Origin of the sequence: Mycolicibacter longobardus (genome assembly GCF_002102265.1) — a bacterium.
In the GTDB taxonomy this organism is placed as follows: domain Bacteria; phylum Actinomycetota; class Actinomycetes; order Mycobacteriales; family Mycobacteriaceae; genus Mycobacterium; species Mycobacterium longobardum.
In genome coordinates, this window is the sequence record NZ_LQPG01000022.1 from 114,639 (window position 1) to 171,227 (window position 56,589).

The 56,589-nt window shown below is 67.9% G+C and carries 54 protein-coding genes and 1 pseudogene (2 of these 55 running past the window's edge); 29 read left to right on the forward strand and 26 right to left on the reverse strand.

The genetic code is table 11. From position 1 onward, the window contains the following. The 3 genes in view from AWC16_RS12785 to AWC16_RS12795 are tightly spaced (at most 39 nt apart) and all read left to right on the forward strand, a layout consistent with a single transcriptional unit that may run on beyond the window. Window positions 1-236: the 3' end of an elongation factor G-like protein EF-G2 gene (locus AWC16_RS12785; protein ID WP_085265125.1), read on the forward strand. It extends 1,870 nt beyond the left edge of the window; only the last 236 of its 2,106 coding nucleotides appear in the window; its start codon lies beyond the left edge, outside the window; its stop codon occupies window positions 234-236. A 22-nt stretch (window positions 237-258) separates the two neighbouring features. Further along, window positions 259-741: a hypothetical protein gene (locus AWC16_RS12790; RefSeq protein WP_085265126.1), complete on the forward strand. Its 483-nt coding sequence runs from the start codon at window positions 259-261 to the stop codon at window positions 739-741. A 39-nt stretch (window positions 742-780) separates the two neighbouring features. Further along, the gene (locus AWC16_RS12795; RefSeq protein WP_085265202.1) at window positions 781-1,545 is read left to right on the forward strand and encodes a L,D-transpeptidase; all 765 of its coding nucleotides are present in this window, start codon (window positions 781-783) and stop codon (window positions 1,543-1,545) included. 60 nt (window positions 1,546-1,605) lie between these two features. On the opposite strand, the gene AWC16_RS12800 is transcribed toward AWC16_RS12795, so the two are convergent. From AWC16_RS12800 to AWC16_RS12815, 4 genes are all read right to left on the reverse strand, one after another. Continuing rightward, on the reverse strand, window positions 1,606-1,785 hold the full coding sequence (locus AWC16_RS12800; RefSeq protein ID WP_085265127.1) for a hypothetical protein: 180 nt from the start codon (window positions 1,783-1,785) through the stop codon (window positions 1,606-1,608). A gap of 342 nt (window positions 1,786-2,127) precedes the next feature. Next, complete coding sequence (car, locus tag AWC16_RS12805; RefSeq protein ID WP_085265128.1) at window positions 2,128-5,646, reverse strand: carboxylic acid reductase; 3,519 nt, start codon at window positions 5,644-5,646, stop codon at window positions 2,128-2,130. Between the two features lie 152 nt (window positions 5,647-5,798). Beyond that, window positions 5,799-7,865, reverse strand: coding sequence for an SGNH/GDSL hydrolase family protein (locus tag AWC16_RS12810; protein WP_109561391.1), 2,067 nt, complete (start codon window positions 7,863-7,865; stop codon window positions 5,799-5,801). 146 nt (window positions 7,866-8,011) lie between these two features. After that, the gene (locus tag AWC16_RS12815; RefSeq protein ID WP_085265129.1) at window positions 8,012-8,809 is read right to left on the reverse strand and encodes a rhomboid family intramembrane serine protease; all 798 of its coding nucleotides are present in this window, start codon (window positions 8,807-8,809) and stop codon (window positions 8,012-8,014) included. Here AWC16_RS12815 and AWC16_RS12820 point away from each other — a divergent pair. Then, window positions 8,808-9,488, forward strand: a complete 681-nt coding sequence (locus AWC16_RS12820; RefSeq protein ID WP_085265130.1) for a class I SAM-dependent methyltransferase — start codon at window positions 8,808-8,810, stop codon at window positions 9,486-9,488. The two genes, AWC16_RS12815 and AWC16_RS12820, sit on opposite strands and share 2 nt — an antisense overlap. A 20-nt stretch (window positions 9,489-9,508) precedes the next feature. Then, window positions 9,509-9,970, forward strand: a complete 462-nt coding sequence (locus AWC16_RS12825) for a hypothetical protein (protein ID WP_337339528.1) — start codon at window positions 9,509-9,511, stop codon at window positions 9,968-9,970. Between the two features lie 22 nt (window positions 9,971-9,992). Here the strand turns inward: AWC16_RS12825 and AWC16_RS12830 are convergent, their stop codons facing one another. After that, window positions 9,993-10,610, reverse strand: coding sequence for a TetR/AcrR family transcriptional regulator (locus tag AWC16_RS12830; protein ID WP_234812247.1), 618 nt, complete (start codon window positions 10,608-10,610; stop codon window positions 9,993-9,995). A 242-nt stretch (window positions 10,611-10,852) separates the two neighbouring features. Between AWC16_RS12830 and AWC16_RS12835 the strand changes: the two genes are divergently transcribed. Beyond that, the gene (locus AWC16_RS12835) at window positions 10,853-11,524 is read left to right on the forward strand and encodes a maleylpyruvate isomerase family mycothiol-dependent enzyme (RefSeq protein ID WP_085265131.1); all 672 of its coding nucleotides are present in this window, start codon (window positions 10,853-10,855) and stop codon (window positions 11,522-11,524) included. A 2-nt stretch (window positions 11,525-11,526) separates the two neighbouring features. Here the strand turns inward: AWC16_RS12835 and AWC16_RS12840 are convergent, their stop codons facing one another. Further along, window positions 11,527-12,150 carry a hypothetical protein gene (locus tag AWC16_RS12840; RefSeq protein WP_085265132.1) on the reverse strand — a complete coding sequence of 208 codons (624 nt, stop codon included), beginning with the start codon at window positions 12,148-12,150 and terminating at the stop codon, window positions 11,527-11,529. A gap of 67 nt (window positions 12,151-12,217) precedes the next feature. On the opposite strand from AWC16_RS12840, the gene AWC16_RS12845 reads away from it, so the two are divergent. Both AWC16_RS12845 and AWC16_RS12850 read left to right on the forward strand, forming a co-directional pair. Continuing rightward, a complete protein-coding gene (locus tag AWC16_RS12845) occupies window positions 12,218-14,296 on the forward strand; it encodes an MMPL family transporter (RefSeq protein ID WP_234812248.1) in 2,079 nt (692 codons plus the stop codon). A gap of 105 nt (window positions 14,297-14,401) precedes the next feature. Continuing rightward, window positions 14,402-15,022 (forward strand): TetR/AcrR family transcriptional regulator, encoded by a 621-nt coding sequence (locus AWC16_RS12850; protein ID WP_085265133.1) that lies wholly within the window; start codon window positions 14,402-14,404, stop codon window positions 15,020-15,022. On the opposite strand, the gene AWC16_RS12855 is transcribed toward AWC16_RS12850, so the two are convergent. The 3 genes from AWC16_RS12855 to AWC16_RS12865 are packed head-to-tail and all read right to left on the reverse strand — an operon-like array spanning window position 14,991 to window position 18,245. Further along, complete coding sequence (locus AWC16_RS12855; RefSeq protein WP_085265134.1) at window positions 14,991-15,935, reverse strand: oxidoreductase; 945 nt, start codon at window positions 15,933-15,935, stop codon at window positions 14,991-14,993. The two genes, AWC16_RS12850 and AWC16_RS12855, sit on opposite strands and share 32 nt — an antisense overlap. A 13-nt stretch (window positions 15,936-15,948) precedes the next feature. Next, on the reverse strand, window positions 15,949-16,452 hold the full coding sequence (locus AWC16_RS12860; protein ID WP_085265135.1) for an SRPBCC family protein: 504 nt from the start codon (window positions 16,450-16,452) through the stop codon (window positions 15,949-15,951). A 29-nt stretch (window positions 16,453-16,481) separates the two neighbouring features. Beyond that, entirely contained in the window at window positions 16,482-18,245 is a 1,764-nt protein-coding gene (locus AWC16_RS12865) for an N-acyl-D-amino-acid deacylase family protein (RefSeq protein ID WP_085265136.1), read from the reverse strand. A 53-nt stretch (window positions 18,246-18,298) separates the two neighbouring features. Between AWC16_RS12865 and AWC16_RS12870 the strand changes: the two genes are divergently transcribed. Together AWC16_RS12870 and AWC16_RS12875 are read left to right on the forward strand one after the other, a co-directional pair. Beyond that, window positions 18,299-18,904, forward strand: coding sequence for a TetR/AcrR family transcriptional regulator (locus tag AWC16_RS12870; RefSeq protein ID WP_085265137.1), 606 nt, complete (start codon window positions 18,299-18,301; stop codon window positions 18,902-18,904). Continuing rightward, window positions 18,888-20,030: an epoxide hydrolase family protein gene (locus tag AWC16_RS12875; RefSeq protein WP_085265138.1), complete on the forward strand. Its 1,143-nt coding sequence runs from the start codon at window positions 18,888-18,890 to the stop codon at window positions 20,028-20,030. The genes AWC16_RS12870 and AWC16_RS12875 overlap by 17 nt, the downstream gene beginning before the upstream one ends. Before the next feature lie 21 nt (window positions 20,031-20,051). Here the strand turns inward: AWC16_RS12875 and AWC16_RS12880 are convergent, their stop codons facing one another. From AWC16_RS12880 to AWC16_RS12890, 3 genes are read right to left on the reverse strand one after another with little or no spacing between them, the layout of a single operon-like run. Next, on the reverse strand, window positions 20,052-20,657 hold the full coding sequence (locus AWC16_RS12880; protein WP_165759221.1) for a TetR/AcrR family transcriptional regulator: 606 nt from the start codon (window positions 20,655-20,657) through the stop codon (window positions 20,052-20,054). Continuing rightward, the gene (locus AWC16_RS12885) at window positions 20,654-23,518 is read right to left on the reverse strand and encodes an MMPL/RND family transporter (RefSeq protein ID WP_085265139.1); all 2,865 of its coding nucleotides are present in this window, start codon (window positions 23,516-23,518) and stop codon (window positions 20,654-20,656) included. The genes AWC16_RS12880 and AWC16_RS12885 overlap by 4 nt, the downstream gene beginning before the upstream one ends. Then, entirely contained in the window at window positions 23,515-23,952 is a 438-nt protein-coding gene (locus tag AWC16_RS12890) for an MmpS family transport accessory protein (RefSeq protein WP_109561392.1), read from the reverse strand. Before AWC16_RS12890 ends, AWC16_RS12885 begins: the two co-directional genes overlap by 4 nt. A gap of 224 nt (window positions 23,953-24,176) precedes the next feature. Here AWC16_RS12890 and AWC16_RS12895 point away from each other — a divergent pair, with 224 nt between their 5' ends. The 11 genes from AWC16_RS12895 (at window position 24,177) to AWC16_RS12945 (ending at window position 36,870) form a co-directional block, all read left to right on the forward strand. Continuing rightward, the gene (locus tag AWC16_RS12895) at window positions 24,177-25,001 is read left to right on the forward strand and encodes a class I SAM-dependent methyltransferase (protein ID WP_085265140.1); all 825 of its coding nucleotides are present in this window, start codon (window positions 24,177-24,179) and stop codon (window positions 24,999-25,001) included. After that, the gene (locus tag AWC16_RS12900; protein ID WP_085265141.1) at window positions 24,998-25,435 is read left to right on the forward strand and encodes an SRPBCC family protein; all 438 of its coding nucleotides are present in this window, start codon (window positions 24,998-25,000) and stop codon (window positions 25,433-25,435) included. The genes AWC16_RS12895 and AWC16_RS12900 overlap by 4 nt, the downstream gene beginning before the upstream one ends. A 3-nt stretch (window positions 25,436-25,438) precedes the next feature. Next, window positions 25,439-26,386 (forward strand): macrolide 2'-phosphotransferase, encoded by a 948-nt coding sequence (locus tag AWC16_RS12905; RefSeq protein ID WP_085265142.1) that lies wholly within the window; start codon window positions 25,439-25,441, stop codon window positions 26,384-26,386. Between the two features lie 30 nt (window positions 26,387-26,416). Further along, window positions 26,417-27,862: a cytochrome ubiquinol oxidase subunit I gene (locus AWC16_RS12910; RefSeq protein WP_085265143.1), complete on the forward strand. Its 1,446-nt coding sequence runs from the start codon at window positions 26,417-26,419 to the stop codon at window positions 27,860-27,862. A gap of 21 nt (window positions 27,863-27,883) precedes the next feature. Next, window positions 27,884-29,041, forward strand: a complete 1,158-nt coding sequence (gene cydB, locus AWC16_RS12915; RefSeq protein ID WP_085265144.1) for a cytochrome d ubiquinol oxidase subunit II — start codon at window positions 27,884-27,886, stop codon at window positions 29,039-29,041. Between the two features lie 56 nt (window positions 29,042-29,097). After that, window positions 29,098-30,708, forward strand: a complete 1,611-nt coding sequence (gene cydD / locus AWC16_RS12920; RefSeq protein ID WP_085265145.1) for a thiol reductant ABC exporter subunit CydD — start codon at window positions 29,098-29,100, stop codon at window positions 30,706-30,708. Beyond that, window positions 30,695-32,350 (forward strand): thiol reductant ABC exporter subunit CydC, encoded by a 1,656-nt coding sequence (gene cydC, locus AWC16_RS12925; RefSeq protein WP_085265146.1) that lies wholly within the window; start codon window positions 30,695-30,697, stop codon window positions 32,348-32,350. The genes cydD and cydC overlap by 14 nt, the downstream gene beginning before the upstream one ends. A 52-nt stretch (window positions 32,351-32,402) precedes the next feature. Further along, window positions 32,403-33,431 (forward strand): fused (3R)-hydroxyacyl-ACP dehydratase subunits HadA/HadB, encoded by a 1,029-nt coding sequence (locus tag AWC16_RS12930; RefSeq protein WP_085265147.1) that lies wholly within the window; start codon window positions 32,403-32,405, stop codon window positions 33,429-33,431. A 402-nt stretch (window positions 33,432-33,833) separates the two neighbouring features. Continuing rightward, entirely contained in the window at window positions 33,834-35,102 is a 1,269-nt protein-coding gene (locus tag AWC16_RS12935) for a PPE family protein (RefSeq protein ID WP_085265148.1), read from the forward strand. 59 nt (window positions 35,103-35,161) lie between these two features. After that, window positions 35,162-36,481, forward strand: a complete 1,320-nt coding sequence (locus AWC16_RS12940; RefSeq protein ID WP_085265149.1) for a PPE family protein — start codon at window positions 35,162-35,164, stop codon at window positions 36,479-36,481. Between the two features lie 44 nt (window positions 36,482-36,525). Continuing rightward, entirely contained in the window at window positions 36,526-36,870 is a 345-nt protein-coding gene (locus AWC16_RS12945; RefSeq protein ID WP_085265150.1) for a DUF732 domain-containing protein, read from the forward strand. Window positions 36,871-36,884: 14 nt separating this feature from the next. Here the strand turns inward: AWC16_RS12945 and AWC16_RS12950 are convergent, their stop codons facing one another. Together AWC16_RS12950 and AWC16_RS12955 are read right to left on the reverse strand one after the other, a co-directional pair. Beyond that, window positions 36,885-38,009: an acyl-CoA dehydrogenase family protein gene (locus AWC16_RS12950; protein ID WP_085265151.1), complete on the reverse strand. Its 1,125-nt coding sequence runs from the start codon at window positions 38,007-38,009 to the stop codon at window positions 36,885-36,887. After that, window positions 38,010-39,242, reverse strand: a complete 1,233-nt coding sequence (locus tag AWC16_RS12955) for an acyl-CoA dehydrogenase family protein (protein WP_085265152.1) — start codon at window positions 39,240-39,242, stop codon at window positions 38,010-38,012. Window positions 39,243-39,351: 109 nt separating this feature from the next. Between AWC16_RS12955 and AWC16_RS12960 the strand changes: the two genes are divergently transcribed. Continuing rightward, entirely contained in the window at window positions 39,352-41,562 is a 2,211-nt protein-coding gene (locus AWC16_RS12960) for a molybdopterin-containing oxidoreductase family protein (protein WP_085265153.1), read from the forward strand. A 154-nt stretch (window positions 41,563-41,716) separates the two neighbouring features. On the opposite strand, the pseudogene AWC16_RS12965 reads toward AWC16_RS12960, so the two are convergent. Further along, window positions 41,717-42,075: pseudogene (locus AWC16_RS12965) on the reverse strand (nuclear transport factor 2 family protein); the annotation flags it as partial. Next, window positions 42,072-42,938, reverse strand: a complete 867-nt coding sequence (locus tag AWC16_RS12970) for an LLM class F420-dependent oxidoreductase (protein ID WP_085265154.1) — start codon at window positions 42,936-42,938, stop codon at window positions 42,072-42,074. The pseudogene AWC16_RS12965 and the gene AWC16_RS12970, both read right to left, overlap by 4 nt. A 131-nt stretch (window positions 42,939-43,069) precedes the next feature. Between AWC16_RS12970 and AWC16_RS12975 the strand changes: the two genes are divergently transcribed. Both AWC16_RS12975 and AWC16_RS12980 read left to right on the forward strand, forming a co-directional pair. Further along, a complete protein-coding gene (locus AWC16_RS12975) occupies window positions 43,070-43,918 on the forward strand; it encodes an SDR family NAD(P)-dependent oxidoreductase (RefSeq protein WP_085265155.1) in 849 nt (282 codons plus the stop codon). Next, a complete protein-coding gene (locus AWC16_RS12980) occupies window positions 43,899-44,516 on the forward strand; it encodes a TetR/AcrR family transcriptional regulator (RefSeq protein ID WP_085265156.1) in 618 nt (205 codons plus the stop codon). Before AWC16_RS12975 ends, AWC16_RS12980 begins: the two co-directional genes overlap by 20 nt. Here AWC16_RS12980 and AWC16_RS12985 read toward each other — a convergent pair. After that, window positions 44,460-45,107: a hypothetical protein gene (locus AWC16_RS12985; RefSeq protein WP_207572315.1), complete on the reverse strand. Its 648-nt coding sequence runs from the start codon at window positions 45,105-45,107 to the stop codon at window positions 44,460-44,462. The two genes, AWC16_RS12980 and AWC16_RS12985, sit on opposite strands and share 57 nt — an antisense overlap. A gap of 107 nt (window positions 45,108-45,214) precedes the next feature. Continuing rightward, window positions 45,215-45,997, reverse strand: coding sequence for a DUF1906 domain-containing protein (locus AWC16_RS12990; protein WP_085265157.1), 783 nt, complete (start codon window positions 45,995-45,997; stop codon window positions 45,215-45,217). A 113-nt stretch (window positions 45,998-46,110) separates the two neighbouring features. On the opposite strand from AWC16_RS12990, the gene AWC16_RS12995 reads away from it, so the two are divergent. Next, entirely contained in the window at window positions 46,111-46,458 is a 348-nt protein-coding gene (locus tag AWC16_RS12995) for a VOC family protein (RefSeq protein ID WP_085265158.1), read from the forward strand. Here the strand turns inward: AWC16_RS12995 and AWC16_RS13000 are convergent. Continuing rightward, window positions 46,443-47,384, reverse strand: a complete 942-nt coding sequence (locus AWC16_RS13000) for an AraC family transcriptional regulator (protein ID WP_085265159.1) — start codon at window positions 47,382-47,384, stop codon at window positions 46,443-46,445. The genes AWC16_RS12995 and AWC16_RS13000 overlap by 16 nt on opposite strands. 82 nt (window positions 47,385-47,466) lie before the next feature. Here AWC16_RS13000 and AWC16_RS13005 point away from each other — a divergent pair, with 82 nt between their 5' ends. After that, a complete protein-coding gene (locus AWC16_RS13005) occupies window positions 47,467-47,961 on the forward strand; it encodes an anthrone oxygenase family protein (protein ID WP_085265160.1) in 495 nt (164 codons plus the stop codon). On the opposite strand, the gene AWC16_RS13010 is transcribed toward AWC16_RS13005, so the two are convergent. Together AWC16_RS13010 and AWC16_RS13015 are read right to left on the reverse strand one after the other, a co-directional pair. Beyond that, window positions 47,952-48,884, reverse strand: a complete 933-nt coding sequence (locus AWC16_RS13010; RefSeq protein ID WP_085265161.1) for an LLM class F420-dependent oxidoreductase — start codon at window positions 48,882-48,884, stop codon at window positions 47,952-47,954. The genes AWC16_RS13005 and AWC16_RS13010 overlap by 10 nt on opposite strands. A 9-nt stretch (window positions 48,885-48,893) precedes the next feature. Then, window positions 48,894-49,853 carry an acyl-CoA thioesterase gene (locus AWC16_RS13015; protein WP_234812249.1) on the reverse strand — a complete coding sequence of 320 codons (960 nt, stop codon included), beginning with the start codon at window positions 49,851-49,853 and terminating at the stop codon, window positions 48,894-48,896. A 181-nt stretch (window positions 49,854-50,034) separates the two neighbouring features. On the opposite strand from AWC16_RS13015, the gene AWC16_RS13020 reads away from it, so the two are divergent. Next, window positions 50,035-50,841, forward strand: a complete 807-nt coding sequence (locus AWC16_RS13020) for a DUF1906 domain-containing protein (RefSeq protein ID WP_085265162.1) — start codon at window positions 50,035-50,037, stop codon at window positions 50,839-50,841. 279 nt (window positions 50,842-51,120) lie between these two features. Here AWC16_RS13020 and AWC16_RS13025 read toward each other — a convergent pair whose 3' ends face one another. The 4 genes from AWC16_RS13025 to AWC16_RS13040 all read right to left on the reverse strand — a co-directional run bounded on the left by AWC16_RS13025 (window position 51,121) and on the right by AWC16_RS13040 (window position 53,916). Beyond that, window positions 51,121-51,606, reverse strand: a complete 486-nt coding sequence (locus tag AWC16_RS13025) for an SRPBCC family protein (RefSeq protein ID WP_085265163.1) — start codon at window positions 51,604-51,606, stop codon at window positions 51,121-51,123. 3 nt (window positions 51,607-51,609) lie between these two features. Continuing rightward, window positions 51,610-51,951, reverse strand: coding sequence for an ArsR/SmtB family transcription factor (locus AWC16_RS13030; RefSeq protein ID WP_085265164.1), 342 nt, complete (start codon window positions 51,949-51,951; stop codon window positions 51,610-51,612). Window positions 51,952-52,016: 65 nt separating this feature from the next. Further along, window positions 52,017-52,997: a PE-PPE domain-containing protein gene (locus AWC16_RS13035; RefSeq protein ID WP_085265165.1), complete on the reverse strand. Its 981-nt coding sequence runs from the start codon at window positions 52,995-52,997 to the stop codon at window positions 52,017-52,019. A 70-nt stretch (window positions 52,998-53,067) separates the two neighbouring features. Continuing rightward, window positions 53,068-53,916, reverse strand: coding sequence for a VldE C-terminal domain-containing protein (locus tag AWC16_RS13040; RefSeq protein ID WP_165759222.1), 849 nt, complete (start codon window positions 53,914-53,916; stop codon window positions 53,068-53,070). Between the two features lie 330 nt (window positions 53,917-54,246). On the opposite strand from AWC16_RS13040, the gene AWC16_RS13045 reads away from it, so the two are divergent. Further along, entirely contained in the window at window positions 54,247-55,218 is a 972-nt protein-coding gene (locus AWC16_RS13045; protein WP_085265167.1) for a PE-PPE domain-containing protein, read from the forward strand. A gap of 31 nt (window positions 55,219-55,249) precedes the next feature. Beyond that, on the forward strand, window positions 55,250-56,266 hold the full coding sequence (locus tag AWC16_RS13050) for a CobW family GTP-binding protein (RefSeq protein ID WP_085265168.1): 1,017 nt from the start codon (window positions 55,250-55,252) through the stop codon (window positions 56,264-56,266). Window positions 56,267-56,281: 15 nt separating this feature from the next. Here the strand turns inward: AWC16_RS13050 and AWC16_RS13055 are convergent, their stop codons facing one another. Next, window positions 56,282-56,589 carry the 3' portion of a hypothetical protein gene (locus AWC16_RS13055; protein ID WP_085265169.1) on the reverse strand. The gene runs 43 nt beyond the window's last position, so the window shows 308 of its 351 coding nt (coding positions 44-351); its start codon lies off the right edge, out of view; it ends in the stop codon at window positions 56,282-56,284.

Here is a 56,589-nt window from a genome sequence, read left to right on the forward strand (position 1 = left end):
AACTGGTCGGGGCGGTCATGGGCGATCTGTCGGCCCGCCGGGCCCGGGTGGTGGGCACCGATAAGGTCGGTGCGGACCGCACCTGCGTGAAAGCCGAAGTGCCGCAGACCGAGCTGATCCGTTACGCGGTTGACCTGCGGTCGTTGACACACGGAGCCGGCTCGTTCACCCGCGGGTTCGCCCGATACGAGCCGCTGCCGGAGTCCGCGGCCGCGCACGCCCTCAGCACCGCGTGAGGGCTGGAAAGAGAGGACATCGATGTCGACGATCGCCGGCCTGCCCGCGCACGTCCTGCTGCTGCACATAGTGGTGTCGCTGGTGCCGATCACCGCGATCCTGCTGGTCGTGTGCGCGGTCTGGCCGGCGGCACGCCGACGGCTGGTCTGGCTGGTGGCGACGCTGTCGGCCATCACGGTGCTCGCGACGCCACCGACGGTCGCCGCCGGCGAATGGCTGGCCGACACCGGCAAGTTCGCCGGGTCACCAGAGCTAGACGCCCACATGGCCGCCGGTGAGTACGGCCTCTACATGGCGCTGGGCCTGGCCGCCGGCGCAGCGTTGCTGGCCGGTCTGCACGTGGCGCTGTCCCGCGGCAGCAACATGGGGTCACTGCTGCGGCTGGGGATCACCACCGTGGTGATCGCCCTGGCCGGCGGGTCCATGTTCGCGATCCACACCATCGGCTCAACCGGGACCAAGGCGGCCTGGGGCAGCCTGCTCACGCCGTCGGACAGCGACTAAACCTGCGCTGTTGGCGTTGCTCTTGGCACAATGGACGCCATGCACAACGTAAGGCGGGGAATTTTGGCCATGGCCGGGTCGGTGGCCCTGGCTATCGGGTCTTTGGGGGCGTCCACCGGAATCAGCGAAGCGGCGCAGACATCGTCGGCCCCCGGGTTGGCCGTCGCGGCGATCGAGCCGGCGGCCGGTTCGGTGGTCGGGGTGGCCTACCCCGTGATCGTGACGTTCACCGGGCCGGTCGGTGACCGGGCGGCCGCCGAACGCGGCATCCACATCAACTCCACGGGCAACACCGCCGGACACTTCGAGTGGGTGGGCAGCGATGTGGTGCAGTGGGTTCCGGACGGCTACTGGTCACCGCACAGCAAGATCAGTGTCGATGCGCACGGGATGTCAACGGGTTTCGAGACCGGCGACGCGGTACTGGGTCTGGCCGACATCTCCGACCACACCTTCACGGTCAGCGTCAACGGCGAGATCCTGCGGGTGATGGCGGCGTCCATGGGTAAACCCAAGCGCCCCACCCCAGTCGGTTCGTTCACCGCACTGTCGAAAGAGCGCACCATCAAGTTCGATTCGCGCACCATCGGCATCCCGCTCAACGACCCGGAGGGCTACCTGCTGAACGGGGAGTACGCGGTGCGGGTCACCTGGAGCGGTGTCTACGTGCACTCGGCTCCCTGGTCGGTGGGCTCGCAGGGCTACTCCAACGTCAGCCACGGCTGCATCAACCTGAGCCCCGACGACGCCGCGTGGTACTTCAACACGGTGCACCTGGGCGACCCGATCGTGGTCCAGGCCTAAAAGCGATCGCAAGCGACAGAGCCGCGGCCAGCGGGATGCGCTAGCCGCGGCTCGACCGACTCAGCAAGCGCCGAGCACTGCCGTCGGCATGTGCGCGACGTAACGCTCGGCACGCTGCTGACGGTGCACCTCGCGGCGCGCACCGAGGCGGTCACGCAGCCGGCTCGCCACACGGTTGCGCGCCTGGCGCTGCGTCGGGCCGTGGAGCGCGATAACGCTGGTGGTTACGAAAAAAGCCATGATTCTCTCCTGCCGGGAAACTCACCGGCCGACACAACCCGAGCGGGTTGGCGGAACTCGCGGTTCAGGCCTTAGAAAAAACCTAAGCGGAGGCGCCGGGGCCGGTGAGGGATGAAACGCTCATCGAGCACGGATACGGATGCGGACCGTCACTGGGACTCACTTCGCCCTCACCTCCTTCCGGCCGAGACACACGGGGATGTCGTCGCAATTTCCACTATGGTCCCACTGAAGTGCAGGACCGTCAAACGCAAACGGGCCGGCGCGTCTCCGGCCGCCGCCCTCACGGCGACCGGATCCGTTCCGAAACCTCTTCGCGCAACGAATAATTCGGTGCCCTGACTAAAGCAGCCCGAGCAGTTGCAAGTCGGTGATGTACTTGACGATCACCGCCGGCGTGACATGCGGGATGTCCGGATTGTCCGGATCCGGTCCGATTCCCGCGACCTGCACCGCAGCCCGGAACCTCTCGGTCGGAGCGATCGACCCGCAGATCGGCGGCTGCGGCTTCTGGTAGTTGTGCAGCAGCGGCAGCAACGACGCCTGCCGCTGGCGTTCCGGCAGCGCCCGCAGGGTGGTCTCGAACCGCTGCAACCAGTCGCCGTAGTCCGCGATCCGCCGGATCGGGTAGCCGGCCTCGATCAGCCAGTCGACGAACTCGTCCATCCCCAGGCCGTCGTCGTAGGGGTTCATCACGTGATAGGTGGTGTACCCGCCGGTCGCGAAGGACCCCAGCGTGGTGGACGCCTCGGCGATGAACTCCACCGGCAGTCCGTCGTAGTGCGCACGTTGCCGCTGACCGTCGGCGCTGAGTTCGTAGAACGAACCGGGCGCCACGCCGGTCGCAACCAAGCTGAACATCATCCGGGTGAACATGTCTGGCAGGTTCAGCTGTCCGGCGTAGCTGGTGTCGGCCAGGATCATGTCGCAGCGGAACACCGCGACCGGCAGGCCGCACAGGTCGTTGGCCTCACGCAACAGCACCTCACCGGCCCACTTGCTGGTGCCGTAGCCGTTGGCGTAGCCGTCGTTGATCGCACGCACCGGGCTCATCACCCGCACGTCGGCGTCCTCGGTGAACTTGCCCAGCGGAATCTGGTCGCCCACACCAATTGTGGAGAAGTAGGTGAACGGCTTGATCTTGCTGGTGAGCGCGACCCGGATCAACTCGGCGGTACCGAGCGCGTTCGGGCCGAACAGCTCGCTGTAGGGCAACACATGGTTGACCAGCGCCGCCGGGTCGACGATCACGTCGACGGTGTCCGCCAGACGCTGCCAAACCTCTTGGTCCAGACCAAGATTCGCCTCGCCCTTGTCGCCTGCGATGACCTCGAGGTGCTTGGCGGCCAGTTCGCGGTAGTGGGCCAGCAGCTGCTCGTCTCCACTGTCGAAGACATTGTCCAGCCGTCGGCGGGCATCCTCGTCGGACTTCGCCCGCACCAGGCAGATCAGTTTTCCGTCCACCGGGGCCAGCCGTTGCAGCCATTCCAGCGCCAGGTAGCGCCCCAGGAAGCCGGTTGCACCGGTCAGCAGCACGGTGCGGACCTGCTCGGACGGGGCGGGCAGCGACGGAGCCGCAGCCAGGGTCGCCTCGTCGAGGAACTTGTCCAGCGTCAGGTCTGCCGCAGCCACCTCGACCGCGTCACGGCCGTGCACCGAGGCGAACGTCGGTCGTTTGGACCCGTTGCGCTCGGCGGTGATGTAGTCGGCGATCGCCACCAAATCGTTTGCCGGGCTGACGATCACACCCACCGGCACGTCGACGTCGAAGATGTCCCGCAGCAGGTTGCCGAACGTCAACGCCGACAAGGAGTCCCCACCCAGGTCGGTGAAGTGGGCCTCTGGTGCCAGGTCGCCGGCCGAGGCCCCCAACAGCGCCGCGGCGGCGCGACTGACGGTCTCCAACGCCGGGCGCTGCGCTCCGTGTTGACGCAGTTCGCTCAACTCGCTGGCTTGGCCCTCGGCCAGCTGCGCGTAGCGGCGCTCAAGACGATCACCGTAGTGCGCCTTCAGCTTTGGCCAGGCCAGCTTGCGGATCCCGGTGAGCAGACCGTTCTCCAGCGTGAACGGCTCGGTCTCGACGATGAAGTCACGCGGCACCTCGTAGGACTGCAGGCCGGCGTCTTTGGCCACCTGCTGCAGCGACTCGGCGATCGCCGCCTTGAGGTCGGCGGTGGCGTCGAAGCGCTGCTGCGCTTCCAAGGTGGGCACCACCACCGCCAGCAGGTAGGGCTGTGCGCTGTTGCCGTAGACGTAGATCTGGCGCAGCAGCGGGCTGTTGCCGAACACCGCCTCCAGCTTGGCCAGGGTGACGAACTCGCCCTGGGCCAGCTTGAGCACGTTGTTGCGCCGGTCGACGTAGACCAGCCGGTCCGGCGCGATCTCGGCCACCACATCGCCGGTCCGGTAGTAGCCGTCGGCGTCGAAGACCTCGGCGGTCACCTCGGGGCGCTTGTAGTAGCCGGGGAACAGGTTCTCGGTCTTGAGCAGCAGCTCACCGCGCGGGTGAGGAGTGTCGGTGCCGAAGTAGCCCAGATCCGGCACGTCCACCAGCTTGTAGTCGAGCACCGGCGGTCGCTGCACCTCGCCGTCGAAGAGCACCATGCCCGCTTCGGTGGATCCGTAGCCGTTGAGCACATGCTGTTCGGTGAGTTCGTCGACCCAGGACCGCAGCTCGTCGGAGATCGGCGCGGAGCCGGTCATGGCGAAGATGCACCGACCGCCGAGCAGGTCGTTGCGCATCTGCGCCAAGACCTGGGCTTCGGCGTCGGCCGAGTCTCCCCCGACCCCATCGACCTCACTCCGGAAGTGCTGGTAGAGCATCTCCCAGATCCGGGGCACGAAGTTCAGCTCGGTCGGGCGCACCAGGGCGAGGTCTTCGAGGAAGGTGGACAGGTCGCTGCGCGCGCTGAAGTAGGCGGTGCCGCCGTTGCCGAGGGTGCCGTACAGGATGCCGCGGCCCATGATGTGGCTCATCGGCATGAAGTTCAGCGTGATCGAGACGGCGGTCGGGCCGAACCAGTTCTTCGTCGACCGCACCCACATCCGGGCCACGTTGCGCTCCGGGTACATCGCACCCTTGGGGGCGCCGGTGCTGCCGGAGGTGTACACCAGCAGCGCCAGGGGGTCGGCGTTCTCGCCGGTGTCGGCAGGTAGGTCCGGGAAGGAGATCGCCCGCCCGCGGGTGAGCAGGTCGGCCAGCGACTCGACGACCACTTCGGCACCGGCCAGCCGTGCGCGGGCCTCGGCAAGCGCATCACGGTGGTCGTCGACCTGCTCGTGGTAGTCGAAGACCACCAGGCGGGTGGGGGCCGGGCCGGTCAGCACCAGTTCGACGGCGTCGGGCAGCGCGTCGATGCCGGCCGCGATCACCCGGGGCTCGGTTTCGGCCACGATCGGCGTCAGGGTGCCGACCGCCGCCGAGGTCTGCAGCGGCACCGAGACCGCACCGATCTGGCCCAGCGCCACGTCGATCACCGTGTAGTCGACGCTGGTGAAGCCGAGCACCGCGACCCGGTCCCCGGGCCGCACGGCGCCGGCCACCAAGGCGGCGGCCGCGGCGCGGACCCGGTCGGCCAACTCGCCATAGGTGATGGTGTCGTAGCGCGGCAGCAGCGACGCAACGGTACGGCCGGTGGCCGGATCGGTGACGAACTCGACGGCACGCTGACCCAGAGCCGGCCGGTCGGCGTAGCCGTCGAAGACGGTCCGCACGATCTGCGCCAGCCGCGTCTGGCCTTCGACCGCGGCGGCGACGGCCGGGTCGGGCCGGGCGGCGGCGAACTGCGGGTCGGTGGCGACCAGCTCGGTGATACGGCGGGCGAGTTGCTCCTCTGCCTCGATGGGGGAAACAGTCGACATGCTCAGAACCTCTAACGGATATCGGGAAGTAGTTTTTCAGGGGCTTTCAAGGACACGGCCTGCGCCGATAGAAAACTACGTTAGCAAAACTAATTTAATTTGGGGAGCCCTGGGCGGGTGTGATGTTGCACTCACGGCTGGCCGCCCGCGGGTCAGCTGAGGGATTCCTCCAGCCACGGGAGCAACCACTTGACCCCTTCGGGCGTGAGGTGGATGCCGTCGCTGCGCACCTTGATGCCGTCGACTTTGGCGGTGTAGACGCCTGCCGGTCCCAGCTTCTTGTTCAGGTCCATCACCGTCACGGCCTCACGCCCGGCGACCTCCCGGCGCAGCAGGGCATTCCAGCGGTCGACGCGGTCCGGATCGTCTTCGGGCCACAGGCTGCCGTCGGGCCGCTCGCCGTAACGGCTGTAGGGCACGGTGGTCACCACCACCCGGCTGCCCGCCGACTCCAGCACGTCGAGGGCGCGGCGCAACTCCGCGGTCAGGTAGGCATCGAAGGTCGGGTCGCCGATATGGCTCCACTGGCCCTCGTTGACCCGGTCCACGGTCTCCCAGCGGCCGACGAACAACAGCACGACGTCGGATTGGTCGGCCTTGACCTGCCGCGTCCAGCGGGCCGGCCAACCGTCGCACTCCGGGCCCTGGTCGATGGTCTTGCCGGCCCAGCGGTAGGGCCCGGCACGCACGATGCTGCAGCCGACGACGGTGTGGTCGATGAAGTCATATCCGGGGGTTTCCGGCAGGTAGTGCATCACGGTCCACCCGATGGAGTCACCGAACACCGATACGGTGCGCGGCCGGTTGGGATCATGCCGAACGGGCTGCGGACGCTGCCGGGCCGGGGGCTTCGGGGGTGAGGGGGACACCGCCGCAGCCGCGGCCACATCCGGGGTCACGCCGTTCTCCGCGGTGGGCCGCTCGACGACCGGCACGACCAGCACCGTGACCGCCACCGCGGTGCCGCTGACGGCCGCCCCAAGCGGCAGCAGCGCCACCCGCACCGGCCGCCAGCGGCGGATCGGCTCTTCGATGACCCACCACGACACCGTCGCCAGCACCAGGGTGGCGGCGCACCGCGCCCCGAACAGCGCCCACCCCGACCACCCGGTGCGCTGGCCGTTGAGGACCAGAAAGACCGGCCAGTGCCACAGGTACACGCCGTAGGAGATGGTGCCCAGCCACACCAGCGGGGGCCAGGCCAGCGCCCGTGCCACCGGCCCGCTCTGGTGCAGCGCGACCGGCGCGATGACCGCGATCGCGGCGACGGCGACGATCGTGAGCAGGCCACCACGGAACTCCGCGGCCGTGCCGGTGGCACGGTGGGCCGCCAGCCCCAGCACGGTCAGCCCGGCCACCGGCAGCAGTCGGGCGATCCAGCGGCCCCGGCTGGTCCGCACCACCGACCAGCCGGCCGTCAGCGCCGGCCAGTCCCCCACCAGCAGCGCCGCGGCCGCGGCGCCGATCAGCAGCGCCTGTGCACGGGTGTCGGTGCCGAAATAGACGCGGTCGCGGGTGGCGTCCGAGGCCAGTACCTCGGCGGCCGTCGCCGACGCCGCCGCACCCGCACTGGCCAGCAGGAAGACGGTCAGTCGCACCCCGCCGACGGTGGCCCACCCGCCGCGGCGCCGGGCGCGGGCGGCCAGCGCCACGGCGATCGCGATCAGCAGCAGCGGCCATAAGAAGTAGTACTGCTCCTCGACCCCCAGCGACCAGGTGTGCTGCAGTGGGGATGGGGTGCCGGCTTCGGTGAAGTAGTCGGTGTGCTGGGCGACGAACCGCCAGTTGGCCATCCAGAAGAACGCAGCGATCGCGTCCTCACGCAGGCCCACCACCGCCTGCGACGGCAGGAGTTCGTGGGCGATCGCGACGGTCAGCACCATCAACACCAGGGCGGGCAGCAGCCGGCGGCCGCGGCGGATCCAGAATCCGCCGAGGTCGATCCGGCCGGTCCGGCCCAGCTCGTCGATCAGCAGCGACGTGATCAGGAACCCGCTCAGCACGAAGAACAGGTCCACGCCGATGAACCCGCCCGACAGGCCGGGGATGCCGCCATGGTCGGCCAGCACCAACGCGACGGCGACCGCGCGCAGGCCGTCCAGGGCGTGAATGCCCGGCCGTCGCCGCTCCCGCCGGATCCGGTCCGCGCCGCGCGCGGTAGTCAACCGGGCGGCACGCGGGGCCGGCGCAACCCAACGGGATTTGCCCGAGGTGCGCATCGAAGTGGCCCGGCGAGTCCGGTTCCCGGCCGGTCGACTCATGTCATCCTGGTCGCCGTTGGCGCCGATTGGTCGATCCTCTCGCTGGTGGACCAACGAAAGCTTAGGGGGCGCGCCGGCGTCCCAGCGGGATGACACGCTCGGTGTCAGGAGACCAATTCGGCAGTGCGCCACCAGATCAACGCGACGAACAGCGCCAGCAGCGCGAGGCTGACCCCGGCCTGAACCCGGATCCAGATCGCCGGCGGCGGATAGACGTAGGCGCACGCCACCAGCAACCCGGTGATCAGCCCGCCCAGGTGACCCTGCCAGCTGATCTGCGGGATGGTGAAGGTGAAAATCAGGTTGACGACGATCACCGCGCCCACCCAGCCGACGTCCACGTTCAGCCGGCGTCCCACGATCAACGTCGCGCCGAACAGACCGAAGACGGCGCCGGACGCCCCGGCGGTGGCAGTGTTCAGCGGCGCCAGCAGATAGACCGCAACCGAGCCGCCCAGCGCGCTGAGCAGGTACAACGTGATGAACCGTGGCTTGCCGAGCATCCATTCCAGCTGCGGTCCCACCACGTACAGCGCCCACATGTTGAGCAGCAGATGCATCGGCCCGTAGTGCAGGAACGCCGAAGTCAGCAGGCGGTAGAACTGCCCGTCGGCCACCGCCCGCGGCGCAAGCACCAAGTCAGACTCCAGATGCGCGAGCGACATCTGCCCAACGAATGCCAGCACGCTCAGCGCGATCAGCCCGTAGGTGATCAGCGGCACCCCCGAGGCAGCGCGGACCAGCGGGTTCGGCCGGCGCACCCGGACGGTTCCTGCCTGCGCGCAGTCCACGCAGTGCTGGCCGACGGCGGCACCGCGCACGCAGTCCGTGCAGATGTAGCGCTCACACCGCGAGCAGCGCAGCGCGGTGGCCCGGTCGGGGTGCCGGTAGCAGGCGGTCATGGTTACACCTTCTCAAATACCTGCCGGTAGATTTCACGCTGTGGCCCCTACCGCATCGCGCAAACCGTTCAATGACGTCGTCACCCGGTTCTGGAGTTTGGCCGCCCCGGCCTATGACGCCCGCTACCTGCAACGCCTGGTCTATCGTCCGGCGCAGGACGAGCTGATCGCCGCACTGCGTGCCCATCAGCCGGCCCGGGTAGCCGACATCGCCTGCGGCACCGGCATACTGGCCGACCGCATCGAACGCGAGTTGTCGCCCGAGGCGGTCTACGGGGTGGATATGTCCGCCGGCATGCTCAGTGAGGCCAGGGAGCGCTCGTCGCGGGTGCAGTGGCTGACCGGGCCGGCAGAACAGCTGCCTTTCGAAGACGGTGCGCTCGACGCGGTGGTCACCAGCTCGGCGTTTCACTTCTTCAATCAGCCGGCGGCACTGCGGGAGTTCTACCGGGTGTTGGCGCCGGGCGGGATGGCGGGGGTCACCGCGATGAGCCCCCGGCTGCCCGATCCGCTCAAGCAGCTGGGAATCCGGTGGAATCCGGCTCAGCAGCCGACGCCGAGCGAGATGCGCAAACTGTTCACCGACGCCGGATTCACCATCGCCGAGCAGCATCGGGTCGCGCGGCCGACCTGGACGCTTATCGTCTCGGACCTGATCACGGTGGGAGTCAAGCCGTAGCGCCGGTACCTTCGATGGGTATGAGCGCTAACAAGCCGTCCGGGAAGGCGGCGGCCGGGCTGGCTGTCGCCCTGATGGGTTGGGTCACCGCCACCGGGATCGCTGGGGCCGACCCGGCTCCCCCACCCCCGCCGGCACCCAAGCACGTGATCGACACCGACGGGACCTTCGCGGTGGGAACCGACATTCTGCCGGGCACCTACCGCTCCGAGGGCCCGCGTGACGGGGCAGCCTGCTACTGGCGGCGGATCAGCGGCGGCAAGACCGTCGACAGCGCCATGACCAAGAAGCCGCAGGTGGTACTCATCGAACCGGGCGACACCGCGTTCCGGACCGACCGCTGTCAGACCTGGCAGCTGACCGAGTGCCCACCCACCTGCGCGCCGGCACCCCAGCAGCCGGCTGGCCTGCCGGACGTGCTGAAGGGTTTCGTGCCGCAGGCCCAGCCGCCGGCCTCCCCTCCCGCTCCCAGCGGCGGGTAGGCAGCCCGGGTCGGCGGTCGGCTCAGACGCGTTCCGCCTCGGCCAGCAACATGGTCGAGCCGTCGATCAGGGTTCGGATCACCTCGTCGGTACTGAAGTCACTGAGCCACAGGCTCGGGGCGTCGCTGCGGTGCAGCATCGCCACGCCGTGCAATGCCACCGACAACGCGGCGGCGATCCGGTCGGAGTCGGGATCGGAGGCATCATCCAGCGCCTCCCCCCGGCAGGCCAGCAATCCCCTGGTCACCACGGCGAGTGCTCGGCGCGCCGCCGGCGGGATCTGGCCTTTCTGGGTCATCAGGGCGTAACGCATCGGGTACCGCTGCGCGAATGACACATACACCCGGCAGCCGATCAGCACACGCTCCCGCGGGTCGGTGGCCTGCTGGACATGCTCGGCGATCTCCTCGGAGACCTGCACCCAACTCGCCTCGGCGACGGCCTCGAGCACCCGCTCCAGATCGGCGAAGTGCGGATACACCGACGGCGCCGCGATGCCGGCCTCGCGGGCGATGCCCCGCAGCGACACCTCGGCCTCACTGTCCGAGCCGTCCACGACCCGGACGGCCGCAGCCAGGATTTCGTCGCGCAGCAGCGCGCCGTGACCGCGCAGATTGCGCCGACGAATGGGACCTGGCACGCCCGTGATCCTAACGGTCCGTTAGTTTGCTGGCTTGAAATTCTGAATAACATCCCGTAGCTAAGTGTGAACTGGCGAAATTTAACCTTAAAATTGTTAGCTTATGCCTGTAAGGCCCCCGCGCTGCGGCCCCTTGCCCTGGGACGCTCGAGCGAACGTGAAGCTGGCCTCGCACTGGGGGGCGAACGTGAAGGCAACTTCACGCTCGGCGGTATCGTCCCTTGCGATGCAGGGAGGCTGCCATGCTTGACGCCATCTATCGGGCCGCGCACGACCGGATCGCCACGCTCGCCGGCGAACTCACCGACGACCAGTTGCGCATCCCGGTTCCGGCCACACCCGGCTGGTCGGTGCACGAGGTGCTGGCCCACCTGGTCGGCGGCGCCGCCGACGTCCTGGCGCAGCGCCTCGACGGCGTGCCGGGCGACTCGTGGACGGCGCGGCACGTCGCCGAACGCCGGCACCGCCCGGTCGCCGAGCTTCTCGATGAGTGGCAGAACGCGTCCCCGGCGGTCGAGTCGAGCCTGCCGGAAAAGCACACCGGCCCGAACCTCGCCGCCGACGTGATCTGCCACGAGGCCGACCTGCGCGAGGCGCTGGGCCTGTCGCGGACCGACCGCGAGCACTGGCAGCCGTTCCTGGACGTGATGGGCTACTACCCCGGCCGGCGCCTGCGTGACACCGGGACCCTGGTGATCAGCGACGAGCTGGGGCAGCAATGGCGTTGCGGCTCCGGCGAATCCGTCACGGAGCTGCGAGCCGACGGCTACGAGTTGCTGCGCGGGGTGTTCAGCCGGCGTTCTCGTCGCCAGATCGCCGCATGGGACTGGTCACCCGAACCGTCCGCGCAGCTGGTCGACGGCTTCGGCGCCTTCGGCCCCCGCGATGACGACCAGCCGATCCCGGCCGCCTGACCTCACGCGGCGCAGGAGGTCAGCCGCGGCGGGGAGAACGCCACCGAGCCGACACCGCCGTCCACCGCGCCGTTGTTGGCGAGATTCATCGTCGTGACATAGGTGCAGGTTTGAATCTCGGTGAACATATTGAGGTAGACGACGTTGTAGGTGTAGGCGAACGAGCGGACCAGCTGCCCCACCTCCCACGGCACATCCAGAACGAACTCGAGCGAGGAATCGGCTCGCACCCAGATCGCCCGCGCACCGTTCTCACCGATCGACGGCGCCACGGAGAACGAGTCGCCGTTCCGCTTGGTGCCGGCGATGCTGAGGCTGTCGATGCGGTAGCCGGTGGCGGTCGTGGGCACCGGATGCCCCGGCTGGATCCTGGTGGTGAACAGGATGGAGTACTTGGTGCCGCCCCCGACGGCCCTGGTCGTGGAGAAGCTGGTCCAGCTGAACTCCTCCGGCAGCTCCACAGCGCAGTTGTCGATCACGTCGTGTGGATCGCCGCAGTTTCGCGAGCCGGTCGGCGCCGCCAGCGCACGCGGACCGGCGAACGCGACACCGAGGGCCGGCACCGACCAGGCGATGCCGCGCATGAAGGTGCGCCGCGACACCGCCGTTCCCGCACCGTCCGTCATAGGCCGAGGGTACTGGCCACGGCCGGATCAGTTGTTTCGCCAGCACGGGGAATGCCATGCTCGCTTAGTGGTGTGGGACCGGTTGGCTGCCGCCGTAACCGGGCGCCGCTCCTGGCGGGTGGCCCTGGCACCGATCCTGGTCGGTGTCGCGCTGATGATCCTCAGCGGAGACAACGCTTCGGCGACCCAGTCGCCGGATGCGCTGCCGAGCAACTCCGAGTCCGCCCGCGCCGCCGCAGCGCTGTCCACATTCGCCGATGGGGATCATGCATCCGCCCTGGCCGTCGTCACCCGCACGGACGGGCAGGCTCTGACCGCCCATGACGTCGCCGCGGTGGAGCAGGCCCGCGATCAGATGATGCGGGTACCGCAGGTGCTCACCGGCCGACCACCGCCGGTGCTGTTGTCCGCCGACGGCAAGGCGGCCATGGCCGCGCTGCCGCTGAGCGCCCGGCTGTCCGGCTTCGAGCTCAACGACACGGTCAAAGCCCTGCGGGCCGCCGCCGCAGCCGGCCGGCCTCCCACGCTGTCCACGCATGTCACCGGCGGGCCGGCGTTCGGTGCCGACATCGCCGATGCCTTCACCGGCGCCAACGTCACGCTGCTGATGGTGACGGCGTTGGTGGTGGCTCTGCTGCTGATCGTCACCTACCGTTCGCCGGTGCTGTGGCTGGTGCCGCTGATCGTGATCGGGATCGCAGACCGGGTGGCCACCGTGGTGGGTTTCGATATCGCGCACGCCGCGGGGGTGACGATCGACGGCTCCACCTCGGGCATCACCAGCGTTCTGGTGTTCGGGGCCGGCACCAACTACGCGCTGCTGCTGATCTCGCGCTACCGCGAGGAACTGCGCATCGATTCCGATCACCGCGCCGCGCTGCACCGCGCGGTGGCCGCCGCCGCGCCGGCGATCCTGGCCAGCAATGCCACCGTGGTGCTGGCCCTGCTGACCCTGGCGTTGGCGGTCACCCCGAGCACGCGCAGTCTGGGCCTCTGCGCCAGTTGCGGCCTGGTGGTTGCCGCTGTGTTCGTCCTGTTGGTGTTGCCCCCGTCGCTGGCGTTGTGCGGCCGGAACGTGTTCTGGCCGTTCATCCCCCGGGTTACGGGTGCCTCAGCGGCGACGACCGGTCCCTGGCACCGAGTCGCCGATGCCGTGTCCCGTCGACCGGCACTGGTGTGCACCGCAGCGGTCGGCCTGCTGGCGGTATCGGGCGCCGGCCTGCTGGGCACGGGAATCGGGTTGTCACAGACGGAGCAGTTCCGGCTGCGGGCGGACTCGGTGGCCGGATTCGACGAACTTGCCGCACACTTTCCCGGTGGTGCCGCCGGACCGGCCGTCGTGATCGGCTCCACTGCCAAGGCGCAGCAGGTCGAGCGGGCGATCACCGTGGTGCCCGGGGTCGTCGCGGCGATTCCAGCGGGTGTGTCGGAGACCGGGCGGACGAAGTGGTCGGTGGTGCTCGACGCGGCCCCAGCCACCGACCGAGCGTTCACCATCATTGCCGGACTTCGGGATTCGGTCGGTGAGGTGGATGACAGGGCGCTGGTGGGCGGCGCCGACGCGCAGGGCCTCGATATCCGCGACGGCGCCGCGCGCGATCGGACGGTGCTGATCCCGTTGATCCTGTCGGTGGTGCTGGCGGTGCTGTTCGTGCTGCTGCGCTCGGTGGTGGCACCGCCGGTCCTGGTGGCGGCGACGGTGCTCAGCGCGCTGGCCGCGCTCGGCTTGGGCGGCTGGGCCAGCGCGCACGTCTTCGGATTCCCGGCACTGGACGTCAGCACCCCGTTGTTCGCGTTCCTGTTCCTGGTCGCGCTGGGCGTGGACTACACCATCTTCCTGGTGACCCGGGCCCGCGAGGAAACCCCCGAACACGGCACCCGGGCCGGCATGGTGCGGGCGGTGTCGGCCACCGGTGGGGTGATCACCAGTGCCGGCGTCGTGCTGGCGGCGGTGTTCTGCGTTCTCGGGGTGCTGCCGCTGATCGTGCTGACGCAGCTGGGTGTCATCGTCGGGCTCGGAATTCTGCTCGACACGTTCGTCGTTCGCACGCTGGTGATTCCGGCGTTGTTCTCGCTGATCGGCGACCGGGTCTGGTGGCCCGGCTTCCCGCGCCGAAGTGGCGAGGCGATCACCCCATCGCGGTGAGCCGACGTAGATTGGTGCCCGTGCCCGAGTTCAGTGCGATCAGCCGCCGGCAGTGCTGAACATGCCGCAGGACAGCGCCGCGGCGCGCCAGGGCCGAGGCCGCTGATGCGCACCCGCGGCTGGGGCGGCGATGTGCCCGCCAGCGATGAGGAGGCGGTGACGCGCATCCTGGCGGCGACCCGGCGCACCATCGACGAACGCGGTGAACAGACCAGCATCGCCGACGTCGCCCGCACCCTCGGCGTCACCCGGCAGACCGTCTACCGCTACTTCCCCAGCACCGAGGAGTTGCTGTCGGCCACCGCCGCCGACGGCGCCGGCGCCTTCCTGGATCAACTCGCCGAGGCCCTGGCCGGAATCACCGACCCCGGCGAAGCGGTCGCCGAGGGTGTCGCGCTCACCCTGGAGCGGCTCCCGAACGATCCCTATCTCGGTCTGCTGTTGCGCACCCAGCAGGCCAGCGCCTTTGCCGTCACGGTCACGACCGACACCGGCCGCACCTTCGGGCATTCCCTTCTCGACCGCCTGGATGTGGACTGGACCGGGTTCGACGATCAGTCCATCGACGACATCATCGAGATGGTGCTGCGCACGTTGCAGTCCTTCATCCTGGCCCCCCTGCCCGCCCCGGGTGATGAGTTGCGGCGCCTGCTGAGCCGCTGGATCTCCCCGGCGGTGATCGCGGCGCGCGACGCTACGAAGGTTCGCGCGTCAGCACGTAGGTGACGCCGGTGAGCTCTTCGGCGACCTTCCAGAGCCGCTGCTGCGCGTCGACGTCCTGGGCTCGGCCGGCGGCCCGTACCAGCACCGGCGGGCCGATCTGCTCGAAACGCCCGCCCGGACCGTAGAACTGGCCGCCCACGGCGGCCGGGTCGGTCGCGGCCCGCAGCATCGGCAGGGCGCCGGCGGCGGGGCCCTGGGTGAACCAGCCCGTCAAGTAGCGGGCCCGGCGGTTGAACACCCAGCGGACCGCCCCGGACTGCTCGCGCAGTATCGAGGTCCGGGTGCCCCCGGGGTGTGCCGCCAACGAGATCGTCGGGCTGCCAACCGATTCCAGCCGTCGCTGCAGTTCGTAGCAGGCCATCAGCTGGGCGAGCTTGGACTGCGTGTAGGCCGCCCCGGCAGTAAACGACCCCTCCAACGTCAGATCGTCGAACGCGATCCGGCCGCTACGGTGGGTCTTGCTGCTGACCGCGATGATCCGTCCCACATCAGAAGCGAGCACGCGATCCAGCAGCAGTCCGGTCAGCGCGAACGGCCCGAGGAAGTTGGTCCCGAAGTCTCCCTCGAACCCGTCGACGGTCAACTGCCGGGTCTGGTGCATGACACCGGCGTTGTTGACCAGGATGTCGATGACCGGATAGCCGGCCCGCAGCTCATCCGCGCAAGCCCGCACCGACGCCAGATCACTGACATCCAGCTGCACCACGTCGATGTGCGCGGCCGGAGCCGACCGGAGGATGTCGTGGCGGGCCGCGGCGGCCGCTTCGGTGTTGCGGCAGGCCAGCACGACGGTGGCTCCCAGGGTCGCCAACCCGCGAGCGACTTCCAGACCGACCCCGGTGTTGGCCCCGGTCACCACGGCTGTCCGGCCGGCCTGGGGCGCACCCTGCTCCAACGACCAGTTGGCCACGCCCATATCCGGGGCCGCCTTAGCCGCGTCCGGACGTCGCGAAACGCTTGTCGGTGTAGCGGCGCAGATTGGACAGGAAGCGGCGAAACCCCAGATTCATCAGCGGGCCGCTGATCGGGGAGAACCACTGCGCCGGGCCGGTCAGCTTATTGGCGAGGGTCCAGGTGAGCCGGCAGCCCTGCGGCGTGGGCTCGATGATGTAATCCTCGACAAACACCGCCAGCGCCGAGGTCGAGCTCGCGTTGAAGCGAAAGGCCATGTGCCGACCGGGTTCCCAGGCCAGGAACTCCTCATCGCCGATGATTCCACCGCGCATGTCCACCACCCGGGTGGTGCCGACCCCGTGTGGTTCGGGGCTGGTCCAGGTCACGTTGGTGATGACACTGGCCCAGTGCGGCCAGGCTTCGGCGTCGGCCAGCACCTCCCAGATCTGATCGGGTGTCACGGCGAGATCGACACTGTTGCTGAACCGCTGCGGCGCCCGCTCCAGAAAATCGAGGTCGACCTTCTCGCAGGGATACATCCGAGACACTTGCTGGTTCCTTTCCCGAGCTAGCGCGCCCCGCGCACCAGGCGCCCCGGGCGCGCGCCGGTGTCGACGCCGTCGCGGCGGGTCACGGCACCGCTGACGATGGTGGCAACATACCCGCTCGCCCCCTGCAGCAGCCGTCGACCGCCGGCCGGCAGGTCGTAGGCCATCCGGGCCGGGCGCAGGGTCAGCGCGTCCATGTCGATCACGTTGAGGTCGGCCTTCTTGCCGACCTCGATGACACCGCGGTCATTCAGGCCGAACAGCTGCGCGGTGTCGCGGCACTGCTTGCGCACCACGTATTCCAGGGGCAGCTTGTCCCCGCGATGCCGGTCACGCGCCCAGTGCGTGAGCAGGTAGGTGGGATAGGAGGCGTCGCAGATCATTCCGCAGTGCGCGCCGCCATCGGAGAGCCCCAGGACCCCGGCGGGGTGGGTGAGCATCTCGCGGATCGCATCATGGTTGCCGTCGGCATAGTTGAAGAACGGCAGCATCAGCATCGCGCCGGCGTCGGCCTCCAACATCAGGTCATACAGCGTCGCCAGCGGATCCTCCCCGCGCTGGGCGGCGATCGCCGCCACCGAGCGCTCCGGGGTGGGCTCATAGTCCGGCGGATCACCCAAGTCGTAGATCCGGTGCAGCGAGTGCTGCACCAACGCGAACATCGCGTCGAACTGCACGGCGGGATCGGGAGGCAGGTCGTCCTCGGACAGGATCGCGGCCTTGACCGCCGGGTCGGCAAGCCGCTGTGCGAGTTCCTCGCGGCCACATTCGGCCTTCAGCCGGCGGTAGGTCGGCCGGTGGGTGAACGCGTGATGGCCGGGGAATCCGAGCAGCATCCCGAACGGGCGAGCAGCGATCTGCGGATACAGCGCACTGCCGGCCTGGTGGGCGGCCGCGGAGATGTCGAGCTGCTCGCGCCACAGGTTCGGGTCGGCGTCGACCTGGATCAGCGCGAAGGACAGCGGGCGATCGATCTCGGCGCCCAGCCGCTGCATCCATTCCAGCTCCTTCTTCGGTGCGACGATGTCCTCACCGGCCGCCCCCTGCGGAGCCAGCTCGAACACCGCCTGTCCGCCGGCCGCCATGGCCCGGCCCAGCCCGAACAGTTCGCTCTCGGCGGCGAAGGTGCCCGGTACCGGCTCACCGTCCATGGCCCGGTGCGCCAAGGTGCGTGAGGTCGAAAAGCCAAGCGCCCCGGCCTCGACAGCCTCCTGCACCAGCCGGCTCATCGCCGCGATGTCGTCCGGGGTGGCCGGTTCGTTGCGGGCGCCGCGGTCTCCCATGGCGTAGGCGCGAATCGCCCCGTGTGCGACCTGGCTGCCGATGTCGATGGCGAAGCTCTGAGCATCCAGTGCGTCGAGGTAATCGGGGTAGCTCTCCCATCCCCAGGTGATGCCTTCGGTCAGAGCGGTGCCGGGGATGTCCTCGACCCCCTCCATCAGCTTGATCAGCCACTCCTCGCGTCCCGGCCGGACCGGGGCGAATCCCACTCCGCAGTTGCCGGTGACCACCGTCGTCACCCCGTGGCCACTGGAGGGCTCCAGCAGGCTGTCCCAGCTCACCTGCCCGTCGTAGTGGGTGTGGATGTCGACGAACCCGGGCGCGACGACCCGACCGGTGGCGTCGATCGTTTCGGCGGCCGCACCGCCCAGACCCGGATCATCGGTTCCGGTGCGGCGGTGAACCGTCACGATCTGTCCGTCCCGGACTCCGACGTCGGCGAGGTAACGGTCGGCTCCGGTTCCGTCGACGACGGTGCCACCGGTGATCTTGAGGTCATACACGGACGACTCCTTTGTTCTTGATCAATTTGTACACATCTCGATAATGTGTGCAAGTGCCCGGTGCCAAAGAGTCGACGACACTCCCACCGCCGCTGCTCGTGGCCGCCACCGAAACGCTGCGTCATCTCGGTCCCCGCCGCTTCAGCCTCACGGCGGTGGCCGAAGCGGCGGGGGTGTCACGCGGCACGGTTCACAACGTCTTCGGAACGCGCGATGACGCCATAGCTGCGGCGCTTGATCATCTGTCCGCGGCGTTCATCGAGACCATGGCGGTCGAGGTGAACCAACTGGACACCCTGGCCGAGCAGGTGGCGGCCGCGGCGGTGCTGATCTCGGCGCACCGCCGCCGCTCTGCGGCAGAGCCGCGCGCGATCAATCAGAGCGTTCTGGTGCTGCTGCTGGAACACGGCGGTGACGAGCTGATGCGTCGCTCCGTCGAACTGTGGACGCCGCTGGTGCGCGCTGCGCAGCGCCGCGGCGAAGTCGGCAACACCCTAGATGCGGGCCGCGCCGGTGAGTGGATCGTGCGCATGCTGTTCAGCTTCGAACTGCTGCCGCCGATGCGGGTGAATCTGGATAGCCCACGTGCCGTGCGCCGCTTTGTCTGCGATCACATCATCGCCGGTCTGACTGGAGGCCACCGTGACCAATCGGCTTGAACCCCTGCTGCTTCGGGTCGCCGAGGCCGACCTCGACGATCTGCGTCATCGGCTCGGCAATACCCGCTGGCCGGCCGAGATCGACGGCGCCAACTGGGATTACGGCACCAACCAGCAGTATCTGAAGACCGTGGTGGACCACTGGTTGCACCGTTACGATTGGCGCCGCGTCGAATCCGAGGTCAACGCGACCGGCTCGTTCGTCACCGAAGCCGCCGGGCAGCGGGTGCACTTCCTGCATGTGCGCTCATCTGACCCGGACGCGATACCCCTGGTGATCACCCACGGCTGGCCCGGCTCGATAGTCGAGTTCCTCGATGTGATTCCAGCGCTGCGCCAGCGATTTCATGTCGTGGCCATATCGATGCCCGGGTACGGATTCTCCGGACCCACCCGCCGGGCCGGTGTTGACGTCGCGGTTGTGGCGGCCGCGGCCGACGACGTGATGGGGCAGCTGGGGTATGAGCGATACGTCGCCCAGGGCGGCGATTGGGGCGCGCTGGTCACTCGTCATCTCGGCGAACACTACGCCGGACGCGTCGCGGCCATTCACACCAACATGTGCTTCGCGCCGCCCGATCGCGACAACCCCGAGCTGGTGGCCGCCGTGACACCGGACGAGCAGGCGGCCATCATCGCCTCGGTGCAACGCACCGCCGACGGCACGGCCTACCTGAATCAGCAAGCCACTCGGCCGCATTCGCTGGGTTTCGGGCTCGACGACTCGCCGGTGGGTCTGGCCGGCTGGATTCTGGAGAAGTTCCACGCCTGGTGCGACACCCGAGACGGCATGCCGATCAGCACCGATCGGCTCATCGACAACCTGATGTTCTACTGGCTGACGGTGACCGCGACCTCGGCGGCGCGGCTGTACTGCGAATCCGCCCGGGCGGACACCGGCGCGCTCAGCAAGTGGACCGGCCATGTCGGGGTACCCACCGGCTACGCGGTCTACCCGTATGAGCTGCTACAGACACCGCGGGCGTGGGCTGCCAACCGGTACAACCTCGTTCACTACAGCGTCAAGGACCGCGGCGGGCACTTCGCCGCGTTCGAACAACCCGCGATCTTTGCCGCCGACCTTGCGGCATTCGCGGATGTCCTGGTGCAGCAGCGAGTGTTCTAAGGAGGGGATCGGGCACGCGGACTACCTGCCCAGCGCGGGCAGCACCACTGTGTCGATGACCTGTCGGACGAAGCCGGCATCCAGCGTCTGGCCGCGGATGACCTGCAACAAGCCCATGGCCAGGACGACGTCGGCGACCATCGACCAGTCCTTATCGGCGTCGATCTCACCGCGCGCCGCGGCCTGCGCCAAGATCTTCGCGACCAGCCCCTTGCCTTTGACCAGCACGAGGTCATCGACGGCGGCCGCCAGATCGGGCTCGTGGACGGCCTCCAAGGCGACCCGCAGCACCAGGTCGTTGGGGACGGGGTCATCATCGATGCGCCCCAGTTGTTCGATCAGGGCATCGAGGTCACCGACCAAGCTGCCGGTGTTCGGGGCCTGCCTGGAGAGCAGATCGGGTCGCCAGTAGATGAGTGCGTCGGTGACCAGCGCCGCCTTCGACGCCCAGCGGCGGTAGATGGCGGCCTTTCCGACGCCGGCTCGCGCGGCGATGTCGTTCATATTCGCTGCGTCGTAGCCCTTTTCCGAGACGACGGCCAGGGCGGCGTCCAGGATCGCGGGATCACGGCTTCTGTCCAGCCGACCATCGGTGCGCTGACGCAGTCGCGATTCCATCTCGGTCATACCGTCGTGGGCTGCGGGATCGGGGCGGTCTCGACGGCCGGTTCGGGTTGCGGGCGGTCCCTCATCCGGAAGGTGTTCAGCGGCCACCAGAACCACCGGCCCAGCGCCGCGGCGATCGAGGGGGTCATGAAGGCCCGCACGATGAACGTGTCGACCAACAGGCCCAGCGCGATCGCGGTGCCCAACTGGCCGATCACCCGCAGGTCGCTGACCATCATCGAGGCCATGGTCGCGGCGAACACCAGCCCGGCTGCGGTGACCACCCGGCCGGAGGCGCCCATGCCCCGGATGATGCCGGTGTTGAGACCGGCCGGGATCTCCTCCTTCAGGCGGGAAACCAGCAAGAGGTTGTAGTCCGATCCCACCGCCAGCAGGATGATGACCGTCAGTGGCAGCACGATCCATTGCAGTCCCAGGCCGAGGATGTCCTGCCAGAGCAGCACCGACAACCCGCACGCCGTGCCCAGTGAGGCCAGTACCGTGCCGACGATCACCAGGGACGCCACCAGGCTGCGGGTGATCACCAGCATGATCGCGAAGATCAATATCAGGGTGGCGATACCGGCGATGGTCAGGTCGATCTTCACGCCGTCCTGCATATCGCTGTACATCGACGCGGTGCCGGCCAGCGACACCTCCGAGCCTTCCAGCGGGGTTCCCTTGATGGCGTCCGCGACGGCTTCTCTGATGCCCTGGACATGCTTGATTCCCTCGACCGAGGCGGGGTCGCCCTGGTGGGTGATGATGAATCGCACGGCCTTGCCGTCGGGTGAGACGAACATCTTCAGGCCCCGCTTGAAGTCGGGGTTGTCGAACACTTCCGGCGGAAGGTAAAAGGAGTCATCGTTTTTGGCTTCGTCGAAGAACTTGCCCATCAGGGTCGATCCTTCGGCGCCCTCCTGCAGATGCCGCTGAATACCGGACATCGCACTGTGGGTCGCCAGCATGAAGCTGCGCATGTTCTTCATCGACTCGATCTGCTTCGGCAGATCCGCCAGCATCTGCGGCATCAACATGTCCAGCCGGTCGACGTCTTTGACCGTGGCACCCATGTCGTCGGTCATGGTGTCGACGTCGTCGAGCATGTCGAACATCGACCGCATCGCCGTGCAGATGGGGATGTCGAAACAGTGCGGTTCCCAGTAGAAGTAGCTCCGCAGCGGCCGGAAGAAGTCGTCGAAGTCCGAGACGTGTTGGCGCACAGTCTCGATGTCGTCTTTCAGCACATGCATGTCCGCGGTCATGTCGTGGGTGGTGTCGGTGACCTGCTCCATGACGCCGTACATGTGTTCCAACACCGCCACAGTCCGACCCATCTCGTCGGCCTGCTCGAGCATCGACGCCATGCTGTCGTTCATGAACTTCGCGGTCTGAAGCTGCCCGGAGCTCTGCATGGCGATCACGAAGGGAATGGAGCTGTGCTCGATCGGCGCTCCCAGGGGACGGGTGATGGTCTGCACCCGGCCGATACCGCGCTCATGGAATACGCTCTTGGCGATCCGGTCGATGACCAGCATGTCCGCGGGGTTGCGCAGATCATGGTCGGCTTCGACCATCAGCAGCTCGGGGTTCATCCGCGCCTGCGAGAAGTGCCGTTCGGCCGCGGTCTGCGCGACGTTCGCGGGAATGTCCTCCGGGGTGAACTTCCGGTCGTTGTAGTTCGGGACATAGGTTGCCAGGCTGACGAAACCGATCACCGCGATAAAGGTCGTGACGACGATGATGGGTTTCGGCCACCGCGTCACGGCTGTGCCGATGATGCGCCAGCCCCGTTCTGAGACTTCGCGTTTGGGATCGAAGATCCCGAACTTGGACGCCACCACCAACACCGCCGGGGCCAGGGTCAGGCCTGCCACCATGGTCGCGATCAGGGCGATGGCGCAGGGCACCCCCATCGTCTGGAAGTACGGCAGCTTGGTGGCGGTCAGGCACAGGCAGGCGCCGACGATCGTCAGGCCCGAACCCACGATCACGTGCACCACACCGTTGTAGGCGGTGTAGAACGCCTCTTCGCGATCCTGGCCGCGGGACCGGGCTTCGTGATAGCGGCCCAGCAGGAAGATGAAGTAGTCGGTCCCCGCGGCGATGGTCAGCATCGTGACCATGCTGACGGCGTACGGGGTGAGCCCGATGATGTCCAGATGCCCGGCGGTGGCCACGATGCCTTCGGAGGCGTAGAGCTCGAAGCGCACCAGGATCAGAGCGACGATCGCCGACCGCAGCGAGCGGTAGATGGCGAGCAGCATCAGGAAGATGACGCCGATGGTGACCGCCGTCATGAGTTCCATGCTGTTGTGGGCCGCGATCAAGGTGTCGGTGTTGAGCACGGTGTTGCCCGCGACATGTGCCTGCACGCCGGGCGGGGCGGGCACCGATTCGACGATCTTGCGGACCGCCGCGACCGACTGGTGACTGGGCGTGGTGCCCTGCGCTCCGTCGAGGAAGACCTGCACATAGGCGGCCTTGCCGTCCGGGCTCTGGGAACCGGCGGCGGTCAGCGGGTCACTCCAGAAATCCTGGGCGAACTGCACATGCTTGTCGGCTACGAGTTTGGCGAGGATCTTGTCGTAGTACTCGTGCGCACTGTCGCCGAGCTTGTCGTCGCCCTCGATGACGACCATCGCCGAGGAGTCGGTGTTGAACTCTTCGAACTTGTGCCCGATGTTCATCATGTCCTTGAACGCCGGTGCATCCATCGGGGTCATCGGCACCGAGTGCTTGCCGGCCACCTCTCCGAGCGGCGGGGTGAACACGGTGGTGCAGAACGCGATGAGCAGCCAGAGTCCGATGATGGGCACGGCCAGGACCCACAGCAGCCGGGCGAAGCGGGAGCGCTGAGGGTGCGCAAGCTGTTTGCTCATACGGATTTCACCAGGCAGTAGATGAAGGGCTTGTACTCGTCGATGCTGCGGTCGTCCCGGACGTCGTCGTCGACGATGATGCGGCACCGCAGCTGCCGCATTCCCGCGTCGCCCTGGGCGACGATGTTGGCCGACATCGACGGCAGCGTCGTGACGATGGTGTGCGACCACGGCAGCGGAGCATCTTCGACGAGGTGCGGCTGGCCGTTCTCGTCGAGGAAGTTGACGCTGACGGTGCCACCCGCAGGTGCCGTCAGCTCGTAGGTGATGTGTTTGGGGTTGAAGGGTTTGGTGTCGTCGGCGTTCGCGTCGGAGGCCGCTATTCGCGCTCCCGCCCCGAAACTGTCACGCACCCGGACCACGACGTAGGCGCCCAGGGCGATCACGACCACAAGAAGCAGCGGTATCCAGAGCCTCTTGACCAGTCCGAACACGCACCGTCTCCTTAGCCTCCGGCTACCGCGAGGATGTGGGCCACCGCGCGGAAACGCCTCCGCCAACGGAACCCGAGTTCCGCGTAGGGCCGGACAGGACTGTACCGCATCGCGAGCCCGGCGCGGAAGGCTCGGCGGGTGGGGCGGTTTCGGGCGACCCCCGGCCGACGGCCGATGTGGCTAAGCTGAAAAGGCAACTGCCGGACGGGTTCTTGAGGTGAACAATGGGCAAGGTGCAACCCGACCTCGGCGAGGTCCAGGAAACCCTGCTGATCCCGCTGTACGGTCGCGCACGCGACAGCGCGAGCAGACATCCGATCCTGCATGACACGCGCGCCGCCGAACTGGTGGCGGACCTGGACTACGACTTCGGGCGTTTTCGTGGAGGTTCACTGCCGGGCTCGGTGCTGCGCACCGCGATCTTCGATGTCTGGGTCCGCCGTTTCCTTCGCGACCATCCCGGCGGCACGATCATCGAGATCGGCACGGGGCTCAACACTCGCTTCGAACGCGTCGACAACGGTCGGCTGCGCTGGTTCGACCTGGACCTACCGGACACCATCGAGCTGCGCAGGCGCTACTTCGCCGACACCGACCGTCGCACCATGCTGGCGGGCTCGGTGCTCGACACCGATTGGTTCGACGCCGTCGCCGCCGCCCCGGCCCCGTACCTGTTCGTCGCCGAGGCCGTCCTGCTGTACTTCCCCGAAGACCAAGTCCGCGGGGCCGTCGGTAATCTCACCGACCGCTTCGCGGGCTCGCAGCTCCTTATCGACACCGGAGGACACAAGATGATCGAGAACCAGCATCGCAACGGTGCGATGCGGGAGCTGACCGCCCGAATGCAGTGGATCTGCGACGACCCGCGCCGGCTGAACACCTGGGGAATGGAGCTGCTGGAAAGCCGCACCATGGCAACCCCGCAGCCCGAGCTGGCCACCGCACTGCCGTGGCGCTATCGCTACGGTCTGCCGGCGCTGGCACGGATTCTGCCCGCGTTCGTCAACGCCTACCGGTTCAATCTCTTCCGCCTGGGGAACGCCTCATGAGCACAGTCGCCCTCAGCACCGAGCTGCCGCTTTCAGCGCAACGCGCCGCGGCGCTGGCGCGCAAACCCGCCTTGATGCAGTTCGTTCTCGCCCCGGCCCTCCAGCTGCCCGGGCTGAAGGCCCCGGACCGCCTCGAGGCGGGTACCCGCGCGTCGGCACGACTGTGGTGGTTCGGCGTCATCCCCACCTGGACGCACCACCTGGAGATCAAGGAGCTCGATGAGCTGATGATCTACACCCACGAGCACGGCGGCCCGGTGCACACCTGGAACCACCGACTGACCTTCACCCCCATCGACGAGCACCGCTGCCGCTACACCGACGAGATCGAGACCGATGACGGCATCAAAGGCTGGGGCACGCGCCTGTTCATCCGGCTGATGTTCGCCCATCGACACCGCCGCTGGCACACCCTGGCCGCCATCCTCGAATAGGTCATGAGCACGATCGACGACGTCATCACCCTGGCGTCCCGTCACGGGCTGCACCTCGCCTCCAAGGGCGCCACGGTGAACGAGGCGGGCCTGGACTACCGGGTCGTCATGGCCTCCGACGAGCGCGGATGCCGCTGGGTGCTGCGGCTGCCGCGCCGCGACGACGTCTCCGCAGCCATGGCCGCCGAGGCCCGCATTCTCGACCTGGTCGGTCCGGTCCTCGCCACCGATGGCGTCGCGGTCCCCGACTGGCAGGTCCGTTCCACCGAGCTGGTCGCCTACCCGGCCCTGCCCGGCACGCCCGGCCTCACCCTGACCGACGGCGGCGAGCCGGTCTGGCACATCGACCCTGCCAGTCCCGACTACGCGGTCCGTCTCGGCCGCCTGCTGGCGCGCCTGCACTCCATTCGCCCCGAGCAGGCCGAGGCCGCCGGGGCGGACGTGCGCACCCCCGAGCAGGTCCGGCAGTCGTGGCGCGACGACATCAAGACGGTGCGCACGGAGTTCGCCGTCGCGCCCGAGCTATGCGAGGCCTGGGACGCCTGGCTGGCCGACGACACCTGCTGGCCCGATCAGACCGTGATGACGCACGGTGAGATCTACCCCGCCCACGTCCTGCTCGCCCAGGACGGCACCATCACCGGGGTGCTGGACTGGACCACCGCGCGGGTGGACGACCCCGCCCGCGACCTGGCCGCCCAGTACGGCGCTGCGGGCGAGGAGATGCTGCAGGTAACCCTGGAGGCCTACGCGCAGGCCGGCGGGCACGTGCACCCGGGCCTGGCGGCCCAGGCCCGGCGGCTGTGGGACGCCTCCCCGATCGGGTACGCACAGTACGCGCTGATCACCCGAGCGGAGGGCGATCTCGCGGCCGCCGCCGCGATGCTGAACCAGCCGGGCCAGGCGCCGGGGCTAGTGCCGACCCGGCACAGCTACTACACTTCGTCGTAGCATCTGCTCTGCAGCTCCGGGAGATCGCCCATGGACGTTGTCGACATATCGCGGTGGCAATTCGGGATCACCACCGTCTACCACTTCATTTTCGTGCCGCTGACCATCGGCTTGGCGCCGCTGGTCGCGGTCATGCAGACGGTGTGGGTGCTCACCGACAACGTCGCCTGGTACCGGCTCACCAAGTTCTTCGGCAAGCTGTTCCTGATCAACTTCGCCCTCGGGGTGGCGACCGGGATCGTGCAGGAGTTCCAGTTCGGGATGAACTGGAGCGCGTACTCGCGGTTCGTCGGCGACGTGTTCGGCGCGCCGTTGGCGATGGAGGGGCTGGCCGCCTTCTTCCTCGAATCGACCTTCATCGGCCTGTGGATCTTCGGCTGGGGCCGATTGCCGCGGGTGGTGCATCTGCTGTGCATCTGGGTCGTCGCCATCGCCACCAACGTGTCGGCGTTCTTCATCATCGCCGCCAATTCGTTCATGCAGCACCCGGTCGGCGCCCACTTCAATCCGGAGACCAATCGCGCCGAATTGGACAGCATCATGGCGCTGTTCACCAACAACACCGCCCAGGCCGCGCTGTCGCACGCGGTCACCGGCGCGTTCCTGACGGCCGGGACGTTCGTCGCCGGGGTGAGCGCCTGGTGGATGGTCCGGTCCAGGGACGCTGACGCGACCACGATGTATCGGCCGGCGGCCATTCTCGGGTGTTGGGTCACGCTGGTCGCAGCGGTCGGGCTGGTCTTCACCGGCGACGTGCAGGGCAAGCTGATGTTCGTCCAGCAGCCGATGAAGATGGCGTCGGCGGAATCGTTGTGCGACACCGCAACCGACCCGGACTTCTCGATCCTGACCGTCGGCCGGCAGAACAACTGCGACCATCTGACCCGGGTGATCGAGGTGCCCTACGTGCTGCCGTTCCTGGCTGAGGGCCGGTTCGACGGGGTTGAACTCGAGGGCGTCCGCGACATCCAGCAGCGCTACCAGCAGCAGTTCGGGCCCGGTGACTACCGGCCGAACCTGTTCGTCACGTATTGGTCGTTCCGCGCGATGATCGGCCTGCTGGTGGTCCCGGTGCTGTTCGCGATGGCCGCGCTGTGGCTCACCCGGGGCGGGCGGATCCCCAACCAGCGGTGGTTCTCCTGGTTTGCGCTGCTGAGCATTCCCACCCCGTTCCTGGCCAACAGCGCCGGCTGGGTGTTCACCGAGATGGGCCGCCAGCCCTGGGTCGTCGCCCCCAACCCGACCGGCGATCCCAACATCCGGTTGACCGTCGCCGAAGGGGTGTCGAGCAATTCCGTCGGCGTGGTTGTCACCTCCCTGGCGACGTTCACGCTGGTCTACGCGGTGCTGGCGGTCATCTGGTTCTGGCTGATCAAGCGCTACGTCGCCGAGGGCCCCCTGGAACACGACGCCGAACCCGCGCCACCGGCACCGCCCGGCGAGAGCGACGTGGCGCCGCTGTCATTCGCCTACTGACTCGACAAGGAGGTCATCGCGGTGGGACTGCAACAGCTGTGGTTTGTTCTGGTCGCGGTGCTGTTCCTCGGATTTTTCATCCTGGAGGGCTTCGACTTCGGGGTGGGGATGCTGATGGCGCCGTTCGGCTGGGTGAGTAAACCCGGTGGTTCAGCGAGCCTCGACGAAGGAGAGGCGAAGCTGGGACCACCGCATAAACTCGGTGGTTCAGCGAGCCTCGACGAAGGAGAGGCGAAGCTGGGACCACCGCATAAACCCCGTGACCCGGAAGCGCACCGGCGCGCGGCGCTGAACACCATCGGACCGGTCTGGGACGGCAACGAGGTCTGGTTGATCACCGCCGGCGGTGCGATGTTCGCGGCCTTCCCGGGCTGGTACGCCACCGTGTTCGAGACGCTGTACCTGCCGCTGCTGGCGATTCTGTTCGGCATGATCGTGCGCGCCGTCGCGATCGAGTGGCGCGGCAAGATCGACGATCCGAACTGGCGCCGGTGGGCGGACGCGGGCATCGCCGCCGGCTCCTGGCTGCCCGCAATCTTGTGGGGGGTGGCGTTCGCGGTTCTGGTCCGGGGCCTTCCGGTGGACGCCGACCAGCATGTCCGGCCGGCGTTCGGTGATGTGCTCAACGCCTACACCCTGCTGGGCGGGCTGGCCACCGGCGGGCTGTTCTTGTTCTACGGTGCGGTGTTCGTCGCTTTGAAGACCGCCGGCGCGATCCGGGACGACGCGCACCGCTTCGCCACCCGGCTGGCACTACCGGTCACCGCGCTGGTCGCCGGCTTCGGAGTATGGACCCAGCTGGCACACGGCACCGCTTGGACGTGGCTGGTGCTGGGCGTCGCGGTGCTCGCCCAGCTGGCCGCAGTCGCGCTGGTGTGGCGCCGCGCGTCCGACGGTTGGGCGTTCACCTGCACCGCGATAGTGGTTGCGGCGGTGGTGATCCTGTTGTTCGGCGCGCTGTATCCGGCGCTGGTGCCCTCCACCCTGGATCCGCAGTGGAGCCTGACGATCTACAACGCGTCGTCAACGCCGTACACATTGAAGATCATGACCTGGGCGGCGGTGATCTTCGCGCCGCTGGCCATGGTCTATCAGGGCTGGACGTATTGGGTGTTCCGGCAGCGGATCTCGGCCGAGCAGATCCCGCCGTCCATCGGATTGGCGAGGACGCCGTCCTGAGCGCTCGAGGTTCTCGGGCGCCGCTGGATCCGCGGCTGTGGCGGGCGTCGACGGCGGTGCGGCGCTTTCTGGCCGCCACGGTGGGGTGCGGGGTACTGATCTCGTGCTGCGCTATTGCCTCGGCGATCACGTTGGCGCACATCGTGTCTCACGTCATCACTAACCCGTCCACCCGCAACGTTGCGCACTGGACGCCGCTGCTGTCGGTACTGCTGCTGCTGTGGGCGGTGCGCACCGCGGCGCAGTGGCTACAGGCGCGACTGGGCCAACGCGGAGCCAGTGCGGCGATCGCCGAACTGAGCGGTCAGGTGCTGGCCGCGGTCACCGCGCGCTCCCCACACCGGCTGGCGGCCGAGCGGGACGCCGCGGCCACCGTGGTGACCCGGGGCCTGGACGGTCTGCGCCCCTACTTCACCGCCTACCTGCCCGCGCTGCTGCTGGCCGCGATCCTGACCCCGGCCACCATGCTGGTGATCGCCGTCTACGACCGCAAGGCCGCCGTGCTGGTGGCGATCACGTTGCCGCTGATCCCGGTCTTCATGGTGTTGATCGGCCTGGCGACCGCGGACCGCTCCGCCGCCGCCCTGGCGGCCATGACGACGCTGCAGGCCCGGTTGCTGGATCTGATCGCAGGCATTCCCACCCTGCGCGCGCTCGGCCGCGCGGCCGGCCCCGAACACCGCGTCGCCGAACTGTCCGACGCCCACCGCCGCTCGGCGATGGCCACCCTGCGGATCGCGTTCCTGTCGGCGTTGGTGCTCGAGTTGCTGGCCACGCTCGGGGTGGCGGTGGTGGCCGTGAGCATCGGTCTGCGACTGGTGTTCGGCGAGATGAGCCTGACCGCCGGGTTGACGGTGTTGCTGCTGGTGCCCGACGTGTACTGGCCGCTGCGCCGCATTGGGGTGGAGTTTCACGCCGCCCAGGACGGACGCGCCGCCGCGGAGCAGGCTTTCGCGCTGATCGGCCAACCGGTCGCGCCACCCGGACACCGGCGCGTGACGGCACGTGGCGGGCAGATCCGTCTCGAACAACTCAGCGTGGCCGGCCGCGACGGCGCGGCGCCGGCTGATCTGACCGCGGTGATCGAGCCCGGCGAGGTCACGGTGTTGACCGGCGCCAACGGCGCCGGCAAGAGCACCACGCTGGCGGCCATCGCCGGGCTCACGCCGCCCACCTCGGGCCGCATCACGGTCGCCGGCGTCGACGTCGCCGACCTCGACCTGCCGGCGTGGTGGCAGCAACTGGTCTGGCTGCCACAGCGCCCGGCACTGGTCCCGGGCAGCGTGGCGGACAACCTGGCGCTGTTCGGGGATCTCATTGACGCCGACGTGGCTTGCGCCGCAGCAGGATTCGACTCGGTGATCGCCGAGCTTCCCGACGGCCCGCACACCGAGTTGGGGCGCGGCGGAGTCGGGCTGTCATTGGGACAGCGGCAGCGACTGGGGTTGGCGCGCGCGTTGGGATCGGCGGCGTCGGTGCTGTTGCTCGACGAACCGACCGCCCACCTGGACGCCGCAACCGAGCAGCGGGTGTTGACCGCCCTGCTGGCCCGCGCCCGCGCCGGGGCGACCGTGGTGGTGGTCGGTCACCGCGCACCCGTACTGGCGATCGGCGACCGGATCATTGTCGTGACCAGCGAGGGAGCTGCGCGCCATGCGCAGGTCTGATCCGCTGCCGGCCGCCGTCGGGCTGCTGCGACCGCGACTGCCCCGGCTGCTGCTGGCCGGGATTCTCGGGGTGTTGTCGCTGTGCAGCGCGCTGGCGTTGGCCGGGGTCTCGGCCTGGCTGATCACCAGGGCCTGGCAGATGCCGCCGGTGCTGGACCTGTCTGTCGCCGTAGTGGCGGTGCGGGCGTTCGCGATCTCCCGCGGAGTCCTGCACTACTGCGAGCGGCTGGTCAGCCACGACGCAGCGCTGAGCGCCGCGGGCACCGCCCGGACTTGGCTCTACCGGCGGCTGGCCCGTGGGCCGGCGGATGCCGCGATGCGGCTGCACAGCGGCGAACTTGTGGCGCGGGCGGGCACCGACGTCGACGAGCTGGCCGACGTCCTGGTACGCGCCCTGCTGCCGATCGCCGTCGCGGCGGTGCTGGGAGTCGGCGCGACGGTGGTGATCGCCGTGATCTCCCCGGTGGCCGCCGCCGTGCTGGCGCTCTGCCTGCTGGTGGCCGGTGTCGTCGCACCGTGGCTGGCCGCACGGGCTGCCTCGGCACAGGAGACCACCGCCCGCGACCACCTTTCCGAGCGTGACGTTTCGGCGATGTCGGCACTCGACCATGCCCCCGAGCTGCGGATCGCCGGTCTGCTGCCCGGGGTTATCGCCCAATCCCAGCGTCGGCAACGGGCCTGGGGTGCAGCGGTGGACGCCGCCGCCAGGCCGACTGCGATCGCCGCCGCCATGCCCACCGCCGCGATCGGGGTCAGCGTGCTGGGTGCGCTGGTGGCCGGGATCGGGATCGCTGATGCCGTGGCCCCCACCACCGTCGCCGTGCTGATGTTGTTGCCGCTGTCCGCGTTCGAGGCGACCACCGCCCTGCCCGCCGCGGCAATCCAGCTGACCCGCTCCCGGATCGCGGCGCGGCGACTGCTCGAGCTGGCGCCGCCGGATCAAGTGTTTGCGGACACGCCGGCGGCGCGGGGAGATGCCGGCGCTGCGCCGCGACTGCGCGCCGATGTGCAGTTCGGGTATCGCGAAGACGGGTCGATCCGGGTAACGCTGGACTTGGCGCCCGGGGACCGGTTGGCGATCACCGGCCCCAGCGGCGCCGGCAAAACCACACTCCTGATGACCCTGGCCGGCCTGCTGGCACCGTTGGCCGGCCGGGTGGAAGTGGGCGGTGTCGCGGCGCCGGAGCTCTCCGAGGCCGAACTGCGGGCCGCCATCAGTTTCTTCGCCGAAGACGCGCACGTCTTCGCCACCACCGTCCGGGACAACCTGCTGGTGGCACGGGGAGACTGCCGCGACGACGAACTGATCACCGCCCTGGACCGGGTCGGCCTCGGGCGGTGGCTGGCCGGGCTGCCCGACGGTTTGGCCACCGTGCTGGCCGGCGGCGCGGAGGGCCTGTCCGCCGGTCAGCGACGACGGTTGCTGCTGGCCCGGGCCCTGCTCTCGCCCGCCCGGATCGTGCTGCTCGACGAACCGACCGAACACCTCGACGCCGCTGACGCCGACGAGCTGCTGCGCACCTTGTTGGAGTCACCCGGACTGTTCGGCGCCGACCGCACGGTGCTGGTGGCCACCCACCACCTGCCCGGTGACAGCCGGTGCCGCAGACTCGACGTCGCTGGTGCCGCTGTACCACGTTAGGGTGCTCTGGTCGGACTCAGCAAACAATCCGACAGAACGGTTGAGTCAACTCATGACCGCAGCACAGACGTCGCCGATGGAAGCGCGGGTCGGCCACTACTACCAGATGGACGGCACCTACCTGGTGGGCCGGGAGAAGGTGCGCGAGTACGCCCGCGCCGTTCAGGACTACCACCCGGCGCACTGGGACGTCGCCGCCGCCGCGGCGATGGGTTATTCCGGGCTGGTGGCGCCGTTGACGTTCACGTCGGTGCCGGGCATGAACTGCAATCGCCGCATGTTCGAGTCGGTGGTCGTCGGCTATGACACCTACATGCAGACCGAAGAGGTCTTCGAGCAGCACCGCCCGATCGTGGACGGCGACGAACTGCATATCGATGTCGAGTTGACCTCGGTACGCCGTATCGCCGGGCGCGACCTGATCACCGTGACCAACACCTTCACCGACACCGCCGGCGAGCGCGTTCACACCCTGCACACCACCGTCGTCGGAGTGACCGCCGAAGACATCGATCCGGCCATCAAGACCGCCGTCCACCACGCGATGATGCACGACGTCAACATCCTCGACGTCGGCGAATCCGACGCCGCGTACCACAAGACGGTGCGCCCCGACGGCGAGGTCCGGATATCCGAGGGCGGCCTGACCCGCACCCCGGCAACACCTTCCTTCGATGAGGTGAAGGTCGGCGACGAGCTGCCGGTACGCCACACCCGCCTGTCCCGCGGAGACCTGGTCAACTACGCCGGTGTGGCCGGCGATGCCAATCCGATCCACTGGGATGAAGACATCGCGAAATTGGCCGGCCTGCCCGATGTGATCGCCCACGGAATGCTCACCATGGGCCTGGGTGCGGGGTTCGGCTCCGCCTGGACGGGCGACCCCGGCGCCGTCACCCGTTACGCGGTGCGACTCTCGGCACCGGCGATCGTGTCGGCCAAAGAAGGCGCCGACATCGAGTTCAGCGGCCGGATCAAAGCACTCGACCCGGCAACCCGCACGGGAACCATCCTGGTCGCCGCGAAGTCCGACAACCGCAAGATCTTCGGCCTCGCCACCTTGAACGTACGGTTTCGTTAACCCGAGTTCCGATCCAGTAACCGAAATCTCACAATCGTCGCGCAGTTGAGTGATTGCGGAGCCGGCCCTGACAGAGCAGGCACCGGACGGTGTTGATCAAACCGGTCAATCGTCCCTTTTGACCTGGTCCAGCCGTTACTTCACCGCCGTGCGGTAAACAGTCTGTAAATCCGCCGATGTGAGCGGGCAGGCGCCCCGGACGCTTTCATAGCAGCTGTCTCACAAGGGTTTTCAAAGAACGCCTGGTATCACTGAAAGTCGTTACGTCGCACGCTTTTTACATTGCTGGAACCTGTTTACATTGCTGGAACCTCGAATAGACAACCCCTGCCTAGGATTTGGGTTTCCGATAGCTAGTTCGAGCGTCGGCGATGGGCCGCGTGACGTGAGGAGTCACCCGACATGGATTTTGCTGCATTACCGCCGGAGATCAACTCCGGACGGATGTACGCCGGCGCCGGTTCTGGCCCCCTGTTGGCAGCCGCATCCGCGTGGGACGCGCTTGCGGCCGAACTGAGCTCTGCGGCATCGTCATACGATTCGGTGGTTTCAAGCCTGACCGGGGAATGGTCGGGGCCGTCGTCCGCTTCCATGGTCGCCGCCGCCGAGCCCTACGTGAGCTGGATGAGCATGACCGCCGCCCAGGCCGAGCTCTCCGCCACCCAGGCGCGCGCCGCAGCAGCCGCCTATGAGGCCGCCTTCGCGGCCACCGTGCCACCACCGGTGGTAGCGGCCAATCGTGCGCAGCTGGCCACGCTGATCGCGACGAACATCCTCGGGCAGAACACCGCGGCGATCGCAGCGACTGAAGTTCACTACGCGGAGATGTGGGCGCAGGACGCCGGCGCGATGTACGCCTATGCGGGTTCCGCGGCCGCGGCAACCCAGCTGACGCCGTTCAGCGAGCCGCCGGAGACCACCAACCCGACCGGCGTGGCGAATCAAGCAGCGGCGTCAGCTGCGGCAACCGGTGATTCGGCAGCTTCCAATATCGGCGAGCAGCTCTCCCAGCTGCTCACCGCAATGCCGCATGCACTGCAGTCCTTGGCCTCCAACCCGGTGGGAACGGCAGCGGCGACGGCACCGGCTTCATTCCTGGACCAGTGGAACATGATCTGGGGCACATTGACCGGGCCGTTCAGCCCGGCCGGGTTGACGACACCTGCGGGCGGCCTGGTCTTGGCATTCGGGCAGCTCTACTCCTGGATCATGAACGGGATGGGCGCGCAGGCATTCCTCGCCGGGCCCAAAGCCATCACCGGAGCGCTCGTGCCGCTCGCGCCCTTGGCGCACACCGCCTTACCCGCCGCCAGCCTGAGCAGCGCAACCGGCGCACTGGGCAAGGCGGCCACCATCGGGAAGATGTCGGTGCCGCCGTCCTGGACGGTTGCGGCGCCCGCAACCAAGTTGGTCAGTATGGCTTCGACGTTGCCGGCAGCCGTCGAGGTCGCCCCGATGGCTGCCGCCGCCGGCCAGGAAGCCATGTTCGGGCAGATGGCGCTGTCCAGCCTGCTGGGCCGTGGCATGGGCACTACCGCCACCCAAACCGTCGGAGCGGCAACCCGTTCCCTGCGCAGCAGCGGCGGCCCCGATGCCTTCGGACCGATTCCGCCCGGTGAGGCCGACCCCGCAGCCGCCACCATCATCGTGATCCCGGCACTCGATGAGTGACCTGACGATGACGAAACCTCCACCTACCCTGTCGTACCCGACCAGATAAGGGTGTCGAAATGTACTTCTCCTTGTTACCGCCAGAGATCAATTCGGGGAACATGTATGCCGGCGCTGGCGCCGGCCCGTTGATCGCCGCTGCGACGGCCTGGGAGCGTCTTTCCGGTGAATTGAGTACCGCGGCAGCTGAATACAACGCAGTGCTCACGGCACTCGCCGACGAATCGTGGACCGGTCCGTCGGCCGCGGCGATGACGGCGGCCGCTGAGCCCTACGTGGCTTGGATGTCGGCCACCGCGGCCGCCGCAGCCCAGGCGGCAGCCCAGGCGCAGGCCGCCGCCGCCGCCTACGAAACCGCTTACGCAGCCACGGTTCCGCCGGAGTTCGTTGCGGCCAACCGCGCCCAGCAGGCGATGCTGCAGGCTACGAACCTGCTCGGCCAGAACCTCGCGGCCATGGCGGCCAACGAGGCCCAGTACATGGAGATGTGGGCGCAAGACGCCGCCGCCATGCAGACCTACGCCGCATCCGAAGCCGCGGCCACCAAGTTGACGGCGTTCACCGAACCACCGCAGACCACCACCGGGACCGCGGCGGCCACGTCGGCGGCCAGCGTGGGTTCGGCGGCGGCCACCTCCGGCGGCGATCCGCTTATGCAGTTCCTCGTCGATCTGGCCAACCAGTACAACAACTTCGTCTCCGACGCGCTCACCCAACTGACCGGGTCCCCGGCGGCGGCCGATACGTTCATCGCGATGTTCTCGGCGGTCAGGGCGCCGCTGGGTCTGGCCGTGCAGTTCAACAGTACTTCGATGATCGCCAACTTCCCGATCCAGAACTTTCTGAAGTTCGCCCCGCCGCTGGCCCGGGTCCTCACCGAGATACCGGCGACCGGACTGGGGGCCGGGCTTCGCACGGCGGCCTCCGGTGGCCTGGTCTCGACGGTTACGGCCGGCATGTCCGAGGCGAATCTGGTGGGAAACCTGTCCGTCCCACCGAGCTGGGCGTCTGCCAGCCCGGCGATCAGGATGGCCGCCGGGATGCCCACCGCAGGCCTCGCCGCCGCCCCCGCTGTGATGGGGCTGCCGGGTGGCCTGCTCAGCCAGGCAGCCCTGGGCAGTATGGCCGGCGGCGCCCTGGGCAGTGCCAACCCCCGCGCCGTCACCGGTGGGCGCATCCGAATCCAGGGGGGTAAGGCGAAAACTCCCGTCAAGCTCGACGCGGTGATCGCCAAACTGCAGAGCCAACCCGAGGCCGTCCAGCACTGGAACGTCGACCAGGCCGGGCTCGACGAACTGCTCGACGAATTGTCCAGGAAGCCCGGCGTTCACGCCGTGCACCTGAAGGGCGCCAAGAAATCCGCGGCCCCGCTCAACTGATGCCCTCGGAAGAGATACCCGTGAAAGAGAAAGAGACTCACCGTATGGAAACCCACAGCCGCCAGCGGATAGGTACGTGCAGTGTGTTGTCGGTGCTGGGTGCTGCTGCGCTGATCGGCGGTGCTGCGCCGGCATATGCGGAGCCCGAAGTCGGCGGCGGCGACACCGCTTTCCTGGCGTCGCTGCGATCGGTCGGCCTGGCGTTCGCCAGTGATGATCGGGCCGTCGCAGCCGGCCACGCCGTGTGCGGCCTGATCAGCAACGGTGAGCCGGGCCTGCAGGTGGTCGAGGAAGTCAAACGTGACAATCCCGGGTTGAGCCTGGACGGAGCGTCACAGTTCGCCGCACTCGCCGCGAACTCCTACTGCCCCCAGCAGTTGACGAAGTAGCCGGCCGGTTTCTTCTAGGCCCTCGTCAGCTCGGCGTATCGGGCGAGGTGGTGATCGGTGGTACCGAACTCGTATTGAATTGCGGTGAGCCGTTTGAAGTAATGGCCGATCGCCAGCTCCTCGGTCATGCCCATCCCGCCGTGCAGCTGGACCGCCTGCTGACCGACGAACCGTGCCGCCCGGCCGACGGTGGCCTTGCCCGCCGACACCGCGCGGGCACGCGTCGTCTCGTCGGCCTCCAGGTTGAGGATCGCCAGGTAGACCGCGGCCGCTGACTGCTCGACCTCCATGAACATGTCCACCATGCGGTGCTGCAGAACCTGGAAACTACCGATCGGCTGACCGAACTGCTGGCGCTGCTTGCAGTATTCGACGGTGTCCGCCAAGACTTTCCGCATACAGCCCACCGCCTCGGAGCAGATCGCCGCGGCGCCCTCGTCGCGGGCCTGGGCCAACGACGGCCATGCCCCGCCCCGTTCACCCAACAGTGCCTCCGCCGGAAGCCGCAGATCGGTGAACGTGATGTCGGCGGCGCTGCGGTCGTCGATGGTTCGATACGGGTGCAGCTCGATACCGGCGGCGTCAGCGTCGGTGAGGAACAACGAGATTCCATCCTCGCCCGCGATGCGCGCGGTGACCAGCAGATGCGTCGCCAGGGGCGCGCCGGCGGCCACGATCTTCACGCCGTTCAACACCCAGCCGTCGCCGTCGGGCTGGGCCAGCGTCGCCGCGTCCTGCCAGCGGTCGGCCGAATCCGGCTCCGCGGCAGCCAACGCCGCGACCTTGTCGCCGGCGACGATCTCCTTGAGCAGCTCAGCCGCGGCCGGACTTCCGGAGCGTCGCAGCAGCCCGCCGGCGACCACCACGGCGTCGACGTAGGGCTCGATCACCAGCGCATACCCCAGCGCCTCGGTGATGACCATGAGTTCCACAGCGCCGCCACCGATTCCGTCGAACTCCTCCGGCAGGGTCGCACCCAGAATGCCCAACTCGCCGGCAAAGGCGCGCCAGATATCGGGCTGCCACCCGGCACCGGTCTTGGCCGCCGCCCGACTGGTCTCGAGGTCGTATCGCGACGCGAGGAACTTGGTGATCCCGTCACGCAGCATCTGCTGCTCACTGTTCAGGTTGAAGTCCATTTAGAGCCCCAATGCCGCTTTGGCCAGAATGTTTCGCTGAATCTCGTTGCTGCCGGCGTAGATCGAGCCGGCCCGATCGTTGAAGTACCGCAGCGGTGCCACGGCCTGCCACGGCTCACCGGACTGGTAGCCGTCGGTGGGCGGCTGGTAGTCGGCGATCGGGCCCCCGGGTGCGGTGACGTGCGGCTGATAGATCCGCCCGCGCGGTCCGGCCGCCTCCAACGCCAGTTCGGTCAGTTCCTGGCTCAATTCAGTGCCCAGGACCTTGAGCATCGACGACGACGCCCCGGGGTTACGGCCCTCGGCAACGGCGGCGAGCACCCGGTATTCCAGGATCTCCAACACTTCGGCGCGGATACGCGCATCGGCCAGCTTGCGACTGAAGGCGTGGTCGTCGGCCAGCTTTCCGCCGCCCGGTCCCGGCTGGTCCTTGGCCGCTGTGGCGACCTCCTCGGCCATCACCTGCAGGCCCGGCGCCACCGCACCGCCGCCGCGCTCGAACTCGAGCAGATACTTCGCGACCGTCCAACCGCTGTCGATCTTGCCGATGACATTGGATTGGGGAACCCGCACCTCGTCGAAGAACACCTGGTTCTGGATCTCTTCGCCCGAGGTCATCACCAGCGGCCGAATCTCGATACCGGGCGATGTCATGTCGATCAGCACGAACGTGATGCCCTGCTGCTTCTTGGCCCCGCGGGTGGTACGCACCAGGGCGAACATCCAGTTCGCCTCGCCGGCGTGGGTGGTCCAGATCTTGCTGCCGGTGCAGACCAAGTCGTCGCCGTCCACCGTGGCCGCCATCGACAGTGCCGCCAGATCCGATCCGGCCTCCGGCTCGGAGTAGCCCTGGCAGAAGAACACCTCGCCGGTCAGAATCCGGGGCAGGAAATAGTCCTTCTGCGCATCGGTTCCGTAGGCGATGATCGCGTGCGCCACCATCCGAATCCCCATCGGCGACAACGACGGTGCACCGGCGAGCGTCGTCTCGCGGCTGAAGATGTAGTGCTGGGTCAGGCTCCAGTCGCAGCCGCCGTACTCCACCGGCCATGCCGGGGCCGCCCAGCCTCGCTCGTGCAGAATCGCCTGCCAGGCCATGCTGGCCTCGTGGTCGGCGTAGACACTGGTCATCAGCCGGCCCGCGCGGCGCAGTTCGGGTGTCAGTTTCTCGTCGAGAAAGGCCCGAACTTCAGCTTGGAATGCCCGATCTTCCTCGGACCACCGCAGATCCATCCGCGCAGTGTAGCGCCCAGGTTGCAGGGCACATTCCGGCCTCCCGATCAAGCGATCTGCTCATTTCCATTCGCCGCACACCCGGCCGGTACTCGGGCACGATGGCGGTATGGCCAAGTCCCCGTCGGAGCCCCCGGCGCCGGCGCCGTCTGCCCCTGTTGCCAAGACGGTTCACACCTTCTGCAGGTACTGCATGTGCTCGTGCGGTCTTGAGGTGACGGTCCAGGACAACCAGATCCGCAAGATCTCCGCCGACAAGCTCAACCCCCACAGCTGGCACGACTTCTGCGCCAAGGGCCGCACCGCCAATCAACTGGTGGAACATCCGCGCCGGATCCTGCGGCCGATGCGGCGGGTAGGTGAGTCCTACGTCGAGGAAAGCTGGGACACGGCGATCGGCGACATCGCGGCGCGGATGAACGCGCTGATCGACGCGGGAGGGCCGGACACGATCGGCACCTATTACGGCAATCCGTCGGGGCACTCGTCGTCGAACGTGATGTTCATGAATGCCTGGATGGACGCCGTCGGCACCAACAACCGCTACGCGGTGGGTTCGGTGGATCAGAACGCACTTCACGTGGTGGCCGAGGCGATGTACGGATCGGCACTGATGGTGCCGGTCTCCGACATCGACAACTGCGACTACTTCCTGCTGGTCGGCACCAATCCCGCGGTGAGCGGCTGGAACTGGCTGGAGACGGCGCCCGATGGTTGGCGGCGCGCACTGACCCGGCAGGCCGGTGGCGCCACCCTCGTGGTGGTCGATCCGGTGCTCACCGAGTCCGCGGAGAAGGCCGACGTCCATCTGGCGGTGCGACCGGGCCAGGACTGGGCGCTGCTTCTGGCGATGGTGAAGGTGATCCTCGACGAAGGCCGCCAGCATCGCGGCGACTGCGCCGACCTGGCGACCGGCGTCCCCGCGCTGGCGCGGCTGGTATCCGAGGCCGACCTCGATGACCTGGCTGCCCGTTGCGGCATCGACCGCGGCGTGATTGAGTGCACCGCGCGGGATTTCGCCGCGGCCCGCACCGCGATGGCGGTGACGCGCACCGGGGTCTCGCAGCACGCGGCGGGCGCGGTCGGCGAATGGCTCGGCCACGTGCTCAACGTCATCACCGGCCGGATGGACCGCCCGGGCGGGCGGCGTTTTGAGCCGGGCTATTTCGACGCGCTGAAGCTGGCGGCACTCGCGAAGACCAAACCGCATGTGAGCCGGGTGGCCGGACGGGACATGGTCGCCGGAGCACACGCGCTGGCGGAGCTTCCCGATGAGATCACCACACCGGGCCGCGGCCAGATCAGGGCCATGTTGATCAACTGCGGCAATCCGGTGGTGTCGGGCCCGGACGGCACCAGGCTCGACCGGGCGCTGGCGCAACTCGATCTGCTGGTGGTGATCGACCTGGTGCAGCGGGAAAGCCACCGCCACGCCCACTGGCTGCTTCCGGCGGCGCACTGGCTCGAGCGCGACGACCTGCTGGCGTTCACCAGCAATATGCATGACGAACCCTTCGTCCAGTACGGCGCGAAGGTCGTCGAGCCCCCGCCCGGGGTGCGGCAGGAGTGGGAGATCTTCGTCGATCTGGCGCTCGCGATGCGCAGACCCCTGTTCGGTGTCAGGGGCTTCAACACCTTCATCCGGGCGACCCGGCGGATTGCGGCGCTGACCCGTCGACCCGCGTGGGCGTTCGGCCCGCACTGGCTCGACCGCCTGTTCATCCGGATGTCGCGGAAGATCAACGGCCGCCGGCTCACCTGGCGCGACGTGATGGCCCATCCGCACGGACTGGTGCTGGGGCCGCGCGAGTTCGGTCATTTCAGGCAAGCGCTGCGCACCGACGACAAGAGGGTGCACGTGGCCCCGCCGGAACTGCTGGAGCGGACACGGGAACTGCTTGCCGCCCCGCACCCTATGGCGCCGGAGGGTTTTCCGTTCCAGCTGGGCAATCGGCGGAACCGGCACTCGATGAACTCCTGGCTCAACGAGCTGCCCGGGCTGCACCGTTCCGGCAAGCGCAACGATGTGCTGATCAACTCCGAGGACGCCGCGGATCTCGGCATCGCCGAAGGAGACCTGGTGCGAGTGTTCTCGCCGACCGGTGAGGTGGTCCTGGCCGCATCGGTCTCGAAACGGCCACGGCGCGGGATGGTGCTCATCGACCACGGTTGGGGGTCGCGGATCTTCGACCCCCGCGGTGGCGAACAGCCCGAGTCCTTCGGGGTCAACCGCAATCTGCTGGTCGACGGCCACTCCGTGGACCCGTTGTCGCAGACGTCTCCGCTGAGTTCGAGCTACGTCGGGGTGCAACGGCTCTGATGCTGCTCGACAGCAGCGGTCAGCGGATCCGCCCGGCCACGCCATCCGCCAGCAAGGTGTGACTCTCGGCGCTGCCGTCGAGTAGTCGGGTGATGCGCCTGACGATCTGCCACCGCCCGGACGATTCGGGGGCCCGTCTGAGGTGGAAGTAGTTGGCGGCGGCGCGCGCAACGCCGTATTCATCGCCCTGTTTGACCAGCAGCGTCGACTCACACACGGCAACCGCCTCATCACCGTGCACGGTGACCACGGCCGGGCCCAGGAAGTGCGTGCACCCCCGGCTGATCAGATCTTGGTGACCACGCGAGCGCACCATCGCCGCAATGTCCCCGCGGCCGGCATGCGCCAGTTCTCGACGTCGTAGACACCGTCGCCTCGCCACAGCGCGGCGGCCGATTCGGCCTCGCCGGCATCGACCAGTGGGCCGTAGGAGGCGATCAGCCGTTCGATCGCACGCTCATCCTCGATCTGCTGCAGACGCCGCTCCAGCTCGGCCAGCCGTTGCTCGCTCACGGCTGCTCCCGGCGCGGGAGGTTGGCCAGCTCGGCGAGCGCGGCCAGCTGGTCGCGGAAGTGCGCCGAGGACTGCGCCGAGATCGCGCAGCTGACATCGGTGGCGCCGAGGTCAGCCAGGCCGCCGATCCGGTCGAGGGTCTGCTGCGGGGCGCCGATCGGATCCAGCGGCGGTGACGAGAGCACCACGGTAAAGCCATCCGGAAGGTCCACGCTGCCAAGGAATTCGGACAGGTCGGCTCGGGTCAGGCCGAACGGCGTCCAGCCGTCGCCGAGTTCCACCGCGCGGCGCAGGGATCTCCGCGTTCGTCCACCCACCCAGATCGGCACGCGTTGCTGCACCGCGCAGGGTTCCACGACCATCGAGTCGAATCGGTAGAACGGGCCGTGATAGGCCGGGCGGGTGTTCGACAGCGATGCGCGCAGCGCCCTCATCGCATCATCGGCCCGTGCCCCGCGGTCGTCCCATTCGCAGCCGAGCAGGTCGAATTCCTCACGCAGTGAACCGACTCCCACACCGAGCGTCAGCCGGCCACCACTGAGCCGGTCCAGGGTCCCGTAGCGCTTGGCGATCTCCAGGGGATGGTGGTAGCCCAGCACCAGGACGGACGTCACCAACCGGATCCGGCTGGTGCGGGCGGCCAGAAACGCCAAGGTGGCCAACGGATCCCAGTAGGTGGCCCCCCGGGTGGCCGCGGCGTCAATCGGAACCGCGACATGTTCGGAGCAGGTGAGGTAGTCAAATCCCAGTTCGTCGGCCGCCGCGGCGATCTGACCGAGGTCGTCGACACCGCCCTCGGCTTCCCAACCGGATGCCGCGCCCGGGATCTGAATGACCACCGGCGTGGCCAAGCCGAGCCGCATCAGCGGGACCGGGCCCGCGGACCGTTGTATCGCAATGGCGCTGCGCCTTCCGTTTGCTCGCGTGGTTCCGATGAGTGAGGTAGTCTCTTCCCGTCAGAAACTAAAATGAATTTTAGTAACGGAGGCGGCTCTTGTCCAGCGGTGACCGCAGCGAGTGGGTCCGGCAGTACGGCCCCTGGGCCGTGGTCGCGGGCGGCTCCGAGGGCGTCGGTGCCGAATTCGCGTTCCAGCTGGCCGGGGCGGGAATCAACCTGGTCCTGATCGCCCGAAAGCCAGCAGCGCTGCGTCACACCGCGGATCGGTGCCGCGAACTCGGCGTGCGGGTCCGCGAACTCACCCTTGATCTGGCGGCCGCGGGCGGCGTCGCCCAGATCGTCGAAGCGACATCGGATATCGAGGTCGGCCTGCTCATCTACAACGCGGGGGCCAACACCCACAGCGCGGAGTTCCTCGACGGGGACTTGGCGGCATTCTCACGGGTGATCGATCTGAACGTGACGACGCCGCTGGGGCTCATCCACCACTTCGGGGCGGCGATGCGGGAGCGCCGCCGCGGCGGCGTGCTGCTGGTGGGCTCGCTCACCGGCTATCTCGGTTCGGCGCGGCAGAGCGTCTATGGGGGTGTGAAGGCGTTCACCCGGATCTACGCCGAAGGCCTCTGGCTGGAGCTGCGCGACCACAACGTGCATGTCCTGGAATTGGTGCTCGGCGTCACCAGGACGCCGGCCATGCAGCGGGTGGGACTCAACTTCGAGGTACCCGGGCTGCGGGTGTCCGACCCGGCCGACGTCGCCCGCGAAGGTCTCGACCGGCTCCCCCACGGCCCCGTGCACATCATCTCGGCTCACGCCGACAGCCCCGCTCTGCACGCCCCGGCGGACCGGGCCGCGGCCGTACTCGCCTCGCACCGGCAGATGCAGAAACTGCTACGCGGGACCCCCGCTGCCCCGGGAGAGTCCGATGCCCCGCCTCCCCGTTGATCGCGAGCCGGCAACCCCCGCAACGCCCGCACAACGACAACGCTGGGACCGCATCCTTGCCACCGCTGCCCGACTCGGTTCCCGCGACGGGCTGGAGGGCGTCCGGATGCAGGACGTGGCCGATCAATCGGCGGTATCCATTACGACGGTCTACCGCTACTTCCCCACCAAACATCACCTGTTCAGCGCGCTGTTGTCGCACTACACCCAGAGCGCCGCGCCGCCACATCCGCTAACCGGTTGCCCGGCGACCGATGTCACCGAACTCATGGCCGGCATCTGCAGAGCCATGCTCGCGCGCCCGCGACTGGCCCGGGCGATGATCACCTCGGTGAACGCCCGGCGGGCCGCGTCGACCGCAACCGGTGACTTCGATCTGCGGCGCAACATCCTGTCCGTCGCCGGGATCTCCCGGCCTACCCGCCAGGACGCCCAGCTGTCCCTCCTGGTCGAGCAGTGCGCCTACGGCGTCCTGTCCTGGGCGGTGATGGGCGAGACCACGCCCACCCAGGCCGAACGCGACATGCGGCGCGCCTGCGAGCTACTCCTGGCGCCCTGGCGGGGTCGTCGGCGCACCGGGCGCACCGGACGCAGCTGAGTCTCCGGGACGTGGCATCGCCCGTGCCGTTCCGAGAATCCAGGCGAACAGGAACGCCGGCATTGCGGTGATCGAGAAACCTTCGAGTGACAGCGGACCGCTGCGCACGATGAACGCCAGCAGCAGCAGCGGGTGAACCACCGCGGCGGCGAACGCGAGGTGACCGGTGTAGCGCGGCATCACCCGCCGGCTGTAGACCGCAACCGCGAACGCACCCAGCGCCACGGCGGTGGGCAGCCCCGACATGGCCAGCAATCCGAAGGTCAGATCGTAGAGCAGCGAGGCCGCGTCAGCGCTGCGGCGCCGGTACAGCAGGAGGTCGAATGCGGTGAATCCGCTCAGCAGCAGGGTCACGCAGCCGATGAATCCGGCGGCGAAACAGGTCGGAAGGATCGATCGCACGGGAAGCCGATCCCGCAGATGCGTCCATACCGCAGCGCCGAACACGAACCAGAGCGTGACGCCGAGCGTATTGAGCAGCATGGTCGCGACCAACCGGTCGTGGTTGTCCGTGGCCCACCGCGCCACTTCGATTGCCGGCGTGCGGGTTCCCGGGAAGGACCAGATCGGATACACGAGAAGGGTGCTCACGGGGAGTAGGAATCCGAACGTGCCGGACCATCGCGCCGCCCGCGGCGCATCCCAGGATTGGCCGATCACCAGGTCCCCCTGTCATCGCACGAGATCATCGGGCGAGGCTATCGGGAGAGCTCCCATTGTCCGAAATCATCGGCCAGGACGTCGTTGACGTCGACATGCACATCGTCGATCACAAAACCCGGTTCGGTCGCGGTGACGATCTCTCGCTGGAAGAGCACGGCCGCCGGCTCACGTTGGCCTCCCGACCATGCCCTGGTCTGCCATGCCCACCGGTGGCCCGGGCTCGTCGATTTTCCGATGACGTCATCGGCGATGGCCCAGGAACATTGGCGTGCGCCGCCGTAGATTCCCGTGCGGTCGACACCCAGCACTGAATTGATGCCCCGAAACCACTGACTTGCCAAGCTCTTCCACGTTTTGGCGTCGATGTCTTCGTCGACGCTGAAGAAGATGGGCGCCGACGACGGACCACCGGCGGCCGTGTGCAGTCGCAACGCCGTCCGGGCATCGGCGACACCGCCGTCGTAGCCCCGGGTGAAGTCCGACGGGGACGACGTCCATCCGGGCTTGCCGAACTGGTAGCAGCTGGCAATCTGCAGTCCGGCGGCGCGCAGCCGGTCGGCATAGTCGCGGGCCACGGGCTTGAAGTCGAACGTGGCACCCGGCCGCAGCTCGGAGACGTAGACCATCGCCCCGTCGAATCCCGCGGCCTTGATCTGTTCGGGCTGCACCAATCGGTGGGCGAAGTCGATGACCTGCAGACCCGCCGCGGCGGCCCGCGGTGCGCCCACCGTCGCCCCGAGGGCGCCGGGCACCGCCAGGGCCGGCGCAAGCAGCGCCGCGTACCTCAGGACGTCGCGGCGTGAGGCGGATCGCGTCACAAGGGGCAGCCTAGCCGCGGTCTACCTGCGAACGGGCCACTATGCGGCGCCGAATGACCCGACGATCCGTCGACTGCTGTTGACTCCCGGATCGTGATGACAAGGATGGGTCCATGGACGTACTGAGCGTGACAGTGGGTCTTCCGGTCAGCGATCTCGACCGTGCCGTGGAGTGGTACCGGCGGGTGTTGACCCTGACCGGCCCGGCTCTCACGCCGGCGGACGGCGTGGTGGAGTTCCAGCTCGGGACGACCTGGCTCCAACTCGGCAAGGATCCGACCGAGCGCTCCGGGGCCGAAGTCGTGACGCGTTTCGAGGTCCGTGACGTCGCTGCCGAACGAGAGCGCCTGGCCGGTTACGGCATCGAGGTGGGCCCGCTCGAACACGTCCCGGATGCGGTCGACTACTTCGACTTCCTCGACCCCGACGGAAACCTGCTCAGCTTCTACTCGGAGGTGTAGCTGCCCGCGCGCACGGCCTTCGGGCTCACCCCGTAGGCACGTTTGAAGGCGCTGCTCAGCGCGAACGGGGTGGCGTAGCCGACGTGTCGTGCGACGGCGGCGAGGGTGGCCTGACTCGACCGCAGCAGATCGGCGGCCAACGCCAGCCGCCAATTGGTCAGGAAGGCGATCGGCGGTTCGCCGACCTGCTGGGCGAACCGGCGCGCGAAGGCCGCACGTGACGAACCCACTGCCGCAGCAAGATTCGCGACGGTCCAGGGGTGGGCGGGGTTGTTGTAGATGAGCTTCAAGGCCGGACCCACCACCGCGTCCTGTTCGGCGTGCCACCAGATGGGCGCGTTGGCGTCGTTGTCGAACCACGTTCGCAACACTCCGATGAGCAACAGGTCGAGCAGCCGGTCCAGATAGGCCTCCTGGCCTGGGCCGTCACAACCGGCCTCGGCCGTCAGCAGATCGATCAGCGTGCTGTCCCACTGCTCGGCGCGCAACACCAGCACCGCGGGAAGCGCGTCGAGCAGGCGGGCGCTGACCTCGCTGTGCCCCTCGTAGGCACAGATGATGGAGCGGGTCGCCCCCGACGAACTGTTACCCCACGTCCGCACGCCCAGAGACATCTCGAAACGCAGATCGTCTCCGGTCAGCGTCGTGCACCGCTGGCCCGGATGGATCGCCACCATGGGGGCGGTGGCCGGGTCGTCGGCGAAAACGTAGTGCTGGGTGCCGCGCGCGAGCGCGACGTCCCCGGGCCGCAGCCAGTCGGTGCCGCTGGTGTCCCCGACGATGACGGCGTTGCCGTGGGTCTGGCAGATGAGGCTCAGCGGCGCGTCGTCTTGGATGCGCAACGACCACGGCGGGTCCATCATCATCCGCAACACAAAAGCCCCGCGCGCCCGGACCCCGTCGAGCAAACCCACCACGGCATCCACAACCCCGACGGTAGACGATCACGTATGTTATCGGGACGACAAGCGATGGATCGTCTTGTCGGATTCGGGTTGACTTCGGGACATGAACGCGAATCCCCTTGTCATCCTGACCTCGATCGCCGCGCTCGGCAGCGCCGCCGCCGGCGGAATGATGTACGTGTTCTCCACCTTCGTGATGCGCGGTCTGGATCGGATGGAGCCGGCCGGGGCCATCACCGCGATGCGCGGGCTCAACACGGAGGCGAACTCCAGCCCCGCGTTTCTACTGGCATACCTCGGCGCGGCGGTGCTTGCTCTGGCAGTCGGCGTCGTCGCCGTGATGCACCTGCGCCAACCCGGCAGTTGGTGGCTGCTGGCGGGTGCGGTCTTCGGGGTCCTGGCAGCGATCATCACGATGGTGTTCAACGTGCCGCTGAACAACCATCTCGACGGCGTAGACCCGGCGAGCCTGTCGGCCGCCGATGCCGCCCGCGAATGGCAGGCCTACTTCTCGGTATGGACGGCGTGGAACCACGTCCGCACCGTGTCCGCGTTCCTCGGCGCCGCCCTGATGCTGATCGGGCTGCGCTACCGCTGAAGCTGGAACTTCCCGATCACCGATTCGCCGAAGTGTTCTATCGCCTCCACCGCGTGGCCGAGGCTGTCTCCGGGGAGGCCGACCTGTACCCAGGTCACGCCCACATCGGCGAGCCGGCCCAGACCGTCCAGATAGGCGCCGGGATCGAAGTCGTGGTACCCGAGGCGTCCACCGGCGAGGTTCGAGAAGCAGATGTCGATGGCGGCCCAGTCCCGGTCGGCCTCGTCGCAGCGCCGCTTCAGGTCGTCGACACCGGCTGCCAGTGCTTCGATCGAACTCATCTCGGCGGTGCGGGCCGTGGCGGCCAGGCCCGCCGACGTGGCAAACGGCACCCACCCGTTGCCACGGGTGGCGACCCGCTGGCGCGCCCTGCCCGTGTTTCCACCGATCCAGATCGGCGGATGCGGCACGCTGATCGGGCGCGGATGAGCGGTGATCCCCCGCGCGCGGAAGTGCCTGCCCTCGAACGACACGTCGTCGCCGGTCCAGATGGCGCGAATGACGTCCAGGCTCTCCTCGACCAGGGCGGTGCGCTCGTCGAAATCCACGCCCAAAGCTGCGAATTCGCCCTTGAGGTAGCCCACGCCGACGGCCAGGGTGAACCTGCCACCCGACAACAGGTCCAGCGTCGCACCCGATTTCGCCACCACGAACGGGTTGCGATACGGCAGCACGACGACATTCGGGATGAACCGGAGCGTTCGGGTGTGCGCCGCAGCGAATCCCATCGCGACGAAGGGATCCAGACTGTCGTGGCCGCCGGCGTCGAGCCAGCGCTGAGTGGGCGCCGGGTGGTCGGTGAAGCCCATCGCGTCGAACCCGGCGGCCTCGGCGGCCTTCGCAACGGCGGTAACCCCTTGGGGAGACGCCAGTTCCGGGTCACAGGGATGCGTGACGATCGGGTAGGTGAAGGCGAACCGCATAGGGCTCCCTCAGGTCAGCTCGGCCAGAGGCCGGACGAGGACTTCTTGCGCGGTGCTGGCCACATGGCGGCCGGTGACCTCGACGATGGTGCCGTGCACCAGGGCACGATGACCGGAGATGGCGACGGTCTGCTGGGTGTAGACGTGCCACTGGTCGAACCGCACCGGGCGGTGCAGCCAGATGCTGTGGTCAAGGGTCAGGCCGGTGTGGGTGGCATGGTCTACCCGTTCCGGGTGGCTACGAAATGCGGTGTCCACCAGCAGATAATCGCTGGCGTAGGCCAGCAGGACGGCGTGCAGCTGCGGCCCGCCCTCGATCGCGCGCGGCAACCGCATCCAATGGGCGCGGTGCCCGGCCGCCCGCGCACCTCCGAGGAAGCTGGGCGCCTCGGCGGAGCGCATCTCCAGCGGCGGCGGCCTGTCGATCCAGGTGCTGCCCCGATCGGCCAGATGCGGCGGGGCCTGGTGCGCCCAATGCTGGAGCAGCGGAAGGGTCTCCGGGTCGGTGGCCGGCTGCGACACGGCGAGATCCTCGGCGCCCTCTGCGCTTTCAGAGCTGGACTCGAAGGACACCGTCGCGATCATGAGGGTGCGGCCTGCTTGCTGCACAGCCACCTGCCGGGCCGACATCGTGCGTCCGTCGCGGGTGCGGTCGACGACGACTTCCAGCGGCGCGGCCGAGTCGCCGGGACGCAGAAATGACGCATGTATCGAATGGGCGGTGAGCTCGGGGACCGTGGCCGCGGCCGCGGACATCGCCTGCGCGATGAGCTGGCCGCCGAAGATACGGCCGAACCTGCTGGCCTCGTTGCCCGCTCGAAACCGGTCGTCACCGAGGGGTTGCAGCGTCAGTATCTGCTGCAACCGGTCGAGCGCACCGAGCGTGCCCCGTTCCAGGGGGCTGCCCGACCCGAGCAGCGGACCGCTGAAATCGGGCTGGGCGAAGACCTCCGACGCCGGCGTCTGCACAGATCCTCCTCCACTCGCCGCTGACCACCTGGGCAACATGGCGCTCACGGGCGGCGACACCGACGCATCGTATCTGTCGATGACTGGCTTCCCGCGGCCCAGCGGCGATGTTCGCGGAAAGACGCGCAGCTCCCGGCGCGGGCAACACTGTTAACAACAGCCACATTGTTAACATCGTGCGATGCAGGACTCCCCCGGGACCAACGGCGCTCGACGCTCCCGACCGGTTTCCCGGCGCGATGCGCTGCGGTACGCATCCGCCGCGACGCTCGCCGGGCTGGGTGCGGTATCGGCAACCGTCGACGCTCCCCGCGCATCGGCGGCGGCTCCAACGCTCATCGACTACGCCATGCGCCAGATTCCGGCGCAGGACATCCGGGCCGCCGGCCATGCCGGAGTCATCAACTACGTGTCGACATCGCGGCCCGGCTCCAACTTCGGAGCCAAGCCGATCACCCGTCCCTACGCCGAGTCGCTGACCGCCGCGGGGCTGGTGATCGTCAGCAACTACCAGTTCGGTAAGCCGGGCGGGACAGCGCCGTCGGACTTCACCCGTGGATTTCCCGGCGGCGTCGCCGACGCTCGCACCGCCTGGCAACTGCACACCGCGGCGGGCGGCGGCCAAAGTGCGCCGATCTTCTTCAGCGTCGACGACGACATCGACCGCAACACCTGGAATGCTGTGGCGCTGCAGTGGTTTCGGGGCATCAACTCGGTGCTGGGAGTGCAGCGCACCGGCGTCTACGGGGGCGTCAACGTGTGCCGATGGGCGGCTGCCGACGGTGTCATCGGCAGCTCGCGCACTCCGGGCCACCGGTGGGCGTGGCAGACCCGGTCCTGGTCGCGTGGCCAACGGGACCCCGCGGCGGTTCTCTACCAGCGGGTGGTGAGTACCGCCTCGAGTCCAGGACCGATAGTCGGTGGGATCGAGGTCGACGTCAACGACGTCATGGCCCAGGACTGCGGGCAGTGGAACCTGCACCCGTGAGGTCGTCAGGCGCAGGCAGCTCGATCAGGAGTTAGACGCAAAAAAGACGGCCAGGGTGAGCATCACCACGCACGCGATGGACGTATAGACGCCCAGGGTCGCTGAGGTCATAAGTCGCTCCTGTCTGTGATGACATCGGTTGGTCGGCAGCCGATCTACAGCCAACCTGCGCAGCTGGACGGCCGTGCCGCGATCGCCATTAAGTTAGCCGTACGGCTTGTCCGGCGTCAACAAAGCGGCGGGGCGTGGCGTCGGGGTCGACCTCGATGTCGGCGCAGTTCAGGACGCGACCAAGGCGTCGATCTGGCTCAGCGCCTCGGAGGTGCCCTCGACAACCCCCATTTCCAACAGCTGCTGGAGATCCGCGGCGGATTCGAAAATGCTCACGTAGGTCGCGCGGGTGCCGCCGTCGTGCTCGGTGAAGGTGTAGACGTTGCTGGCGACCGGCATCTCGGGATTCGGGTTGAAGTCCAAGTCGGCGAAGCCGTCCACGAAGGAGAAGCTCCGCGGTTCGTCGACGGCCGTGATCTCCCAGTATCCGGGATACTTCTCGCCGTCCGGGCCGGTCATGAAGTAGTTCACCCGGCCGCCGGGCGTGAAGTCGTGGTCGACCACGGTCGCGGGGTACGCCGGCGGCCCCCACACCTTCTCCAGCTGACGCGGGTCGGCGTAGACCTGCCAGATTCGCGCCACCGGGGCGGCGAAGTGGGCGGTGATGGTCAGGGTCAGGTTCTCGATGTCCTGCTGGACGTCGGTCACGGGCATGATTCAGTCCTCCTTGGTCTGCTCGGATGAGATGAGTTCGTCGATACGCGCGATGCGACCACGCCACACCTGTTCCAACTCGCTGAGCATGGACGCCACCGACCGCACCGCCGCGACGTCGCCGCTGGCCAACTGCTCGCGGCCGCTGCGTCGCTTGGTGAGCAGGCCGGACTTCTCCAGCACCGCCACGTGCTTCTGCACCGCGGCGAAACTCATCTCGTACTTCACCGCGAGCTCAGAGACCGAGTGCTCCCCGGCCAGCACCCGGCGCATGATGTCGCGGCGGGTGCGGTCGGCAAGCGCGTGGAACAGGGCATCCACCCTGTCCTCGTCGTACCCGATCACACAACCAACCGTACAACCAGATGGTTGTATGTTGTCAAGGGCGGGCCGTCCCCGGCCCGGCTAGATCAGACCTGCGGGAACCAGAAGTCCAGCGTCTCCTCCACGCCGCCCCAGTCGATGCCCATCCAGTCGGTGAAGAAACCTTCGATGTTTCCGAAGGCGTTGTAGATGAAGGCCACAATCGAATTGAACAGGGCGTCCAAGCCGGCACTGTCGATCAGCCCGTTGCCGAAAGCGGTGAGCCAGGTGCTGAACTGGTCGATGTCGCCGGAGATGCCGATGTTGGTGAGCATGCCGTCGGTGGTCGCGGTGTGGTCAGCGATCTGCTCCGGAGTGAGCCCCAGGTACATGACGTGCTCGTAGAACAGGCCCAGGCCCATCCCCGAGGTGTTGTCCGCGACGGGATCGCCCGGGAACGTGTAGATGGTTGCCGCGAACGCGTCGTTCGGGGTCTGGTTGCCGTTCAGGATTGTCATGTCGAAGAGCCGGTCCCAGAGCGTGTCGCTGGTGTTGCCCGGCCAGGTGCCGTTCGCGTCCGACGGGTTTCCGATGAACACGAAATGCAGTAACTCCGGGTCCACGCCGTCGTGAGCGAGCTGGGCCATCGCGATCGAGCCGGCCGTGGCGCCCTGCGAGTAGCCGAACACCCACAGCGGGTTGTCGGCGTCGTAGGCGTCCGGGTTGGCGGCGAGTTCGGCGTGCACCGCCCGCACGATCTCAGCCGCTCCGGCGAAACTGCTGTGACCCTGCAGGATGAGTTGCGGTGTGGTCAGCACCCGCAGTGGGGCATCGCAGTCACCGGCACCGACCACGCATACGGTCGGGTCGTCGCCGGCGTCGAAGCCCAGTGGCTGCAGGAAGAGATCGGCCGCGGTCTGGGCGAATGCCGCCGACGGCGTCGGCAACATGGTTCCGCCGACGAAGAACGCGGTGCCCGACAGCAGGTTCACCTGTGCGCGCGTCATCTGGACGGCGGGAGTTCCGAGGACGCCGGCGGCGATGACGCTCGCCGCGGCGATCGGCGCGAAAGCTTTGGTTACGTTCATAATGAGCTGATAATTGCATTCTCAATCGAGAAGAGTCAACGAACCGGCCCGGTCTGACGCGCCACTGAACTCAGAAGACCGTGGCGTGGACATGGTCGAAGTGGGCTGCCACCCGCCACATCGTGTAACTGATACCGAAGCGTGCCGACTGCCTGAGAAGGTCGGCATTGATGGCGTCCCCCAGACCCATGTCTGAGCCGATCATGATGTCCACCGCGTGCCCGCTCGGGTGATCGGGAAGTGCATCCGCGCGCACGCCACCAATCGACTGCACACCGGGGTAGGTGAGCATGATGTAGTCCACGAGCATCCTCGCGTTGGGGGTCAGACCGCTCATCCCGACCGTGGGGATCGGAGCGACCGGACCCAACGCCGCCATGACGGACTCGGACGGGAGGGCTAGGCCGGCCTGCTGATCGGGAGGCAGCATGGCATAGCTCCTGCTGAGTGCAGCGATCTGTTCCCGCAGCTCGGCCCGCTTGTTCCCCAAGTCCGCTCGCACGGCAACAGCCGCGTTGACGGCTGCCTTGGCCTCGGCCGCCGATTTTGCCGAGGCCGTCTCGATGCTCTGCGCTTCCTGGTCGGCCTCACGCAAGGCCTGCACCTGCTCGGACAGCTCGGTACCTATAACCCGCTGGATGGCCAGCGTGTCGATCAGGTTCGTCGGCGACGAGGCCGTCAGAATCGCGCTCGTGCCGTCGGTGCGCCCGCCCATATAGAGCGCGGCGGCGAATTTGCCCACCGCCCTCTGGTAGGTCGCCAGCCGCGTCTTAGTCACTTCGACGCGAGCCAGATCGTCGGTGTGCTGCCGGTCCACCTCGCTCAACAGCCGCATCTTGTTGTCGAGATCCGGCTGCGCGTTGATGATGGTCGCGGACAGTTCTTCGACCCGGCGGGACAACTCGTTGATCTCGGCCATGCTGTCCTGGCCCGGGTCGGCAAAGACCACCCCGCCCCACACCGCGCTCAGGACAGCCAGTCCGCCGATCCCAACGACCACCGGCTTACAGGCGGCGAGTTTCGCCGCAGACCGCCGGTGAATCTTCAAGACTGCGCATCCTTATGACATGAATTGTCGAGCAGGTTACCGCTCGACAATTTCGCCGCGCCAACGACCGGCGACGACCATCACAAGACAGGCCGGACGCTCCACGGTTTCCTCGTGTCATTATCAGCCATTACTAGTGCCGCGCACAGTAATGCGGCATGATTCGGACAGCCGCAGGCCGATGGTGAGGGGTGCCCAGTGATGCTGACCAAGGTGTTCACGCCGATCGCGATTGCCAGCACCGTGGCAGGCGGTGTGCTCGCCGCCCCGGCGGGGCACGCCACACATGTCGACGTGAACCTGCTTGCCGGCACCGCGTTCTTCGTCGGCCCGACGACCCTGTCGACACCGTCGCCGACATTCGCCCAGACCGCGGCCGATCTCTTCCTGCAGCCGCTGGGCTTCGACGCCGGCGACGACCCGACCGCGTGCGTGGTCGGTGCCGGTGACTGCGATGCCCCGCTGCGGATACTGTCCACCCCGGCGCTGGTCCAGCAGGGACACAGCAGTTTCGTGGGGGCGGCCGAGATCGTGCGGGCGGTGCACGCCGAACTCGCCGCCAACCCGGACGCCTACGACGCCGACAACCCGCTGTGGGTGTTCGGCTGGTCCCAGGGCGCGACGGCCGGTTCGATCGCGATGGCCCAGCTGGCCCACGACGGCGTCGACCCCGAGCTGCTGCACTTCGTGTTCATCGGCAACCCGGTCGGCGGGGACGGCGCGGAGTGGCAGGACATGGGGTCCCTCGACAGGTTCTTGGACTCCTCGCTGCTGGACGGCGTCCAGACCCCGAACGACGCGTTCAGGGCGACCGATTACACGATCCCGGGCGACCCGGTCGCCGACCCCACCTCCACCTCCCCGTTCGGGGTGTTCTACGAACACATGATGTACCTGGGGCTCACGCCCGATCAGGTGGCCAACCACTTCGTGACCACCGACGGGCTGATCACCAATATCGACATCTCCGGTGACTTCGACCAGTTCGGCGCCTGGATCAACGCGTGGAGCCACGGACTGGTCGACAGCGGCTGGTGGGAAGGCATCCTCTATTCGGTCGTGGCGCTTTTCTACAGCGCCTTCGGCAACATCGAGGACTTCTTCGGCGACTGGATGGGCATCGACTGGGGCGGGGTCCAGGAGACGCTGGACTTCTGGTTCCCGGAGGTCTGACGCCCTTTCGGGTGACGGCGATAATGGCCGGATGGCTGATCGCCGCGCGCCCACTCTCCCCGTCATCGCGCTCACCGGTTACCTCGGGGCGGGCAAGACCACCCTGCTCAACCATGTGCTGCGGGCGCCGGGGGCGCGAATCGGGGTCATTATCAACGACTTCGGTGAACTGAACGTCGATGCCGGCCTGGTCACGGGCCAAGTCGATGAGCCGGTGTCGATCGCCGGTGGGTGCATCTGCCACCTGCCGGATGAGGGTGGGCTTGACGAGGCGCTGGAGAAGCTGGCCGACCCCAAGCTGGCCCTGGACGCGATCATCATCGAGGCGAGCGGGGTGGCTGAACCGGCGGACGTATCGCGAGTGATTCGGTTCAGCGGGGTGGAGCGGATACGCCACGGCGGTGTTGTCGACGTCATCGACGCGGTGGAGCACTTCGACACCGTCGATACCGGGTCAGCCCCGCCGCAGCGCTACGGCGTGGCTTCCCTGGTGGTGGTCAACAAGTTGGATCGGATCGCCGAAGACGCCCGTGAGGATGCGCTCCGTCGGGTCGAAGCCCGGGTGCGCGAACTCAATCCCCACGCTCATGTGGTGGGTGCGGTGGCTGGACGCGTGGATCCTCGGTTGCTCTATGACGTCAGCGATGGCGAGGAATCCGGGCAGATGTCGTTTCGGGAGCTGCTCCTCGACGGTCGCGATGAGCACCACGATCATGTGCACGTGGACTCGGTCACCGTCGTCGGCGACGGCGCCGTAGACCCGGGACCGCTCATCGACCTGCTCGAACAGCCGCCCCGGGGCGTCTACCGGATGAAGGGCACCGTCGCGATCGGCAGCCGCCACTACCTGGTCAACGTTGTCGGCACCTCCGTGCACGTGACGACCGCTCCTACGGGCGCGGGGGCCACCCATCTGGTGGCAATCGGCACACACCTGGACACCGAGGAAGTTCGTGCGCAGCTCGAGGAGGCGCTGCGCACCTGCTCACACAAGGTGGCCGCTGCCGACATGCGGCGGTTGCAGCGGCTGCGGCAACTCAGTATTTAGGCCGGACGGGGGAGGTTATCCCTCAATGTCGACCTTGTACACCGCGCCGTCCTTGACCGAAAAGTTGAGCCGGCCGGGTATCAGATCCATCGTTACCGGCAGGTGCTTACCGTCGCGTTCTACGACGCGGACCGGCTTGTTCTCCCGCTTCGCTTTGTCGAGTGCCTCTTGTTCTGCCAGACCCAGGTAGTCGTCCTCATCTACCCACTCCGCGTTGACAAACGACCTGCCGTCGACATCGTCCGCCGGTCGCAATCCCGTCACGACCGAGAGCGCGATCAATGCTGATCCGGCACCGATGGCCAAGAGCAACCCGACAAGCG

Bases quoted from the DNA above. Each gene is read 5' to 3' on its own strand.
- AWC16_RS12790 (WP_085265126.1), top strand. From the start codon at position 259: ATGTCGACGATCGCCGGCCTGCCCGCGCACGTCCTGCTGCTGCACATA.
- AWC16_RS12795 (WP_085265202.1), top strand. From the start codon at position 781: ATGCACAACGTAAGGCGGGGAATTTTGGCCATGGCCGGGTCGGTGGCC.
- AWC16_RS12800 (WP_085265127.1), bottom strand. From the start codon at position 1,785: ATGGCTTTTTTCGTAACCACCAGCGTTATCGCGCTCCACGGCCCGACG.
- car (WP_085265128.1), bottom strand. From the start codon at position 5,646: ATGTCGACTGTTTCCCCCATCGAGGCAGAGGAGCAACTCGCCCGCCGT.
- AWC16_RS12810 (WP_109561391.1), bottom strand. From the start codon at position 7,865: ATGCGCACCTCGGGCAAATCCCGTTGGGTTGCGCCGGCCCCGCGTGCC.
- AWC16_RS12820 (WP_085265130.1), top strand. From the start codon at position 8,808: ATGGTTACACCTTCTCAAATACCTGCCGGTAGATTTCACGCTGTGGCC.
- AWC16_RS12815 (WP_085265129.1), bottom strand. From the start codon at position 8,809: ATGACCGCCTGCTACCGGCACCCCGACCGGGCCACCGCGCTGCGCTGC.
- AWC16_RS12825 (WP_337339528.1), top strand. From the start codon at position 9,509: ATGAGCGCTAACAAGCCGTCCGGGAAGGCGGCGGCCGGGCTGGCTGTC.
- AWC16_RS12835 (WP_085265131.1), top strand. From the start codon at position 10,853: ATGCTTGACGCCATCTATCGGGCCGCGCACGACCGGATCGCCACGCTC.
- AWC16_RS12840 (WP_085265132.1), bottom strand. From the start codon at position 12,150: ATGACGGACGGTGCGGGAACGGCGGTGTCGCGGCGCACCTTCATGCGC.
- AWC16_RS12850 (WP_085265133.1), top strand. From the start codon at position 14,402: ATGCGCACCCGCGGCTGGGGCGGCGATGTGCCCGCCAGCGATGAGGAG.
- AWC16_RS12855 (WP_085265134.1), bottom strand. From the start codon at position 15,935: ATGGGCGTGGCCAACTGGTCGTTGGAGCAGGGTGCGCCCCAGGCCGGC.
- AWC16_RS12860 (WP_085265135.1), bottom strand. From the start codon at position 16,452: ATGTATCCCTGCGAGAAGGTCGACCTCGATTTTCTGGAGCGGGCGCCG.
- AWC16_RS12880 (WP_165759221.1), bottom strand. From the start codon at position 20,657: ATGACCGAGATGGAATCGCGACTGCGTCAGCGCACCGATGGTCGGCTG.
- AWC16_RS12885 (WP_085265139.1), bottom strand. From the start codon at position 23,518: ATGAGCAAACAGCTTGCGCACCCTCAGCGCTCCCGCTTCGCCCGGCTG.
- AWC16_RS12895 (WP_085265140.1), top strand. From the start codon at position 24,177: ATGGGCAAGGTGCAACCCGACCTCGGCGAGGTCCAGGAAACCCTGCTG.
- AWC16_RS12900 (WP_085265141.1), top strand. From the start codon at position 24,998: ATGAGCACAGTCGCCCTCAGCACCGAGCTGCCGCTTTCAGCGCAACGC.
- AWC16_RS12905 (WP_085265142.1), top strand. From the start codon at position 25,439: ATGAGCACGATCGACGACGTCATCACCCTGGCGTCCCGTCACGGGCTG.
- AWC16_RS12910 (WP_085265143.1), top strand. From the start codon at position 26,417: ATGGACGTTGTCGACATATCGCGGTGGCAATTCGGGATCACCACCGTC.
- cydC (WP_085265146.1), top strand. From the start codon at position 30,695: ATGCGCAGGTCTGATCCGCTGCCGGCCGCCGTCGGGCTGCTGCGACCG.
- AWC16_RS12930 (WP_085265147.1), top strand. From the start codon at position 32,403: ATGACCGCAGCACAGACGTCGCCGATGGAAGCGCGGGTCGGCCACTAC.
- AWC16_RS12935 (WP_085265148.1), top strand. From the start codon at position 33,834: ATGGATTTTGCTGCATTACCGCCGGAGATCAACTCCGGACGGATGTAC.
- AWC16_RS12940 (WP_085265149.1), top strand. From the start codon at position 35,162: ATGTACTTCTCCTTGTTACCGCCAGAGATCAATTCGGGGAACATGTAT.
- AWC16_RS12945 (WP_085265150.1), top strand. From the start codon at position 36,526: ATGGAAACCCACAGCCGCCAGCGGATAGGTACGTGCAGTGTGTTGTCG.
- AWC16_RS12950 (WP_085265151.1), bottom strand. From the start codon at position 38,009: ATGGACTTCAACCTGAACAGTGAGCAGCAGATGCTGCGTGACGGGATC.
- AWC16_RS12955 (WP_085265152.1), bottom strand. From the start codon at position 39,242: ATGGATCTGCGGTGGTCCGAGGAAGATCGGGCATTCCAAGCTGAAGTT.
- AWC16_RS12960 (WP_085265153.1), top strand. From the start codon at position 39,352: ATGGCCAAGTCCCCGTCGGAGCCCCCGGCGCCGGCGCCGTCTGCCCCT.
- AWC16_RS12970 (WP_085265154.1), bottom strand. From the start codon at position 42,938: ATGCGGCTCGGCTTGGCCACGCCGGTGGTCATTCAGATCCCGGGCGCG.
- AWC16_RS12980 (WP_085265156.1), top strand. From the start codon at position 43,899: ATGCCCCGCCTCCCCGTTGATCGCGAGCCGGCAACCCCCGCAACGCCC.
- AWC16_RS12995 (WP_085265158.1), top strand. From the start codon at position 46,111: ATGGACGTACTGAGCGTGACAGTGGGTCTTCCGGTCAGCGATCTCGAC.
- AWC16_RS13005 (WP_085265160.1), top strand. From the start codon at position 47,467: ATGAACGCGAATCCCCTTGTCATCCTGACCTCGATCGCCGCGCTCGGC.
- AWC16_RS13010 (WP_085265161.1), bottom strand. From the start codon at position 48,884: ATGCGGTTCGCCTTCACCTACCCGATCGTCACGCATCCCTGTGACCCG.
- AWC16_RS13020 (WP_085265162.1), top strand. From the start codon at position 50,035: ATGCAGGACTCCCCCGGGACCAACGGCGCTCGACGCTCCCGACCGGTT.
- AWC16_RS13025 (WP_085265163.1), bottom strand. From the start codon at position 51,606: ATGCCCGTGACCGACGTCCAGCAGGACATCGAGAACCTGACCCTGACC.
- AWC16_RS13035 (WP_085265165.1), bottom strand. From the start codon at position 52,997: ATGAACGTAACCAAAGCTTTCGCGCCGATCGCCGCGGCGAGCGTCATC.
- AWC16_RS13040 (WP_165759222.1), bottom strand. From the start codon at position 53,916: ATGGCCGAGATCAACGAGTTGTCCCGCCGGGTCGAAGAACTGTCCGCG.
- AWC16_RS13045 (WP_085265167.1), top strand. From the start codon at position 54,247: ATGCTGACCAAGGTGTTCACGCCGATCGCGATTGCCAGCACCGTGGCA.
- AWC16_RS13050 (WP_085265168.1), top strand. From the start codon at position 55,250: ATGGCTGATCGCCGCGCGCCCACTCTCCCCGTCATCGCGCTCACCGGT.